We start from the raw sequence: 55,562 nt of genomic DNA on the forward strand, positions 1-55,562 counted from the left end.
ATCCCTGAAAGATGATCAGGTTGATAGGTCTGAGGTGGAAGTGTGGCGACACATGGAGCTGACAGATACTAATCGATCGAGGACTTAACCACATTTTGAATGATGTCATACCTGTTATCTAGTTTTGAGAGAACACTCTCAATTTGTTTGGTGGCGATAGCGAAGAGGTCACACCCGTTCCCATACCGAACACGGAAGTTAAGCTCTTCAGCGCCGATGGTAGTCGGGGGTTTCCCCCTGTGAGAGTAGGACGCCGCCAAGCAAGTTTAAACCCAACTCATTGAGTTGGGTTTTTTGTGTTCTGTTTTATTGGTATCATAAAATTCCACTTAACTGTATAATATAATAACTTTATACCGAATTTTAAATCAGCATTCAGGTTTTATGGGCCGGGAAAATGGAAATAATAAAGGATAGAGCGAGAAAGTTGAAAATTCCTGAGAAACGGCTTATAGTAAGATTAAAGTCAAATATAGTCAAAGTCAGTAAAGGAGGGGGTTGAGTGGGACATAATATTTCTGACATCATTGAACAATATTTAAAACGAGTGTTAGATCAAAATGGCAAGGAAATTTTAGAGATTAAGCGAAGTGAAATTGCAGATAAATTTCAATGCGTTCCTTCCCAAATAAATTATGTCATCAACACCAGGTTTACAAGCGAAAGAGGATATATTGTTGAGAGCAAACGCGGGGGCGGCGGTTACATCAGAATCATTAAAATTAAAATGAACAATGAAGTTGTCCTGATCAATAATATTATTTCTCAAATTAGTACCCATTTGTCTCAAGCAGCCTCTGATGACATTATTTTAAGGCTATTAGAAGACAAGGTGATTTCAGAAAGAGAAGCAAAAATGATGGTCAGCGTAATGGACCGCTCAGTTTTACACATTGACTTGCCTGAACGTGATGAATTAAGAGCAAGAATGATGAAGGCTATGCTGACTGCTTTAAAATTAAAATAAGCGGGTGAAAAGATTGATTTGTCAAGAGTGCCACGAGAGACCAGCCACTTTTCACTTTACAAAGGTTGTTAACGGAGAAAAAATAGAAGTTCATATTTGTGAACAATGTGCCAAAGAAAATAGTGATTCATATGGTATAAGTGCAAATCAAGGTTTCTCTATTCATAATTTACTTTCGGGTTTGCTGAACATGGATTCTTCATTTCAAAATGCAGGGACTCAAATGTTCAGTCACTCGGAGCAAATATCTGCTTGTCCGAAATGCGGAATGACGTTTCAGCAATTCAGAAAAATTGGCCGCTTTGGATGTTCTGAATGTTACAAAACATTCCATAACAACATAACACCTATCCTACGTAAAGTGCACAGCGGAAACACTGTGCATGCAGGGAAGATACCGAAACGAATTGGCGGCAATCTTCATGTCAGACGGCAGATTGATATGCTGAAAAAAGAATTAGAATCCTTAATCCATCAAGAAGAATTTGAAAACGCAGCTCATGTGAGAGATCAAATTCGTTCTTTGGAACAATCACTCAAAAGTACAGATAGTGAGGAGGAACAGGGGTAATGTCGCTAAAGCATTTTATTCAGGACGCACTAAGCAGTTGGATGAAGCAGAAAGGACCTGAAAGTGACATTGTACTCAGCAGCCGTATACGTTTAGCAAGGAACTTTGAACATATTCGGTTCCCTACGCGGTATTCCAATGAAGAAGCCTCATCCATCATACAGCAATTTGAAGATCAGTTTTCAGAGCAAGAAATTCCTGGAATCGGCAAATTCGTTTTGATTAGAATGAATGATGCACAGCCTTTAGAAAAGCGTGTACTTGTTGAAAAGCATCTAATCAGTCCGAATTTGACAGAGTCTCCTTTTGGCGGCTGTTTGCTTTCTGAAAATGAGGAAGTAAGCGTCATGCTAAATGAAGAGGATCATATTAGAATACAATGTCTTTTCCCTGGATTTCAGCTTCTAGAAGCAATGAAAGCCGCGAACCAGATCGATGACTGGATTGAAGAAAAAGTTGATTATGCATTCAATGAGCAGAGAGGGTACTTAACCAGCTGTCCTACAAACGTAGGTACAGGTTTAAGGGCTTCAGTCATGATGCATCTGCCGGCGCTGGTTTTAACTAGGCAAATAAATCGAATTATACCGGCAATTAATCAATTAGGCTTAGTTGTTAGAGGAATTTATGGGGAAGGCAGCGAAGCAGTAGGGAATATCTTTCAAATTTCAAATCAGATCACGCTTGGTAAGTCCGAGCAGGATATTGTAGATGATCTTAACAGTGTTGCTGCCCAGCTGATTGAACAAGAGCGATCTGCCCGAGAAGCGATTTATCAAACTTCTAAAATTGAACTTGAGGATCGGGTATATCGGTCTTATGGGGTCTTGTCTAATTGCCGGATGATAGAATCTAAAGAAACTGCAAAGTGCCTTTCAGATGTTCGGTTAGGCATAGACCTAGGCATTATAAAAGGACTTTCAAGCAACATACTTAACGAACTAATGATTTTGACGCAGCCAGGTTTTTTACAGCAGTACTCGGGAGGCGCTTTGCGTCCGAACGAAAGGGACATTCGAAGAGCGGCTCTCATAAGAGAACGGCTTCACTTAGAAATGAATGGGAAAAGACAGGAGGATGAATCGATATGATGTTTGGAAGATTTACAGAACGGGCTCAAAAAGTACTGGCGCTAGCACAGGAAGAAGCACTTCGTTTAGGTCATAATAATATTGGCACTGAGCATATTTTATTAGGACTGGTAAGAGAAGGAGAGGGCATTGCTGCCAAAGCTCTTCAAGCGCTTGGACTCGGTTCAGATAAAATTCAGAAAGAAGTAGAAAGTTTGATCGGGCGCGGGCAGGAAATGTCTCAAACGATTCATTATACTCCTAGAGCTAAAAAAGTCATTGAACTTTCGATGGATGAAGCAAGAAAACTCGGTCATTCTTATGTCGGAACAGAACATATTCTTCTTGGCCTGATTCGTGAAGGAGAAGGTGTTGCCGCGAGAGTTTTGAATAATCTCGGTGTCAGCTTAAATAAAGCAAGACAGCAGGTGCTCCAGCTTCTTGGAAGCAATGAAACAGGATCATCAGCGGCAGGAACAAACAGCAATGCGAATACGCCTACGCTTGATAGCTTGGCAAGAGACTTGACTGCTATTGCGAAGGAAGACAGTCTTGATCCTGTAATCGGCAGAAGCAAGGAAATCCAGCGTGTCATTGAAGTGTTAAGCCGCAGAACGAAAAACAACCCTGTTCTCATTGGTGAACCAGGTGTTGGTAAAACGGCTATCGCAGAAGGTTTGGCACAGCAAATTATCAATAATGAAGTACCCGAAATCTTACGTGATAAACGTGTGATGACATTAGACATGGGAACGGTTGTTGCCGGCACAAAATATCGCGGAGAATTTGAGGATCGCCTGAAAAAGGTCATGGATGAAATTCGCCAGGCAGGAAATATCATTCTATTCATCGATGAGCTCCATACATTAATCGGGGCAGGCGGAGCAGAAGGTGCAATCGATGCATCTAATATCTTAAAACCTTCACTTGCTCGCGGTGAGCTCCAATGTATTGGAGCAACGACTCTTGATGAGTACCGTAAATATATTGAAAAAGACGCAGCACTGGAACGCCGTTTTCAGCCGATCCAAGTTGATCAGCCATCTGTCGATGAAAGTATTCAAATTTTACAAGGTCTTCGTGACAGATACGAAGCCCACCACCGTGTTTCTATCACTGATGATGCCATTGAAGCTGCGGTTAAGCTTTCTGACAGATATATTTCTGACCGCTTCCTTCCGGATAAAGCCATTGACTTAATCGATGAAGCTGGTTCAAAGGTGAGACTGCGCTCCTTTACAACGCCTCCTAACTTAAAAGAGCTTGAGCAGAAGCTTGATGAGGTTCGTAAAGAGAAGGATGCAGCAGTGCAAAGCCAAGAGTTTGAAAAAGCTGCTTCCTTGCGTGATACTGAGCAGCGCCTGCGCGAGCAAGTAGAGGATACGAAGAAATCATGGAAAGAGAAGCAAGGGCAGGAAAACTCAGAGGTTACTGTGGATGATATTGCGATGGTTGTATCCAGCTGGACCGGTGTGCCTGTATCTAAAATCGCCCAAACTGAAACTGATAAGCTTCTCAATATGGAAAACATTCTTCACTCTCGTGTCATCGGCCAGGATGAAGCGGTTGTAGCTGTTGCAAAAGCCGTCAGACGTGCGAGAGCAGGGTTAAAAGATCCTAAACGCCCAATTGGCTCATTCATTTTCTTAGGCCCTACAGGTGTAGGTAAAACAGAGCTTGCGCGAGCACTTGCTGAATCCATTTTTGGCGATGAAGAATCCATGATCAGAATAGACATGTCTGAATACATGGAAAAACACTCAACTTCAAGACTTGTCGGTTCACCTCCGGGATACGTGGGATACGATGAAGGCGGTCAATTGACTGAGAAAGTCAGAAGAAAACCTTACTCTGTCGTGCTTCTTGATGAGATTGAGAAAGCGCACCCTGATGTCTTCAATATCCTTCTGCAAGTTCTTGAAGACGGTCGATTGACTGATTCTAAAGGACGTACAGTCGATTTCCGCAATACCATTTTGATCATGACATCAAACGTCGGAGCAAGTGAGCTGAAACGCAATAAATATGTCGGCTTTAACGTTCAGGATGAGACTCAAAATCATAAAGACATGAAAGATAAAGTGATGGGTGAATTGAAACGGGCGTTTAGACCTGAGTTCATCAACCGCATCGATGAAATCATCGTCTTCCATTCACTTGAGAAAAAACATCTTACTGAAATCGTGTCATTAATGTCTGATCAATTGACGAAACGCCTGAAAGAACAGGATCTTTCTATCGAATTGACTAATGCTGCAAAAGCGAAAGTCGCGGAAGAGGGCGTTGATCTGGAGTACGGAGCCCGTCCGTTAAGAAGAGCGATCCAAAAACACGTAGAGGATCGTTTATCTGAAGAACTCCTCAGAGGAAATATTCATAAAGGACAGCATATTGTTCTTGATGTAGAAGATGGCAAATTTGTCGTAAAAACGACTGCTAAAACGAATTAATATAGAAGACAGAAGTGAGGCATACAGCATGTAAGTGTATGCCTCACTTTCATATCAAGAAATAGAACAAGGGAGAGGTCTTACACTATATATGGCTAAAACAAAATCGAAATTCATCTGCCAATCCTGCGGCTACGAGTCTCCAAAATGGATGGGGAAATGTCCGGGCTGCGGTGCTTGGAATACAATGGTTGAAGAAATGATTAAAAAAGCACCGGCCAATCGGAGAGCGGCTTTTTCTCATTCTGTTCAAACTGTACAGAAACCTTCACCTATTACATCAATCGAAACATCAGAAGAACCCCGCGTTAAAACCCAGCTTGGCGAGTTTAACAGAGTACTCGGCGGAGGTGTCGTTAAAGGCTCCCTCGTTTTAATCGGCGGTGATCCTGGTATCGGAAAGTCAACGTTATTACTGCAGGTTTCCGCTCAATTATCAGGCTCATCAAACAGTGTTCTGTATATTTCGGGAGAAGAATCTGTAAAGCAAACGAAGCTTCGAGCTGACCGCCTCGGCATCAATAATCCGTCACTGCATGTTTTATCTGAAACCGATATGGAGTATATTTCGTCTGCTATACAAGAGATGAATCCAGCGTTTGTCGTTGTTGACTCTATTCAAACGGTATACCAAAGCGATATCACATCGGCACCGGGCAGCGTTTCACAGGTCAGAGAATGTACCGCTGAGCTAATGAAAATTGCAAAAACAAAAGGTATCCCGATTTTTATCGTGGGACACGTGACGAAAGAAGGGTCTATTGCAGGGCCGAGACTGTTGGAGCATATGGTTGACACTGTTTTATATTTTGAAGGAGAACGCCACCATACTTTCCGCATTTTGCGGGCTGTAAAAAACCGTTTCGGATCTACAAACGAAATGGGCATATTTGAAATGCGGGAAGAGGGGCTCACTGAGGTTTTGAATCCTTCAGAAATTTTCTTAGAGGAACGCTCTGCGGGTTCCGCGGGCTCGAGTATCACTGCTTCTATGGAGGGCACTAGACCGATTCTCGTTGAAATTCAGGCGCTCATCTCGCCAACAAGCTTTGGAAACCCAAGGCGTATGGCAACGGGAATAGACCACAACAGGGTTTCTCTGTTAATGGCTGTATTAGAAAAAAGAGTGGGGCTGCTGCTGCAAAATCAGGATGCTTATTTGAAAGTGGCTGGCGGCGTTAAGCTTGATGAACCGGCAATTGATCTTGCCATTGCGATCAGTATCGCATCAAGCTTTAGAGACACACCTCCAAATCCTGCAGATTGTTTTATTGGAGAAGTGGGATTAACCGGAGAAGTGCGACGGGTTTCAAGAATTGAACAGCGTGTGAAAGAAGCGGCAAAGCTTGGTTTTAAACGCATGATCATACCCGCGGCTAATCTGGATGGATGGACAAAACCAAAAGGGATTGAGGTTATCGGAGTAGCAAATGTTGCAGAGGCGCTTCGTACTTCATTAGGAGGATAATAGATGGAAAAAGAGAAAAAAGGGGCGAAACACGAGTTAGACTTGTCATCTATATTGCAGTTTGTTGCTCCGGGTACACCGCTCAGAGCGGGGATGGAGAACGTCTTGAGAGCAAATACAGGCGGTCTGATCGTTGTTGGATATAATGATAAAGTAAAAGGAGTGGTGGATGGAGGGTTTCACATCAACACGGCTTTTTCTCCGGCGCATTTGTATGAGCTGGCTAAAATGGATGGCGCAATCATTTTAAGTGATTCGGGTCAAAAGATCCTATATGCGAATACACAGCTGATGCCGGATGCCACAATTGCTTCATCAGAAACAGGAATGCGGCACAGAACTGCCGAAAGAGTAGCTAAGCAAACCGGCTGTCTTGTGATCGCTATTTCTGAAAGAAGAAATGTCATAACGTTATATCAGGAAAACATGAAGTATACACTAAAGGACATAGGATTTATTTTAACCAAGGCGAACCAAGCCATTCAAACACTTGAAAAATATAAGACAATCCTCGATAAAACGATTAATGCACTGAATGCGTTAGAGTTTGAGGAGCTTGTTACCTTCAGTGATGTCTTGTCTGTCATGCATCGTTATGAAATGGTGTTGAGAATCAAAAACGAAATTAATATGTATATCAAAGAGCTGGGGACAGAAGGACATCTGATCAAACTGCAAGTCATTGAATTGATTACGGATATGGAAGAAGAGGCCGCTTTATTTATTAAGGATTATGTAAAAGAAAAGATTAAAGATCCGTTTGTTCTTTTGAAGGAGCTGCAGGATATGTCCAGTTATGATCTGCTGGATGATTCCATTGTGTATAAGCTTCTCGGTTATCCTGCTTCTACTAATCTTGATGATTATGTATTGGCTAGAGGATACAGGCTGTTAAATAAGATACCGCGTCTGCCGATGCCAATTGTTGAAAATGTTGTAGAAGCATTTGGAGTCCTTCCAAGGATTATTGAGGCGAGTGCAGAAGAATTAGATGAAGTAGAGGGAATCGGTGAAGTACGAGCCCAAAAAATCAAAAAAGGATTAAAACGCCTGCAAGAGAAGCATTATTTAGACCGGCAGCTGTGATTTCGGTTAAAACCTGGTGAATACGGGTATATTAATGTTGGTTTTTGTTTATTCTGATATTCGTAGGGTGCATAAGACTTTGTGAAATTAAAATGTTTAAAAAGGAGGTGGGGGTATGTTAAAACGAATAGTTCAGGCGTTCTTCATTATTTTTGGCGGCGTTGTTGGTATATTTCTAATACCTGAATTGTTTGTACTGTTAAATATACAGGACATACCTTTAATAACAAACGCATATACGTCTGCGGCAATTGGGGCAATTATCTTTTTTCTCATTAGTATATGGGGTACAGAATACGTTGTGAACTGGGTGAAGTGGATAGAGGATTCATTGTTAAAAGCGCCGGTTCCAGATTTGTTATTTGGAAGTCTAGGCCTGGTTTTTGGACTTATAATTGCTTATCTTATCGTAAATGTTATTCCTTTAGACAATATACCTTACCGCATATTCAGCACAATTATCCCTGTATTTTTGGCTTTCTTCCTCGGTTATCTCGGCTTCCAGGTGGGCTTTAAGAAAAAGGATGAATTGATCAGCCTGTTTTCCATTTCCGCCAGAATGCAAAAGAAAAAAGGATCAGCTGAAGAAGAACATGAGGTTCAAGACAAGAAGCTGAAAATTTTGGACACTAGTGTTATTATTGATGGGAGAATAGCAGATATTTGCCAGACTGGATTTTTAGAGGGAGTTATCGTGATTCCGCAGTTTGTCCTTGAGGAGTTGCAGCATATTGCCGACTCTTCCGATGTGTTAAAACGAAACAGAGGACGCCGCGGTCTTGATATCCTGAACCGCATTCAGAAAGAATTAGACATTGAAGTTGAAATTTACGAAGGCGACTTTGAGGATATTCAGGAGGTTGACAGTAAGCTCGTCAAACTTGCGAAGCTGACAGCCGGGGTCGTTGTGACGAATGATTTTAATTTAAATAAAGTATGCGAGCTTCAGAAGGTAGCAGTATTAAACATTAATGACCTTGCCAATGCGGTCAAGCCTGTTGTGCTTCCTGGCGAGGAAATGAATGTTCAGGTCATTAAGGATGGGAAAGAGCATAATCAGGGAGTTGCCTACTTGGATGATGGTACGATGATTGTCGTTGAAGAAGGACGCAATTATATCGGCAAGCATATTGATGTACTCGTCACAAGTGTGCTGCAGACAGCAGCGGGACGAATGATTTTTGCGAAGCCTAAGCTGTTGGAGAAGGCGCTGTAAAGGGAGAAAAAACAATGAGTTATGATGTGGTGATTCCTGCAGCCGGACAGGGAAAGCGGATGAAGGCAGGGAGAAATAAACTGTTCATTGAGCTGAAAGGAGACCCGGTGATCATACACACGTTAAGAGTGTTTGACAGCCACCGGCAGTGCGAAAAAATCATCTTGGTGATTAACGAGCAGGAGCGGGAGCACTTTCAGCAAATGCTGACCGATTATCCGTTTCAAACATCGATTGAGCTTGTTGCAGGCGGAGATGAGCGTCAGCACAGTGTTTATAAGGGGCTGAAAGCCGTAAAGCAAGAAAAGATCGTCCTTGTACATGACGGTGCCCGCCCATTTATAAAACATGAACAAATTGACGAACTGATCGCAGAGGCGGAACAGACAGGAGCGGCCATCCTCGCTGTCCCGGTAAAAGATACAATTAAACGCGTTCAAGATTTACAAGTCAGCGAGACGATTGAACGTTCAAGCTTGTGGGCTGTCCAAACCCCACAAGCTTTTCGTCTTTCTTTATTGTTGGAGGCTCACGCTGAGGCCGAGCGCAAGGGATTTTTAGGGACGGATGACGCCAGCCTCGTTGAACAGATGGAAGGCGGTTCGGTCCGTGTTGTAGAAGGCAGTTATACAAATATTAAGCTGACGACGCCAGACGATTTGACGTCAGCTGAAGCTATCATGGAATCAGAAAGTGGGAATAAACATGTTTAGAATTGGACAAGGATTTGATGTGCATCAATTAGTGGAGGGCCGTCCTCTAATTATTGGCGGAATTGAAATCCCGTACGAAAAAGGGCTGCTTGGCCATTCTGATGCAGACGTATTGCTGCATACTGTCGCTGACGCCTGCCTGGGAGCTGTGGGTGAAGGTGACATTGGCAAGCATTTTCCTGACACAGATCCTGAGTTCAAGGACGCAGACTCTTTCAAATTACTTCAGCATGTTTGGGGAATCGTGAAACAAAAAGGGTATGTCCTTGGGAACATTGATTGCACCATCATAGCGCAAAAGCCGAAGATGCTGCCGTACATAGAAGATATGAGAAAAAGAATCGCTGAAGGCCTTGAGGCAGAGGTTTCACAGGTAAATGTAAAAGCAACAACGACAGAAAAACTTGGATTTACAGGACGGGCGGAAGGAATAGCGGCTCAGGCGACTGTACTGATACAAAAAGGCTAACTTGTTTTGATGCCGGGTCTATTTGGTGGTAGAATAGATTCATACATTTTTGCCTGAGGCCATACATGACATGAAAGGAAGTATTTGAAAATGGGAAACGAAGTACGCGTCCGTTATGCACCGAGTCCAACCGGACATTTGCATATTGGAAATGCCAGAACGGCGCTTTTTAATTATTTATTTGCTCGCAATCAAGGCGGTAAGTTTATCATTCGTGTTGAGGACACTGATAAAAAGCGCAATATTGAGGGCGGAGAACAAAGCCAGCTGAATTATCTGAAGTGGCTAGGTATTGACTGGGATGAGAGTGTGGATGTCGGCGGAGAGTACGGCCCATACCGTCAGTCAGAGCGTAACGATATCTATAAAGTGTACTATGAAGAGCTCCTTGAAAAAGGGCTTGCTTATAAATGCTACTGTACGGAAGAAGAGCTTGAAAAAGAGCGTGAAGAGCAGATTGCCCGCGGAGAAATGCCACGGTATTCTGGGAAACACAGAGATCTGACTCAGGAAGAACAGGAGAAATTTATTGCTGAAGGCAGAAAGCCGAGTATTCGTTTCCGTGTTCCAGAAGGAAAAGTCATCGCCTTCAACGACATCGTAAAAGGCGAAATTTCTTTTGAATCAGATGGCATTGGCGACTTCGTTATTGTGAAAAAGGACGGAACGCCTACTTATAACTTCGCGGTAGCTATTGATGACTACTTAATGAAAATGACACACGTGCTGCGCGGTGAGGATCATATTTCTAACACACCGAAACAGATTATGATCTATCAAGCATTCGGGTGGGATATTCCACAGTTCGGACATATGACGCTGATTGTAAACGAAAGCCGTAAAAAGCTCAGCAAACGTGATGAATCCATTATTCAATTCATCGAGCAGTACAAAGAGCTTGGCTACTTGCCAGAAGCGCTGTTCAACTTTATCGGGCTGCTAGGCTGGTCACCGGTTGGAGAAGAAGAGCTTTTCACAAAAGAGCAGTTTATTGAAATTTTTGATGTAAATCGTTTATCTAAATCACCAGCTTTGTTTGATATGCATAAGCTAAAATGGGTTAACAACCAATATGTGAAGAAGCTGGATCTTGATCAGGTTGTTGAACTGACGCTTCCGCATTTGCAAAAAGCCGGCAAAGTTGGCACTGAGCTTTCTGCTGAAGAACAAGAGTGGGTTCGCAAATTGATTTCCCTGTATCATGAGCAATTAAGCTACGGTGCCGAAATTGTTGAGCTGACTGATTTGTTCTTTGCGGATGAGATCGAGTATAATCAAGAAGCGAAAGCTGTTCTGGAAGAGGAGCAGGTTCCTGAAGTGCTCAGCACATTCGCTGCGAAGCTTGAAGAGCTTGAGGAGTTCACTCCAGATAATATCAAAGCATCGATCAAAGCAGTGCAGAAAGAAACTGGCCACAAAGGGAAAAAACTGTTTATGCCGATTCGTGTTGCTGTTACAGGGCAAACTCACGGTCCGGAACTGCCGCAATCAATCGAATTGATCGGTAAGGAGACTGCGATTCAGCGTTTGAAAAATATCTAAATAAATGATTGTTGACAGGGAAGAGTATAAAGCTTTAGGCCATTACAGAAAGGATCTTCATTGGCTGAGAGAGATCCATGAGCCGGGTTTTAGAAGTGCGCCCTTAAGACCTTTGAAGAACGTTTTTTAAAATCAGTATTCAAAGGCGGCCGCCGCCGTTACAGGCTGAAGTTGGGAGAGCAGGAGTCTGCTTTTCAAACAGAGTGGAACCGCGCGGTTAAAGCGTCTCTGTCATGTTTACATGCAGAGACGCTTTTTTTATTGGGCAGAGGAAATCAGATAGAGAAACGGGGGGAAGCATGTGTTTTTTAGAATGCTCAAAGAAGACATTGATACTGTTTTCGATCAAGATCCTGCAGCAAGAAGCTATTTTGAAGTGATTTTAACTTATTCCGGTTTACATGCTATATGGGCGCATCGGATTGCACATGCTTTATATAAACGAAAATTTTATTTCCTTGCACGCCTTATATCTCAAGTAAGCCGATTTTTTACCGGGATCGAAATCCACCCCGGCGCTACAATTGGGAGAAGATTTTTCATAGACCACGGCATGGGGGTTGTCATTGGGGAGACATGTGAAATCGGCAATAACGTAACCGTTTTTCAGGGGGTTACCCTTGGGGGAACGGGGAAAGAAAAGGGAAAAAGGCACCCAACGATTAAAGATGACGCATTGATAGCCACAGGTGCTAAAGTGCTCGGTTCAATTACGGTCGGTGAAGGCTCAAAGATTGGCGCTGGTTCAGTAGTGCTGCATGATGTTCCCGATTTTTCAACAGTTGTCGGTATCCCCGGACGGGTCGTTGTACAAAATGGCAAGAAGGTAAGACGCGATTTAAACCATCAGGATTTGCCCGATCCGGTTGCTGACCGCTTTAAGTCTTTGGAACAGCAGATTTTAGAGCTGAAGGCAGAACTTGAAGACAGAAAAGAAAGGATCAATCAAAAATGACAATCACACTTTATAATACATTGACTAGACAGAAGGAAACATTCGTTCCTCTTGAAGAGGGGAAAGTGAAAATGTACGTATGCGGACCGACAGTTTACAATTACATTCACATCGGAAACGCGCGTCCGGCTATCGTTTACGATACGGTTCGAAACTATTTGGAGTACAAAGGCTATGATGTGCAGTATGTCTCTAACTTCACAGACGTAGACGATAAATTAATTAAAGCGGCAAATGAGCTTGGTGAGGATGTGCCTACCATCTCAGAGCGTTTTATTAAAGCATATTTTGAAGATGTAGGTGCGCTCGGATGCCGAAAAGCCGACCTTCATCCGCGGGTGATGGAAAACATGGATGCCATTATTGAATTCGTAGATCAGCTCGTGAAAAAGGGCTACGCTTATGAATCAGAAGGTGACGTTTATTTCAAAACAAGAGCGTTTGAAGGATACGGAAAGCTTTCTCAGCAATCAATCGATGAGCTAAGATCAGGTGCACGCATCCGGGTCGGCGAGAAAAAAGAAGATGCTCTTGATTTCGCACTGTGGAAAGCGGCAAAAGAAGGAGAAATCTCCTGGGATAGCCCTTGGGGAAAAGGACGTCCGGGCTGGCACATTGAATGCTCAGCAATGGTGAAAAAATATCTGGGTGACCAGATTGATATCCATGCGGGCGGACAGGATTTAACATTCCCTCACCATGAAAACGAAATTGCGCAATCTGAGGCATTGACAGGAAAAACGTTTGCGAAGTACTGGCTCCATAATGGCTATATCAATATTGATAATGAAAAAATGTCAAAATCACTGGGCAACTTTGTGCTTGTGCATGACATCATTAAACAGCATGATCCGCAGCTTTTGAGATTCTTTATGCTATCTGTTCATTATCGCCATCCGATTAACTATTCAGAAGAGCTTCTAGAAAATACGAAAAGCGCATTTAACCGTTTAAAAACAGCGTACAGCAATCTTCAGCACCGTCTGAACAGCAGTACGAATTTAACGGAGGATGACGATCAATGGCTTGAGAAAGTTGAAGAACACCGCAAAGCATTTGAAGAAGCGATGGACGATGACTTTAATACGGCGAATGCGATTTCTGTCTTGTTCGACTTAGCGAAGCATGCCAATTATTATCTTCAGAAAGATCATACGGCTGATCATGTAATTACGGCGTTTATCCAGATGTTTGACCGTATTGTTTCTGTTCTCGGTTTTTCATTGGGTGAGCAGGAACTTCTCGATCAAGAGATTGAAGACTTAATTGAAAAACGAAATGAAGCGCGCCGGAATCGCGATTTTGCGTTGTCAGACCAGATTCGCGACCAGCTGAAAAGCATGAATATCATTCTTGAAGATACGGCTCAAGGCACTCGCTGGAAACGGGGAGAATAACGGATGCTTGAATTTGATACGATAAAAGATTCAAAGCAGCTTAACGGTCTTGCGCTTGCTTATATAGGTGATGCCATTTTTGAAGTGTATGTAAGGCATCACCTGCTTAAGCAGGGCTTTACCAAACCAAATGATCTTCATAAGAAATCAAGCCGGATTGTTTCGGCAAAGTCGCAGGCTGAGATCCTATTTTTTCTGCAGAATCAATCATTTTTTACGGAAGAAGAGGAAGCGGTGCTGAAAAGAGGCAGAAATGCCAAGTCAGGAACAACACCTAAAAATACAGATGTTCAGACGTACCGCTATAGTACAGCATTTGAAGCGCTTCTGGGCTACCTTTTTCTAGAGAAAAGAGAGGAACGGCTTAGTCAGCTCATAGCCGAAGCTATACAATTCGGGACGTCAGGGAGGAAAACAAATGAGTCAGCAACATGATTACGTCATAGGGAAGAATGCAGTGATCGAGACGTTAAAATCTGATCGGAAGCTGTATAAGCTGTGGATGGCGGAAAACACCGTAAAGGGACAAGCGCAGCAAGTGATTGAGCTTGCGAAAAAGCAGGGAATCACGATTCAATACGTCCCGAGAAAAAAACTCGATCAAATGGTGACAGGACAGCATCAAGGCGTTGTGGCACAGGTTGCAGCGTATGAATATGCAGAACTGGACGATTTATATAAAGCAGCCGAAGAAAGAAATGAACAGCCTTTCTTCCTCGTTCTGGACGAGCTTGAAGACCCTCATAATCTTGGTTCCATTATGAGAACAGCTGATGCGGTCGGCGCTCATGGCATCGTCATTCCAAAACGGAGAGCTGTCGGGCTGACAACAACAGTGGCAAAAGCTTCAACAGGGGCAATTGAACACATTCCTGTAGCAAGAGTCACCAATTTGGCACGGACGTTAGAAGAGATGAAAGAACGGGGAATCTGGGTTGTCGGAACGGATGCGTCCGCGCGTGAGGATTACCGCAATATGGACGGCAATATGCCTTTGGCTTTAGTCATCGGAAGTGAAGGAAAAGGGATGGGCCGACTCGTGAAAGAAAAGTGTGATTTTCTCATTAAACTCCCGATGGCCGGAAAGGTAACTTCACTAAATGCATCTGTCGCGGCGGGTCTTTTGATGTATGAAGTCTACCGGAAACGAAACCCTCTGGGAGAATAAAGACCCATGGATATCCTGTTAGTAGACGGGTACAACATGATTGGAGCCTGGCCGCAGCTGAAGGATTTAAAAGCGAACAGTTTCGAAGAGGCGAGAGACGTACTGATTCAGAAAATGGCGGAATATCAATCGTATACAGGAAACAGGGTTATTGTTGTTTTTGACGCGCATCTCGTTAAAGGGCTTGAGAAAAAACAGACCAACCATCGAGTTGAAGTGATTTTTACAAAAGAAAATGAGACGGCTGATGAGCGGATAGAAAAGCTCGCTCAGGCTTTGAATAATATTGCGACTCAAATTCACGTTGCGACCTCTGACTATACTGAGCAATGGGCGATTTTCGGACAGGGGGCATTGCGGAAATCGGCCCGGGAGCTTTTGAGAGAGGTAGAAGCGATTGAAAGGCGAATAGAGAGACGGGTAAGAAAAATCACTTCCGAAAAGCCGGCGGGTAAAATTGCTTTATCGGAAGAGGTTTTGAAAACGTTTGAAAAGTGGAGGCGGGGAGACTTAGATTAAGTTGACGCTTTTTTGCCCAATACTGTATAATATTTCTATCTACGTGCGCCGGGGGGATCGGAGTGAATCTACAGAACAACAAGGGAAAATTCAACAAAGAGCAGTTTTGCCAGTTGGAGGACGAGCAGGTCATTGAAAAGGTTCATGTTGGGGACAGTGATGCGTTAGATTACTTGATTACGAAGTACCGAAACTTTGTTCGGGCGAAAGCAAGATCCTATTTCTTAATAGGGGCGGACAGAGAAGATATTGTTCAGGAAGGTATGATAGGCCTCTATAAGTCTATTCGTGACTTCAAAGAGGACAAGCTTACCTCTTTCAAAGCTTTCGCAGAATTATGTATTACCCGCCAAATTATTACCGCAATAAAGACAGCTACTCGCCAGAAACACATTCCTTTGAATTCCTACGTCTCATTAGATAAACCGATTTTTGATGAAGAATCAGACCGAACGCTGCTTGATGTCATCTCAGGGGCGAAAACCTTAAATCCTGAGGAAATGATCATTAATCAGGAAGAATTTGATGACATTGAAATGAAAATGGGAGAACTACTAAGTGATTTAGAGAGAAAAGTACTCGTCTTATATCTCGACGGGAGAAGTTACCAAGAGATTTCCGATGAACTGAACCGACATGTGAAATCGATCGACAATGCCCTTCAGCGTGTGAAACGCAAGCTGGAGAAGTATTTGGAAATTCGCGAAATCAGTTTGTAATAGGAATTTCTGCTATATTGACAGTATTTTTCTGACTATGATATGTTACTAAAGATAAGAACTAATGTCTATTTAGAAAAAGGTGTAATGACATGAGAAAAAAGATTACGTTAGCATGCAAGACATGCGGAAACCGTAATTATACGACAATGAAGAGCTCTGCATCAGCGGCTGAGCGATTAGAAGTAAAGAAATACTGCAGTACTTGCAATTCACATACAGCTCATCTTGAAACAAAATAGTTTTTGCGCTTTTTAAATTGTGGAGGTCTTTTACATGCGTATTATGAAATTCTTTAAAGATGTTGGGAAAGAAATGAAAAAGGTAAGCTGGCCTAAAGGAAAAGAGTTAACGCGTTATACCATTACGGTAATTTCAACAGTTATCTTTTTTGTTATCTTTTTTGCCCTCCTTGACACAGGAATTTCTCAATTAATTCGTTTAATAGTTGAATAATGATCAGCAATACGTGCTATAATAGATCATAATATTACTTGCCAAAACCCGTTCAGCGGGTTTTTTATTGTGGCTTAAAATGAAAGTTATCATAGGCTTGCCGCCTATTTTTTGAAGCGTTATGGTAATTCACTAAAACCAAATGCGGGGAGGGAAGGACTGGACAGTCCTGAAGAGAATGGAAAAGAATTGGTATGTTGTTCACACGTACTCTGGTTACGAGAATAAAGTAAAAGCCAACTTGGAAAAACGTGTTGAATCAATGGGGATGCAGGATAAAATTTTCCGTGTAGTCGTACCCGAAGAAGAAGAAACGGATATCAAAAACGGCAAGAAAAAAGTCGTGAAAAAGAAAGTATTCCCTGGTTATGTGCTTGTTGAAATTGTAATGACAGACGACTCTTGGTATGTTGTCCGCAACACGCCGGGTGTTACTGGATTCGTAGGATCTGCCGGATCAGGTTCAAAACCGACGCCGCTTCTTCCAGGCGAAGCAGAAACCATTCTGAAGAGAATGGGCATGGACGAACGCAAAACTGATATTGACTTTGAACTGAAAGAGACAGTGAAAGTAATAGACGGACCTTTTGCTAACTTTACTGGATCGATTGAAGAGATTGATTATGACAAAAGCAAGGTCAAAGTTTTCGTTAATATGTTCGGCCGCGAAACGCCGGTTGAGCTGGAATTTACCCAAATCGATAAATTGTAATGTGAAAAAACTTGAAATTGCTATATATAAATGATAATATAGCAAAGGTACGTCTTGGACTTATCCAAGGCAACTAGCATGATATTTCGTCATTCATATAAAGAATGAAACCTTGAGTGGGAGGGTTTACCCTATTACCACATCACGGACTTAAGGAGGTGTGTCTCGTGGCTAAAAAAGTAGTTAAAGTTGTAAAATTGCAAATTCCTGCTGGAAAAGCTAACCCAGCACCACCAGTTGGACCTGCACTTGGTCAAGCCGGTGTTAACATCATGGGATTCTGTAAGGAGTTTAACGCTCGTACAGCTGACCAAGCTGGTTTAATCATTCCTGTTGAAATTTCGGTTTACGAAGACCGTTCATTTACATTTATTACAAAAACTCCACCTGCTGCAGTATTGCTTAAAAAAGCAGCTGGAATTGAGTCTGGTTCTGGTGAACCAAACCGTAATAAAGTGGCAACCGTTAAGCGCGATAAAGTACGCGAAATCGCTGAAACGAAAATGCCTGACTTAAACGCAGCAGACGTTGAAGCGGCAATGCGCATGGTTGAAGGTACTGCCCGCAGTATGGGTATTGTAATCGAGGATTAATTTGTTTCTTGTCGGGTTGCGAGTTTTAACAAGTTCGCAACCCTTATTCGTGGGAGGTTATTCCGCTATAACCACATAAGGAGGAAATTTTAAAATGGCTAAAAAAGGTAAAAAGTACGTTGAAGCTGCTAAGCTTGTAGACCGTTCTAAAGCTTACGACGTTTCTGAAGCAGTAGCTCTCGTTAAAAAAACAAACACAGCTAAATTCGACGCTACAGTTGAAGTGGCTTTCCGTTTAGGGGTTGACCCTCGTAAAAACGACCAGCAAATCCGCGGAGCAGTTGTGCTTCCAAACGGAACTGGTAAAACTCAGCGCGTTCTCGTTTTCGCAAAAGGCGAAAAAGCGAAAGAAGCTGAAGCTGCTGGTGCAGATTACGTAGGCGATACTGACTACATCAACAAAATTCAACAAGGCTGGTTCGATTTCGATGTAATCGTAGCTACACCTGATATGATGGGTGAAGTTGGTAAAATTGGTCGTGTACTTGGACCAAAAGGTTTAATGCCAAACCCTAAAACTGGTACAGTTACTTTCGAAGTTGAAAAAGCGATCGGCGAAATCAAAGCTGGTAAAGTTGAATACCGCGTAGATAAAGCTGGAAACATTCATGTTCCTATCGGTAAAGTTTCTTTCGAGGATGAAAAACTTGTTGAGAACTTCACAACAATGTACGATACAATCCTGAAAGCTAAACCTGCCGCAGCTAAAGGCGTTTACGTGAAAAACGTTGCTGTAACTTCTACTATGGGACCTGGTGTCAAAGTAGACTCTTCAACTTTTAACGTAAAATAATATTGACATGACATCAACATTCTGATATTATTCAAAATGTTGTAAAATAGAATATCATTTATACCGTAGACAGTAGGGGCCTAACCGCTTAATCATCCTACCGAGGTGTATATTATCACAGCTATTACGTTACGTATGCTTGTATATACAGCCTCCATGTCTCATGGAGGCTTTTTATATGGAATCCGTCGTCTCAGTCGTGATCACCTAACGGTATAAGTGTTACACAAGAATCTACAGGAGGTGTAACCATGAGCAGCGCAATTGAAACTAAAAAAGTTGTTGTTGAAGAAATTGCTTCTAAACTGAAAGAAAGTAAATCAACGATCATCGTTGACTATCGCGGACTTAACGTTTCTGAAGTAACTGAACTTCGTAAACAGCTTCGCGAAGCTAACGTTGAGTTCAAAGTTTACAAAAATACGATGACTCGCCGTGCGGTTGAACAAGCTGAGCTTAATGGTTTGAATGATTTCTTAACTGGACCGAACGCGATCGCATTCAGCACTGAAGATGTTGTCGCTCCGGCTAAAGTTCTGAATGACTTCGCTAAAAATCACGAAGCTCTTGAAATCAAAGCTGGCGTAATCGAAGGTAAAGTTTCTACTGTTGAAGAAGTGAAAGCTCTTGCTGAACTTCCATCACGCGAAGGCTTGCTTTCTATGTTGCTTAGCGTACTTCAAGCTCCAGTTCGCAACTTTGCTCTTGCTGCAAAAGCTGTGGCAGAACAAAAGGAAGAACAAGGCGCTTAATCTAATCAGTTTTTCATAAATTAAAACAAAATGGAGGAATTACAAATGGCTTTAAATATCGAAGAAATCATTGCTTCCGTTAAAGAAGCAACTGTACTTGAATTGAACGACCTAGTAAAAGCAATCGAAGAAGAATTTGGCGTAACTGCTGCTGCTCCTGTAGCTGTAGCTGGCGGAGCTGCTGCAGGCGGAGCTGCTGAAGAGCAAAGCGAATTCGATCTTATCCTTGCTGGTGCTGGATCTCAAAAAATCAAAGTTATCAAAGTTGTACGTGAAATCACTGGTCTTGGCTTGAAAGAAGCTAAAGAACTTGTTGACAACACTCCAAAACCACTTAAAGAAGGTATTGCTAAAGAAGAAGCTGAAGAGCTTAAAGCTAAACTTGAAGAAGTTGGCGCTTCTGTAGAAGTTAAGTAATCTTCACTTACCTGGAGGGGAAGCTCGCTTTTATGAGGCGAGCTTTTTCTTTGCCATTCTTTAAGCCATGAAAAAAGGAGGTTCTAATAATGAGTGAGCACTATTATTCAGAAAAACCTTCAGTGAAAAGCAACAAGCAAACCTGGTCTTTTAGGCTTCGGAATAAAGATTTCACGTTTACCAGCGACAGCGGGGTTTTTTCTAAAAAAGAAGTTGATTTCGGCTCCCGACTGCTGATTGATTCTTTTGTAGAGCCTGAGGTTGAGGGCAGCATTTTGGATGTAGGCTGCGGGTACGGGCCGATTGGTTTATCGCTGGCCAGCGACTTTAAAGACCGGACTATCCACATGATTGATGTTAATGAGAGAGCCGTAGAACTATCAAATGGAAATGTTGAACAGAATGGAATAACAAACGTTAAAATTTATCAAAGCGATTTGTTTTCAAACGTTGATTCTGCTCAAACATTTGCTTCTATTCTTACAAATCCCCCAATCCGAGCCGGAAAAAAAGTTGTCCATGCTATCTTTGAGAAAAGCGCTGAACACTTAAAAGCTTCAGGTGAGTTGTGGATCGTCATACAGAAAAAGCAAGGCGCGCCTTCTGCCATTGAAAAGCTCGAGGAACTGTTCGATGAAGTTTCTGTCGTTCAAAAAAAGAAAGGCTATTATATCATAAAAGCAAAAAAAGTTTGACTCGGTATTTTAACTATGTTAATATTGTAAAATGCCAATGTATATATTTTGCTTGATATGATGAATTGTCAATATCTATGTATAAATTATACAAGTATGGAAATGCTAATAAAATCGGTATTTGTTTTTGGATGTGGTTTTCTTAATTAGAAACCCTTTTTTCTTTTGTCTTGTAAAAGTATTTTCTTTCTTTGGAAGAAATGCTTATTACACATATAATACGCATGATTTGAGGGGTGAATCAGTTGACAGGTCAACTAGTTCAGTATGGACGACACCGCCAGCGCAGAAGCTATGCTCGCATTAGCGAAGTGTTAGAATTACCAAATCTCATTGAAATTCAAACCTCTTCTTATCAGTGGTTTCTTGATGAGGGTCTTAGAGAGATGTTTCAAGACATATCACCAATTGAGGATTTCACTGGTAACCTCTCTCTTGAGTTCATTGATTATAGTTTAGGTGAGCCTAAATATCCTGTAGAGGAATCAAAAGAACGTGATGTGACTTACTCAGCTCCGCTAAGAGTGAAGGTTCGTTTAATTAACAAAGAAACTGGAGAGGTAAAAGACCAAGATGTCTTCATGGGTGATTTCCCTATTATGACAGATACAGGTACTTTTATCATTAACGGTGCGGAACGCGTTATCGTTTCCCAGCTTGTTCGGTCTCCAAGTGTATATTTCAGTGGTAAAGTAGACAAGAACGGTAAAAAAGGTTTTACCGCAACTGTCATTCCAAACCGTGGCGCATGGTTAGAATACGAAACTGATGCGAAAGATGTTGTTTATGTCCGCATTGATCGCACACGTAAGTTGCCGGTTACGGTTCTTTTGCGTGCTCTCGGCTTCGGCTCCGATCAAGAGATTCTTGATCTCATAGGAGAAAACGAATACCTGAGAAATACGCTTGATAAAGATAACACAGAAAACAGCGACAAAGCGTTGCTTGAAATTTACGAGCGTCTCCGTCCTGGAGAGCCGCCTACAGTAGAAAATGCGAAAAGCTTGCTTGATTCTCGTTTCTTTGATCCGAAACGATACGATCTTGCCAATGTAGGACGCTATAAAATTAATAAAAAACTTCATATTAAGAATCGCCTCTTCAATCAGAGACTTGCTGAAACGCTCGTTGATCCTGAAACAGGAGAAATCCTTGCTGAAAAAGGTCAGATTCTTGATAGAAGAACACTTGATAAAGTACTGCCATACTTAGAAAACGGAATCGGTTTCAGAAAGCTGTATCCGAATGGCGGTGTTGTTGAAGATGAAGTGACTCTTCAATCCATTAAAATCTTTGCTCCGACTGATCAAGAAGGAGAACAGGTTATTAATGTAATCGGGAATGCTTACATCGAAGAAGAGATTAAAAACATCACGCCTGCTGATATTATTTCTTCAATCAGCTACTTCTTCAACCTGCTGCACGGAGTAGGCGACACAGATGATATCGATCATCTTGGAAACCGCCGTTTACGTTCTGTAGGCGAGCTTCTCCAGAACCAATTCCGTATCGGTTTAAGCCGTATGGAGCGTGTGGTTCGTGAGAGAATGTCAATTCAAGATACGAATACAATTACGCCTCAGCAGCTGATCAACATTCGTCCTGTTATTGCGTCCATTAAAGAGTTCTTTGGAAGCTCACAGCTTTCTCAATTCATGGATCAGACGAACCCGCTTGCTGAATTAACGCATAAGCGCCGTCTGTCAGCATTAGGACCGGGCGGATTGACACGTGAGCGTGCCGGAATGGAAGTGCGTGACGTTCACTACTCCCACTATGGCCGTATGTGTCCGATTGAAACGCCTGAGGGCCCGAACATCGGTTTGATCAACTCACTATCATCTTATGCAAAAGTAAACCGTTTTGGCTTTATTGAAACGCCATATCGTCGCGTTGACCCTGAAACAGGGAAGGTAACGGGCAGAATCGATTACTTAACTGCTGATGAAGAGGATAACTATGTTGTCGCTCAAGCAAACGCTCGTCTTGATGACGAAGGCGCCTTTATTGATGACAGCATCGTAGCTCGTTTCCGCGGGGAGAACACTGTTGTTTCCAGAAACCGTGTAGACTACATGGATGTATCGCCTAAGCAGGTTGTATCTGCTGCGACAGCATGTATCCCGTTCTTAGAAAACGATGACTCCAACCGTGCCCTCATGGGAGCGAACATGCAGCGTCAGGCTGTGCCTTTGATGCAGCCGGAAGCGCCATTTGTTGGAACTGGTATGGAATACGTATCAGGAAAAGACTCTGGTGCCGCTGTAATTTGTAAACACCCTGGTATCGTTGAACGCGTAGAAGCGAAAAACGTTTGGGTTCGCCGTTATGAAGAAGTAGACGGTCAAAAAGTAAAAGGAAACCTGGATAAATACAGCCTGCTGAAATTTGTCCGCTCTAACCAAGGTACGTGCTACAACCAGCGTCCGATCGTAAGTGTCGGCGATGAAGTTGTAAAAGGAGAAATCCTTGCTGACGGTCCTTCTATGGAGCTTGGTGAACTTGCACTTGGCCGTAACGTAATGGTTGGCTTCATGACATGGGATGGCTACAACTATGAGGATGCCATCATCATGAGTGAACGCCTTGTAAAGGATGATGTTTATACATCTATCCACATTGAAGAATACGAATCAGAAGCACGTGATACGAAACTTGGACCTGAAGAAATCACTCGCGATATTCCAAACGTCGGTGAAGATGCGCTTCGCAATCTTGATGACCGCGGAATCATCCGTATTGGGGCAGAAGTAAAAGACGGAGATCTTCTTGTTGGTAAAGTAACGCCTAAAGGCGTAACTGAACTGACTGCAGAAGAACGCCTGCTTCACGCCATCTTTGGCGAGAAAGCCCGCGAGGTTCGTGATACTTCTCTTCGTGTGCCTCACGGCGGCGGAGGAATTATCCATGACGTTAAAGTCTTCAACCGTGAAGACGGAGACGAACTTCCTCCAGGTGTGAACCAGTTAGTACGCGTATATATCGTTCAGAAACGTAAGATTTCTGAAGGGGATAAAATGGCCGGTCGTCACGGTAACAAAGGTGTTATCTCTAAGATTCTTCCTGAAGAGGATATGCCTTACCTTCCTGACGGCACACCAATTGATATCATGCTTAACCCGCTGGGCGTACCATCACGTATGAACATCGGGCAGGTATTAGAACTTCATATGGGTATGGCCGCTCGTTACCTCGGCATTCACATTGCATCTCCTGTATTTGACGGAGCGCGAGAAGAGGATGTCTGGGAAACACTTGAAGAAGCCGGCATGTCTCGTGACGCCAAAACAGTGCTTTACGACGGACGTACTGGAGAGCCGTTTGATAACCGTGTATCTGTCGGTATCATGTATATGATCAAACTGGCTCACATGGTTGACGATAAACTTCATGCACGTTCTACAGGCCCTTACTCACTTGTTACGCAGCAGCCTCTTGGCGGTAAAGCGCAATTTGGCGGACAGCGTTTCGGTGAGATGGAGGTTTGGGCACTTGAAGCTTATGGTGCGGCTTACACTCTTCAAGAAATTCTGACTGTTAAGTCCGATGACGTGGTTGGACGTGTGAAAACATACGAAGCCATCGTTAAAGGCGACAATGTTCCTGAACCAGGTGTTCCGGAATCATTCAAAGTGTTAATCAAAGAACTTCAAAGCTTAGGTATGGATGTCAAAATCCTTTCTGGTGATGAAGAAGAAATAGAAATGAGAGATTTAGAAGACGAAGAAGATGCGAAACAAGCTGACGGCCTGGCATTATCAGGTGATGAAGAGCCGGAAGAAACAGCATCTGCAGACGTTGAACGTGATGTAGTAACAAAAGAATAATCTCTAGTTATAAAGGCAAGTGACATCGGTTAATCCGAAGATAAAAAGGGAGGTAGGCCCCTTGCTAGATGTGAACAATTTTGAGTATATGAACATCGGTCTTGCTTCACCAGATAAAATCCGTTCATGGTCTTTTGGTGAAGTGAAAAAGCCTGAAACGATAAACTATCGTACGTTAAAACCTGAAAAGGACGGTCTATTCTGCGAACGCATTTTCGGACCGACTAAGGACTGGGAATGTCATTGCGGGAAGTACAAGCGAGTTCGTTATAAAGGCGTAGTTTGTGACCGCTGCGGAGTCGAAGTAACACGGGCTAAAGTCCGTCGTGAGAGAATGGGGCACATTGAACTGGCTGCCCCAGTTTCCCACATTTGGTATTTCAAAGGTATTCCAAGCCGTATGGGTCTTGTGCTGGATATGTCACCTCGTGCTTTAGAAGAAGTGATTTACTTTGCTTCTTACGTTGTAACTGACCCGGCAAATACACCGCTTGAAAAGAAACAGCTTCTGTCTGAGAAAGAATACCGTGCTTATCTTGATAAATACGGTAATAAATTCCAAGCATCTATGGGTGCTGAAGCAATTCATAAACTTCTTCAAGATATCGATCTTGTAAAAGAAGTTGATATGTTAAAAGAAGAGCTGAAAACTTCACAAGGACAACGACGTACTCGTGCGATCAAACGTCTTGAAGTTTTAGAGGCCTTCCGTAACTCAGGAAACAAGCCTTCTTGGATGATCCTTGATGTGCTTCCTGTTATTCCTCCAGAGCTTAGACCGATGGTTCAGCTAGATGGCGGACGTTTTGCGACTTCTGATTTGAACGATCTTTATCGTCGTGTCATCAACCGTAACAATCGTTTGAAACGCCTTCTGGACCTTGGTGCGCCTAGCATCATCGTTCAAAACGAAAAGCGTATGCTTCAAGAGGCTGTCGATGCCTTAATTGACAATGGCCGCCGCGGACGCCCTGTAACAGGTCCTGGTAACAGACCGTTAAAATCTCTTTCTCACATGTTGAAAGGGAAGCAAGGCCGTTTCCGTCAAAACCTTCTTGGTAAACGTGTTGATTACTCCGGACGTTCTGTAATCGTTGTTGGTCCTCATTTGAAAATGTACCAATGCGGATTACCGAAGGAAATGGCGCTTGAACTCTTCAAGCCTTTCGTTATGAAAGAACTTGTTGAAAAGGGTCTTGCACATAACATTAAGAGTGCGAAACGCAAAATTGAGCGCGTACAGCCTGAAGTTTGGGATGTATTAGAATCAGTTATTAAGGAGCACCCAGTACTGCTGAACCGTGCCCCTACACTTCACAGATTAGGTATTCAGGCGTTTGAACCAACGCTTGTTGAAGGACGCGCAATCCGCCTTCACCCACTCGTATGTACAGCTTACAACGCTGACTTTGACGGTGACCAAATGGCGGTTCACGTACCATTATCTGCTGAAGCACAAGCTGAAGCACGCATCTTGATGCTTGCTGCTCAAAACATCTTGAATCCTAAAGATGGTAAACCTGTTGTAACACCGTCTCAGGATATGGTACTTGGTAACTATTACCTGACACTTGAGCGTGCCGGTGCTGTCGGTGAAGGCATGGTCTTCAAGAATACAGACGAAGCGCTTCTTGCTTATCAAAACGGATATGTTCACCTTCATACGAGAGTAGCTGTTGCAGCTAACTCCCTTAAGAATGTGACATTTACCGAAGAACAGCGCTCAAAATTGTTAATTACAACTGTCGGTAAGCTTGTCTTCAATGAAATTCTTCCGGAATCATTCCCTTACATGAATGAACCAACGAAGAGCAACATTGAAGAGAAAACACCTGACCGTTTCTTCTTGGAAAAAGGTGCTGACGTTAAAGCTGTCATCGCACAGCAGCCAATCAATGCACCGTTCAAAAAAGGTATTCTGGGTAAAATCATCGCGGAAATCTTTAAACGATTCCATATCACGGAAACGTCTAAAATGCTTGACCGCATGAAAAACCTAGGCTTCAAATATTCAACAAAAGCTGGTATTACAGTTGGGGTTTCTGACATCGTCGTACTCGATGATAAACAAGAAATTCTTGAAGAAGCGCAAAGCAAAGTTGACAACGTTATGAAGCAGTTCCGCCGCGGTCTTATCACTGAAGAAGAACGCTATGAGAGAGTCATCTCTATCTGGAGTGCTGCAAAAGACGTGATCCAAGGCAAACTGATGAAATCACTTGATGAACTCAACCCGATCTACATGATGAGTGACTCTGGTGCCCGTGGTAACGCATCTAACTTTACGCAGCTTGCCGGAATGCGCGGTCTGATGGCCAACCCGGCTGGACGTATCATTGAGTTGCCGATCAAATCAAGTTTCCGTGAAGGTCTGACAGTATTGGAGTACTTTATCTCCACACACGGAGCGCGTAAAGGTCTTGCCGATACCGCTCTTAAAACTGCTGACTCAGGTTACCTTACACGCCGTCTCGTTGACGTTGCGCAGGATGTTATCATCCGTGAAACTGATTGCGGAACTGACCGAGGCATTCTTGCTAAGCCTCTTAAAGAAGGAACTGAAACAATTGAGCGCTTAGAAGAACGCTTAATCGGCCGTTTTGCACGAAAACAAGTGAAGCACCCTGAAACAGGTGAAGTGCTTGTGAATGAAAACGAACTAATCGATGAAGATAAGGCGCTGGAGATTGTCGAAGCTGGCATTGAAGAAGTGTGGATCCGTTCTGCCTTCACATGTAATACGCCTCATGGTGTATGTAAACGATGCTATGGCCGAAATCTTGCAACTGGCTCCGATGTTGAAGTCGGTGAAGCTGTCGGAATCATTGCTGCCCAATCAATCGGTGAGCCTGGTACACAGTTAACAATGCGTACATTCCATACAGGCGGGGTTGCCGGAGACGATATCACACAGGGTCTTCCGCGTATCCAAGAGCTTTTCGAAGCGCGTAATCCGAAAGGTCAGGCAACAATTACAGAAATCGACGGTACAGTCGTTGAGATTAATGAAGTTCGTGATAAGCAGCAGGAAATTGTCGTTCAAGGCGCAGTGGAAACACGTTCTTATACGGCACCTTACAACTCCCGCCTGAAAGTAGCGGAAGGAGATAAAATTACTCGAGGCCAAGTACTGACAGAAGGTTCAATCGATCCGAAAGAACTTCTTAAAGTGACTGACCTGACGACTGTTCAAGAGTATCTTCTCCATGAGGTTCAAAAGGTTTACCGTATGCAGGGTGTTGAAATCGGTGATAAACACGTAGAAGTAATGGTTCGCCAGATGCTTCGTAAAGTACGCGTAATTGATGCCGGCGACACTGATGTGCTTCCAGGTACATTGCTTGACATCCACCAATTTACTGAAGCGAACAAAAAGGTGTTGCTCGAAGGCAATCGACCTGCTACAGGCCGTCCTGTCTTACTCGGTATTACAAAAGCATCTCTTGAAACTGATTCATTCTTATCTGCTGCTTCCTTCCAGGAAACAACGCGTGTCCTTACAGATGCAGCGATCAAAGGTAAGCGTGACGAGCTTCTCGGCTTGAAAGAGAATGTTATCATCGGTAAACTTGTTCCAGCTGGTACAGGAATGATGAAATACCGTAAAGTAAAACCAGTATCAAATGTTCAGCCGACTGACGATATGGTTCCGGTTGAATAACTGATTTCATTCTGCTGAAAGACTGTTTTTGCAGTCTTTCAGCAGATATATTTATTAAAAAGTCACTCTATGAGAAGATAGAAACTAAAAAATGTCATACCTTGTTGACATTCGTCTCCTAGAATGATAATATAACCAAGGTGCTCGAAATAAACCTGTTACTTTGGAGGATATGTTTATGTCTTATGATAAAGTATCACAGGCCAAATCAATTATTATTGGTACGAAGCAAACAGTGAAAGCTCTAAAGCGAGGTTCAGTAAAGGAAGTAGTCGTTGCAAAGGACGCAGATCCGATACTCACGTCAAGTGTTGTTTCACTTGCGGAAGATCAAGGTATCTCTGTCTTAATGGTTGAATCCATGAAAAAGCTCGGCAAAGCCTGCGGAATTGAGGTAGGAGCAGCCGCTGTTGCCATTATTTTATAACGTACTTTTGTTTTTGCGTAAGATTCAATCTTGTGTAAAGACATTGTTTTTTGCCTTTTGATGAACCACCTGGGTATGTGGGTTATAAAACGTAATGAAGGGAGGAAAAAATCATGCCTACAATTAATCAGCTAATTCGCAAAGGACGCGTGAGTAAAGTAGAAAACTCAAAGTCTCCTGCACTTAACAAAGGATACAACAGCTTTAAAAAAGAGCACACTAACGTATCTTCTCCACAAAAACGCGGGGTATGTACTCGTGTTGGTACAATGACACCGAAAAAACCGAACTCAGCACTTCGTAAATATGCTCGTGTTCGTTTGACTAACGGAATCGAGGTTACTGCTTACATTCCTGGTATCGGTCACAACCTGCAAGAGCACAGTGTTGTACTTATCCGCGGTGGACGTGTAAAAGACTTACCAGGGGTACGTTACCACATCGTTCGTGGTGCGCTTGATACTGCTGGAGTTGAAAACCGTGCACAAGGCCGTTCTAAATACGGTACGAAAAAACCTAAAGCAAAATAATAAACGAAAATACGCATAATTGATGAAGGGAGGATATTCAGATGCCACGTAAAGGTCCTGTAGCAAAAAGAGATGTTTTACCTGATCCGATTTACAACTCTAAGCTTGTATCTCGTCTAATCAACAAAATGATGATCGATGGTAAAAAAGGTAAGTCTCAAACAATCCTATACAAGTCATTCGATATCATTAAAGAACGTACTGGCAATGATGCAATGGAGGTTTTCGAACAAGCATTGAAAAACATCATGCCTGTACTTGAAGTAAAAGCACGCCGTGTAGGTGGTGCGAACTACCAAGTTCCTGTAGAAGTTCGTCCTGAACGTCGTACGACTCTTGGACTTCGCTGGTTAGTAAACTACGCTCGTCTTCGTGGAGAAAAAACGATGGAAGAGCGTTTAGCTAACGAAATCCTTGACGCAGCTAACAACACTGGTGCTGCTGTTAAGAAACGTGAAGATACTCATAAGATGGCTGAAGCAAACAAAGCATTTGCTCACTATCGTTGGTAGGATTTATATACTAAAAAACACAATTTCCCAATAAGGAAGGAGAAATTACCCAATGGCAAGAGAGTTCTCCTTAGACAAAACTCGTAATATCGGGATCATGGCTCACATTGATGCCGGTAAAACGACTACTACAGAACGTATCTTGTTCTATACTGGTCGTATCCATAAAATTGGTGAAACTCATGAAGGAGCTTCACAAATGGACTGGATGGAGCAGGAACAAGAACGTGGTATCACAATCACTTCCGCTGCGACAACTGCACAGTGGAAAGGATACCGCGTAAACATCATCGATACTCCAGGACACGTAGACTTCACAGTTGAAGTTGAACGTTCTCTTCGTGTACTTGATGGTGCTGTTGCTGTACTTGACGCGCAATCAGGCGTTGAGCCTCAAACAGAAACTGTTTGGCGTCAGGCAACAACTTACGGAGTACCGCGTATCGTTTTTGTTAACAAAATGGACAAAATCGGTGCAGACTTCCTTTACTCTGTAGGAACTTTAAGAGATCGTCTTCAAGCAAACGCTCATGCAATTCAATTGCCGATCGGTGCTGAAGATAACTTCGAAGGTATCATCGACCTTGTAGAAAACGTTGCGTATTTCTATGAAGATGACCTCGGAACTCGTTCTGATGCAAAAGAAATCCCTGAAGAGTATAAAGAGCAAGCTGAAGAGCTTCGCAACAGCCTTATTGAAGCTGTATGTGAGCTTGATGAAGAGCTTATGGATAAATACCTTGAGGGTGAAGAAATCACAATTGACGAGTTAAAAGCAGGTATCCGTAAAGGTACATTAAATGTTGAATTCTACCCTGTTCTTGTTGGTTCTGCCTTCAAAAACAAAGGTGTTCAACTCGTACTTGATGCTGTTCTTGACTACCTTCCTGCACCAACTGACGTTGCTGCAATCAAAGGTACACGTCCTGATACAAATGAAGAGATTGAGCGTCATTCTTCTGACGAAGAGCCATTCTCTGCATTAGCATTTAAAGTTATGACTGACCCTTACGTTGGTAAGTTGACGTTCTTCCGTGTGTACTCTGGAACACTTGATTCCGGTTCATACGTGAAAAACTCTACTAAAGGCAAACGTGAGCGTGTTGGACGTATTCTTCAAATGCACGCTAACAGCCGTGAAGAAATCTCTACTGTATACGCAGGGGATATCGCAGCTGCTGTAGGTCTAAAAGATACAACTACTGGAGATACTCTATGTGATGAGAAGGATCTTGTTATCCTTGAGTCAATGGAATTCCCAGAACCAGTTATCGACGTTGCTATTGAGCCTAAATCAAAAGCTGACCAAGATAAAATGGGTATCGCTTTAGCGAAACTTGCTGAAGAAGATCCTACATTCCGTACTCAAACAAACCCAGAAACTGGCCAAACGATCATCTCTGGTATGGGTGAACTTCACCTTGATATCATTGTTGACCGTATGAAGCGCGAATTTAAAGTAGAAGCCAATGTTGGTGCTCCTCAAGTTGCGTACCGTGAAACATTCCGTACCGGTGCAAAAGTTGAAGGTAAATTCGTACGTCAGTCTGGTGGACGCGGTCAGTTCGGACACGTTTGGATCGAATTCGAACCAAACGAAGAAGGCGCGGGCTTTGAATTTGAAAATGCGATTGTTGGTGGGGTCGTTCCTCGTGAATACATCCCAGCTGTTCAAGCAGGTCTGGAAGATGCACTTGAAAATGGTGTACTAGCAGGCTTCCCGCTTATCGACATTAAAGCTAAACTTTTCGACGGTTCTTACCATGATGTTGACTCAAACGAAATGGCATTTAAAGTTGCTGCTTCTATGGCATTGAAAAATGCAGTCAGCAAATGTAACCCAGTTCTTCTTGAACCAATCATGAAAGTAGAAGTGGTTATTCCAGAAGAATACATGGGAGATATCATGGGTGATATCACTTCACGTCGCGGACGCGTAGAAGGTATGGAAGCACGCGGTAACGCTCAAGTTGTTCGTGCTATGGTTCCTCTTGCTGAAATGTTCGGTTACGCTACTGCACTTCGTTCTAATACGCAAGGTCGCGGTACGTTCACTATGTTCATGGATCACTACGAAGAAGTGCCGAAGAGCGTTTCTGAAGAAATTATCAAAAAAAATAAAGGCGAATAATTGATTTTGCCGCTTAACTCAAGTATAACTACTATTGTAAGATGAGGAAGTGAAAGCTTTCTTTCACTTCCTATCACTCTATACATTACTAATTAAAAGCTCTTAAGGAGGATTTTAGAATGGCTAAAGAAAAATTCGACCGTTCCAAATCACATGCCAATATTGGTACAATTGGACACGTTGACCATGGTAAAACAACTTTAACTGCTGCTATCACAACAGTACTTCATAAGAAATCTGGTAAAGGTACAGCTATGGCGTACGATCAAATTGATGGTGCTCCAGAAGAACGTGAGCGCGGTATCACAATCTCTACTGCACACGTTGAGTACGAAACTGAAACTCGTCACTATGCACACGTTGACTGCCCAGGACACGCTGACTATGTTAAAAACATGATCACTGGTGCTGCGCAAATGGACGGAGCTATCCTTGTAGTATCTGCTGCTGATGGCCCAATGCCACAAACTCGTGAGCACATCCTTCTTTCTAAAAACGTTGGTGTACCATACATCGTTGTATTCTTAAACAAATGCGACATGGTAGACGACGAAGAGCTTCTTGAACTAGTTGAAATGGAAGTTCGCGATCTTCTTAGCGAATACGACTTCCCTGGTGATGATGTACCAGTAATCAAAGGTTCTGCTCTTAAAGCTCTTGAAGGTGACGCTGAGTACGAAGCTAAAATCTTCGAACTTATGGATGCGGTTGATGAGTACATCCCAACTCCAGAACGTGACACTGAAAAACCATTCATGATGCCAGTTGAGGACGTATTCTCAATCACTGGTCGTGGTACAGTAGCGACTGGCCGTGTAGAACGCGGACAAGTTAAAGTCGGTGACGAAGTTGAAATCATCGGTCTACAAGAAGAGAACAAGAAAACAACTGTTACAGGTGTTGAAATGTTCCGTAAGCTTCTTGATTATGCTGAAGCTGGTGACAACATTGGTGCCCTTCTTCGTGGTGTATCTCGTGAAGAAATCCAACGTGGTCAAGTACTTGCTAAACCAGGTACAATCACTCCACACAGCAAATTCAAAGCTGAAGTTTACGTTCTTTCTAAAGAAGAGGGTGGACGTCACACTCCATTCTTCTCTAACTACCGTCCTCAGTTCTACTTCCGTACAACTGACGTAACTGGTATCATCCATCTTCCAGAAGGCGTAGAAATGGTTATGCCTGGAGATAACACTGAAATGAACGTTGAACTTATCTCTACAATCGCTATCGAAGAAGGAACTCGTTTCTCTATTCGTGAAGGCGGACGTACTGTTGGTTCAGGCGTTGTTTCTACAATCACTGAGTAATAGTATGATTTTAAACGAGACCCCCTGCGGGTCTCGTTTTTTGTTTGCTTATCTTTTTCTTGTATAATAGGATCTATCATATTCGAGGGGCTACTATCTATGATTCCTGAAAAGAGATCAATCGCAATCATGAAAGAACTGAGCATTGGAAATACAAAGCAAATGCTGATGATTAATGGAGCTGATGTTGAAAATCCATTGCTGCTTTTTTTACATGGCGGGCCGGGAACGCCGCAAATCGGATACATTAGACATTATCAAAAAGAGCTGGAACGGTATTTCACTGTAGTTCATTGGGATCAGAGAGGATCAGGGCTTTCATATTCTAAACGAATTTCCCAACACTCCATGACAATAAATCACTTCATTAAAGATACAATCCATGTCACTCAATGGCTCTTAGCTCACTTTTCAAAAACAAAACTATATCTGGCCGGTCATTCTTGGGGGTCAATGCTGGCGCTTTATGTAGTGCAGCAGCGCCCGGACTTGTTTTACGCTTATTATGGAATCAGTCAGGTTGTCAGTCCTCACGATGAAGAATCAACTGCTTATCGACATATTCGTAAAACTTCTGAAGAAAAAAAAGCCAGCATATTATCTTTGCTAACACGTTTCATTGGTGCTCCGCCTTGGAAGCAGGATATCCAGCATCTTATTTATCGATTTTGCGTTGAGGTAAGCAGAGGAGGATTCACTCGCCTGCATCGACATTCTCTTGCTGTTTTATTTCAAATGCTTACTGGTAATGAGTATGGTGTGCGAAACATTCATAGCGTCCTCAATGGACTGCGCTTCAGCAAAAAACATTTAACAGATGAGTTGTACAGGTTTAATGCTTTTAGATCTGTTCCTTCTATTAAAGTACCGTGTGTTTTCATTTCAGGGAAACATGACTTGATTGTTCCAGCTGAAATATCGAAACAGTATTATCAAGAACTTGTGGCGCCCGAAAAGCGCTGGATTCAATTTGAGAATTCAGCTCATACCCCGCATATTGAAGAGCCGTCATTATTCGCTAGCACACTAAGTCGTCATGCACGGTACCATTTATGATAGGTCCTTGATAAATAAGAAAAACCCCTGTATAATATAAAAAGTGTGCAAACCATGCATATTTTAAATAAGTCTTGCAACATACGCCTATTTTCTGTATAATGGTGTATGTTGGTCTTTGACTGCGATGAAGTGAGAGGTTGCTGACACACCCGGCCGCTTTGCCATGGCAAGGTGTTCAGGTTTTTCTCACGGAGAACTGTCTAACGTGATGTAGGCGAAAAGGAGGGAAAATAATGGCAAAACAAAAAATTCGTATTCGTTTGAAAGCATATGATCATAGAATCCTTGATCAATCTGCAGAGAAGATTGTTGAAACGGCAAAACGTTCTGGTGCCAGCGTATCTGGTCCGATTCCGTTGCCAACTGAAAAATCAGTTTACACAATCCTTCGTGCGGTGCACAAATACAAAGATTCTCGTGAGCAATTTGAAATGCGTACACATAAACGTTTAATCGACATTGTGAACCCAACACCACAAACTGTTGATGCTCTTATGCGATTAGACTTACCATCTGGTGTCGATATCGAAATTAAACTTTAATTCTAAAATATAGAATGATCTTAATAGGAGGTGTGACGAATGACCAAAGGAATCTTAGGAAGAAAAATTGGTATGACGCAAGTATTCGCTGAGAACGGTGATCTTATTCCGGTAACTGTTATCGAGGCTGCTCCAAACGTTGTTCTTCAAAAGAAAACAGCTGAAAACGACGGTTACGAAGCAATCCAGCTTGGTTTTGACGACAAGCGTGAAAAGCTTTCTAACAAACCTGAAAAAGGGCACGTTGCAAAAGCGGAAACTGCTCCTAAGCGCTTCGTTAAAGAATTACGCGGAGTGGAAATGGATGCGTATGAAGTTGGTCAGGAAGTCAAGGTTGAAATTTTCTCTGCTGGAGAAATCGTAGATGTAACAGGAGTATCTAAAGGTAAAGGTTTCCAAGGTGCGATCAAGCGCCATGGACAATCTCGCGGACCTATGTCTCACGGTTCACGCTACCACCGTCGTCCTGGTTCAATGGGACCTGTAGATCCTAACCGTGTATTCAAAGGTAAATTATTACCTGGACGTATGGGCGGAGAGCAAATCACTGTTCAAAACCTTGAAATCGTAAAAGTTGATGCAGAACGCAATCTTCTTTTGATCAAAGGTAACGTACCTGGTGCGAAGAAAACTTTAATCACTGTTAAAAGTGCTGTTAAATCTAAATAACTCTCTTAGGAAAGGAGGAAATTGATCATGCCAAAAGTAGCATTATACAACCAAAACGGTTCTACTGCTGGTGACATCGAATTAAATGCTTCTGTATTTGGTATCGAACCAAATGAGAGTGTTGTATTCGACGCTATTCTTATGCAAAGAGCTTCCTTACGTCAAGGAACTCACAAAGTAAAAAATCGTTCTGAAGTACGCGGCGGAGGTCGTAAACCATGGCGTCAAAAAGGTACTGGACGTGCCCGTCAAGGTTCAATCCGTTCACCGCAATGGCGCGGAGGTGGTGTCGTATTCGGCCCAACACCACGCAGCTATTCTTATAAATTACCTAAAAAAGTTCGCCGCTTGGCAATCAAATCAGTATTGTCTTCTAAAGTGAACGACAACAACATCATCGTTCTTGAAGATCTTACTCTTGATACGGCTAAAACAAAAGAAATGGCAGCTATCCTTAAAGGATTATCTGTTGAGAAAAAAGCTTTAATCGTAACTGCGGATGCAAACGAAGCAGTAGCTTTATCTGCTCGTAACATTCCTGGAGTTACTGTTGTTGAAGCTAACGGAATCAACGTTTTAGACGTTGTCAACCACGAGAAGCTTCTGATTACAAAAGCAGCGGTTGAAAAAGTAGAGGAGGTGCTTGCATAATGAAAGATCCTCGTGATGTTCTAAAGCGCCCCGTCATTACTGAACGTTCTGCTGATTTAATGACTGAAAAGAAATATACTTTTGAAGTTGATGTAAGAGCTAACAAAACAGAAGTGAAAGACGCGGTTGAAAGCATCTTTGGAGTGAAAGTTGACAAAGTCAACATCATGAACTACAAAGGTAAATCAAAACGTGTTGGACGCTACACTGGTATGACTAGCCGTCGCAGAAAAGCGATCGTAAAACTTACTGCAGACAGCAAAGAAATCGAAATTTTTGAAGCTTAATTATCTGTAAAAAGAAGGAGGGAAATTCAAAATGGCGATTAAAAAGTATAAACCGACCTCTAATGGACGTCGTGGCATGACAACTTCAGATTTTGCTGAAATCACGACTGACAAGCCGGAAAAATCCTTGCTTGCTCCCCTTCACAAAAAAGGCGGACGTAACAACCAAGGTAAATTGACTGTACGTCACCAAGGTGGCGGACATAAACGCCAATACCGTGTTATCGACTTCAAACGCGATAAAGATGGTATACCTGGACGCGTTGCTACAGTTGAATACGATCCAAACCGTTCAGCTAACATCGCTCTAATCAACTATGCAGACGGAGAAAAACGTTACATTCTTGCTCCTAAAGGAATTCAAGTGGGTACTGAAATCATGTCAGGTCCTGAAGCTGACATTAAAGTAGGTAATGCACTTCCACTTATCAACATCCCTGTTGGTACAGTTGTGCATAACATTGAATTAAAACCTGGTAAAGGCGGACAGCTTGTACGTTCAGCTGGTACATCTGCTCAGGTTCTTGGTAAAGAAGGTAAATACGTTCTTGTACGTCTTAACTCTGGTGAAGTTCGCATGATCCTTTCTGCTTGCCGTGCTTCTATCGGTCAAGTAGGTAACGAACAGCACGAACTTATCAACATTGGTAAAGCTGGACGTTCTCGCTGGAAAGGCATCCGTCCTACAGTTCGTGGTTCTGTAATGAACCCTAACGATCACCCACACGGTGGTGGTGAAGGACGTGCGCCAATCGGACGTAAATCACCAATGTCTCCATGGGGTAAACCAACTCTTGGATTCAAGACTCGTAAGAAAAAGAACAAATCCGATAAATTTATCGTACGTCGTCGTAAAAATAAATAACGGGGTTGTCTACGGTTCTTTTCGGACCGTAGTGCAATCACGAAGGGAGGTTCCAAAATGGCTCGCAGCTTAAAAAAAGGACCATTTGTCGATGGACACTTGATGACTAAAATCGAGAAATTAAATGAAACAGACAAGAAACAAGTCGTAAAAACTTGGTCTCGTCGTTCTACTATTTTCCCACAGTTTATTGGTCACACAATCGCAGTCTATGACGGACGTAAACACGTGCCTGTATTCATCTCTGAAGATATGGTAGGGCACAAGTTGGGTGAATTCGCTCCAACTCGTACGTACAAAGGTCATGCTAGTGATGACAAAAAAACAAGACGCTAAGAGAGGAGGCTTTTAAATGCAAGCTAAAGCTGTTGCAAGAACAGTCCGTATTGCTCCTCGTAAAGCACGTCTAGTAATGGACCTGATTCGAGGCAAGCAAGTAGGTGAGGCAGTATCAATCTTGAACCTTACACCAAGAGCTGCTTCTCCAATTATCGAGAAAGTATTAAAATCCGCTATTGCAAATGCTGAGCATAACTATGAAATGGACGTTAACAACCTGGTTATTTCTCAAGCATTCGTTGACGAAGGCCCTACGTTAAAAAGATTCCGCCCACGTGCTATGGGACGTGCGAGCCAAATCAACAAACGTACGAGCCACATTACAATCGTTGTATCAGAAAAGAAGGAGGGATAAGTAGTGGGTCAAAAGGTAAATCCAGTCGGTCTTCGTATCGGAGTCATTCGTGATTGGGAATCTAAGTGGTACGCTGGTAAAGATTACGCTGACTTCCTGCACGAAGATTTAAAAATTCGTGAATACATTAGCAAACGCCTTTCTGACGCTTCTGTTTCTAAAGTAGAAATCGAGCGTGCAGCAAACCGCGTTAACATTACGATCCACACAGCTAAGCCTGGTATGGTTATCGGTAAAGGCGGTTCTGAAGTCGAAGCACTTCGCAAAGCCCTTAACAGCCTTACTGGCAAGCGTGTACACATTAACATTCTTGAAATCAAAAGAGCAGATCTTGATGCACAGCTAGTTGCTGACAACATCGCTCGTCAATTAGAAAACCGTGTTTCTTTCCGCCGTGCGCAGAAACAACAAATCCAACGTACTATGCGTGCTGGAGCACAAGGTGTGAAAACAATGGTTTCTGGTCGTCTTGGCGGTGCAGATATCGCTCGTTCTGAATACTACAGTGAAGGAACTGTTCCATTGCACACATTACGTGCGGACATTGACTATGCAACATCTGAAGCTGATACTACTTACGGTAAGCTTGGTGTGAAAGTCTGGATCTATCGTGGAGAGGTTCTTCCTACTAAGAAGAAAACTGAGGAAGGAGGAAAATAATATGTTATTACCAAAACGCGTTAAATATCGCAGAGAGCATCGCGGAAAAATGCGTGGCCGTGCGAAAGGCGGTACTGAAGTACATTTCGGTGAATTCGGTATCCAAGCTCTTGAAGCTTCTTGGATCACTAACCGTCAAATCGAAGCTGCACGTATTGCGATGACTCGTTACATGAAACGTGGCGGTAAAGTTTGGATCAAAATTTTCCCTTCTAAACCTTACACTGCTAAACCACTTGAGGTACGTATGGGATCCGGTAAAGGGGCTCCAGAAGGTTGGGTAGCTGTTGTAAAACCGGGCAAAGTTTTATTTGAGATTTCTGGTGTGTCTGAAGAGGTTGCTCGTGAAGCGCTTCGTCTTGCATCTCACAAATTGCCAATTAAAACGAAGTTCGTAAAACGTGAAGAAATTGGTGGTGAATCAAATGAAAGCTAATGAAATTCGTGACCTTACCACTGCTGAAATTGAACAAAAAGTAAAGTCTCTTAAAGAAGAACTTTTCAATCTTCGCTTTCAATTAGCGACAGGACAACTTGAAAATACTGCTCGCATTCGTGAAGTGCGCAAAGCTATCGCGCGCATGAAAACTGTGATTCGTGAAAGAGAAATTGCTGCTAATAAATAATCACTGAGGGGAGGTCGTGAGCATGAGCGAACGTAACCAACGCAAGGTTTACCAAGGCCGTGTTGTTTCTGACAAAATGGATAAAACCATCACTGTTGTTGTTGAGACATACAAAAAACATACACTTTACGGTAAACGCGTAAAATACTCAAAAAAATTCAAAGCACATGATGAAAATAATCAAGCTAAAATCGGTGACATCGTTAAGATTATGGAAACTCGTCCATTGTCTGCAACTAAGCGTTTCCGTCTAGTTGAAGTTGTCGAAGAAGCTGTTATTATCTAATAAAGTTCGGAATTCTTTTTCCGAAGGGAGGTAACAAATAATGATTCAACAAGAGACTCGTTTAAAAGTAGCTGACAACTCTGGCGCACGTGAAGTACTTACTATTAAAGTTCTTGGTGGTTCTGGACGTAAAACAGCTAACATTGGTGATGTAATTGTTTGCACGGTTAAACAAGCAACACCAGGAGGCGTTGTCAAAAAAGGTGAAGTCGTAAAAGCTGTTATCGTTCGCACTAAAAGCGGAGCGCGCAGAAGTGATGGTTCATACATCAGCTTCGATGAGAATGCATGTGTTATCATCCGTGACGACAAGAGCCCACGCGGAACTCGTATCTTCGGACCAGTTGCTCGTGAATTGCGTGAAAACAACTTTATGAAAATTGTTTCTCTAGCTCCAGAAGTTATCTAATGAAATAAATGCCTTACTCAAGGAGGTGCGATCAGGATGCATGTAAAAAAAGGCGATAAAGTTATGGTTATCTCTGGTAAAGATAAAGGCAAACAAGGAACAATCCTTGCTGCTTTCCCTAAAAAGGACCGCGTTTTAGTTGAAGGTGTTAACATGGTAAAGAAACACTCTAAACCAACTCAAGCTAACCCTCAAGGCGGTATTTCTAATCAAGAGGCGCCAATTCATGTATCAAACGTTATGCCGCTCGATCCTAAAACAGGTGAAGTGACTCGCGTAGGATACAAAGTGGAAGATGGCAAAAAAGTTCGTGTAGCAAAAAAATCTGGGCAAGTTCTAGATAAATAGTATTAAAAGGAAGGGAGGTCTATCTCATGAACCGCCTTAAAGAAAAGTACAATAAAGAAATTGCACCTGCTTTAATGACTAAATTCAACTATGATTCAGTCATGCAAGTGCCTAAAATCGAAAAAATCGTAATCAACATGGGTGTTGGTGACGCTGTTCAAAACGCAAAAGCAATCGACAGTGCTGTTGAAGAATTAACGTTTATCGCAGGTCAAAAACCTGTCGTTACTCGTGCGAAGAAATCAATTGCTGGATTCCGTCTTCGTGAGGGAATGCCTATCGGTGCGAAAGTAACTCTTCGCGGAGAGCGCATGTATGATTTCCTTGATAAACTTATTTCTGTATCTTTACCGCGTGTACGTGACTTCCGCGGGGTTTCTAAAAAATCTTTCGACGGTCGCGGTAACTACACACTTGGTATCAAAGAACAGTTAATCTTCCCTGAAATTGACTACGATAAAGTAACAAAGGTTCGAGGAATGGACATCGTTATCGTAACAACTGCTAATACTGACGAAGAAGCTCGTGAGCTATTAACTCAAGTAGGTATGCCGTTCCAGAAATAATCAATGAAAGGGAGGCGAAATCGTGGCTAAAAAGTCTATGATTGCGAAACAACAACGTACACCAAAGTTTAAAGTACAAGAGTACACACGCTGTGAACGCTGCGGACGTCCGCATTCAGTCATTCGTAAATTTAAACTTTGCCGTATTTGTTTCCGTGAGCTTGCATATAAAGGACAAATTCCTGGCGTGAAAAAAGCCAGCTGGTAATCCCCAAGAAAGGGAAGGAGGTAATTATATAATGGTTATGACAGATCCAATTGCAGATATGCTAACTCGTATTCGCAATGCAAACATGGTACGTCATGAGAAGCTTGAAATTCCTGCTTCTAAATTGAAAAGAGAAATTGCTGAAATTTTAAAGCGTGAAGGTTTCATTCGTGACGTTGAGTTCGTAGAAGACAGCAAACAAGGTATCATCCGCGTTTTCTTGAAATACGGACAAAACAACGAGCGCGTTATCACTGGTCTTAAAAGAATCAGCAAGCCTGGTTTGCGTGTTTATGCTAAATCTAATGAAGTACCTCGCGTACTTAACGGTCTTGGAATCGCGATTATTTCTACATCACAAGGTGTTTTAACGGACAAAGAAGCCCGTGCAAAACAAGCTGGTGGAGAAGTTCTAGCATACGTTTGGTAAGAAGTTTATCATGAATGGAGGTGTTTGGTATGTCTCGTGTAGGTAAGAAGCTACTTGAGATTCCTTCTGATGTTACAGTAACGTTAAATGATAACAACACTGTAGCTGTGAAAGGACCAAAAGGAGAATTAACTCGTACGTTTCACCCTGATATGGAGATTAAAGTAGAGGACAATGTGCTTACAGTCGTTCGTCCTTCTGATCAAAAAGAGCACCGTGCCCTGCATGGTACGACTCGCAGTTTGCTTGGCAACATGGTTGAGGGTGTATCTAAAGGATTTGAAAGAGGTTTGGAATTAGTCGGTGTCGGTTACCGTGCTTCTAAATCCGGAAATAAACTTGTTTTAAACGTTGGATACTCTCATCCTGTTGAGATCGTTCCTGAAGAAGGCATCGAAATCGAAGTTCCTTCTCAAACTAAAGTAGTTGTAAAAGGTACAGACAAAGAACGTGTAGGAGCTATTGCTGCTAACATCCGCGCTGTACGTTCTCCAGAGCCTTACAAAGGTAAAGGAATCCGCTACGAAGGTGAAGTTGTTCGCCGTAAAGAAGGTAAATCTGCTAAGTAAGATCGCTTAAAGTGAAGAAAGGAGTGACCTAGATGATTACGAAAACTAGCAAAAATGCTGCTCGTCTTAAAAGACACGCTCGTGTTCGCGCTAAACTTTCCGGTACTGCTGAAAGACCGCGTCTGAACGTTTTCCGTTCTAACAAGCACATTTACGCTCAAATCATCGATGATGTAAATGGTGTAACACTTGCTAGTGCATCTACTCTCGATAAAGACTTGAACGTTGAAAGCACTGGAGATACTTCTGCTGCTACTAAAGTTGGAGAATTAGTTGCAAAACGCGCTGCTGAAAAAGGCATTTCTGACGTAGTATTTGACCGTGGCGGATACTTATACCATGGACGTGTAAAAGCTTTAGCTGATGCCGCTCGTGAAGCTGGACTTAAATTTTAATAAAAGAAGGAGGGACACATGATTATGCGTCGTATTGACCCAAGCAAATTAGAGTTAGAAGAACGCTTAGTTACGGTTAACCGCGTAGCGAAAGTTGTTAAAGGTGGTCGTCGTTTCCGCTTCGCAGCTCTAGTCGTTGTCGGTGACAAAAACGGACACGTAGGATTCGGTACTGGTAAAGCACAAGAAGTACCAGAAGCGATCCGCAAAGCTGTTGAAGATGCGAAAAAGAATTTGATTGAAGTACCAATGGTTGGAACTACAATTCCACACGAAATCATCGGACGTTTCGGTGCAGGTAACATCTTGTTAAAACCTGCTTCTGAAGGTACTGGAGTTATCGCTGGAGGCCCTGTACGTGCGGTACTTGAGCTAGCTGGTGTAGCTGATATCCTTTCTAAGTCTTTAGGTTCTAACACACCGATCAACATGATTCGTGCAACACTTCAAGGTTTAAGTGAACTTAAACGTGCTGAAGACGTTGCGAAGCTTCGTGGAAAATCTGTAGAAGAACTGTTAGGATAAGGAGGGAACATTAATGGCTAAATTAGAAATTACCCTCAAACGAAGTGTAATCGGTCGCCCGGAAGACCAACGCGTTACTGTAAGAACACTTGGTTTAAAGAAAACAAACCAAACTGTTGTTCATGAAGACAACGCTGCGATCCGTGGCATGATTAATAAAGTATCTCATTTAGTTTCTGTTAAAGAACAATAAAAATATTTGATCGGATAAGGAGGTGTCCTAATGAAACTTCATGAATTAAAACCTTCAGAAGGTTCACGCAAAACGCGTAATCGCGTAGGTCGTGGTATTGGTTCTGGTAACGGTAAAACAGCTGGTAAAGGTCACAAAGGTCAAAACGCTCGTTCTGGCGGCGGTGTACGCCCTGGATTCGAGGGGGGACAAATGCCTTTATTCCAACGTCTTCCTAAACGCGGTTTCACTAACATCAACCGCAAGGAATACACTGTAGTCAACCTAGACAAATTGAACGGTTTTGCAGAAGGAACGGAAGTCACTCCTGAACTTCTTCTTGAGACTGGTGTTATTAGCAAACTTAATGCAGGAGTAAAGATTCTTGGCAACGGTAAATTAGAGAAAAAATTAACTGTAAAAGCCAATAAATTCTCTGCTTCTGCGAAAGAAGCTGTTGAAGCTGCTGGCGGTACAGCTGAGGTGATCTAACTTGTTTAAAACAATCTCCAACTTTATGCGTGTGAGTGATATCAGGAATAAAATCATATTCACTTTACTCATGCTTATCGTCTTTCGCATAGGTGCGTTTATTCCTGTGCCTTATGTTAACGCTGAAGTGTTACAGGCACAGTCTCAAATGGGTGTTTTTGATCTCCTTAATACATTTGGCGGCGGTGCGCTTTACCAATTTTCCATTTTTGCAATGGGAATTACTCCTTATATCACGGCTTCGATCATCATTCAGCTGCTTCAGATGGATGTTGTACCGAAGTTTACCGAGTGGTCTAAGCAAGGTGAAGTTGGCCGCCGTAAATTAGCTCAGTTCACAAGGTACTTTACGATTGTGCTTGGGTTCATCCAGGCGTTAGGTATGTCTTATGGATTCAACAATCTGGCAAACGGTATGCTGATCGAAAAATCCGGTGTATCGACATATCTTATTATTGCTTTAGTGCTCACTGGCGGAACTGCCTTTTTAATGTGGCTTGGGGAACAAATTACGTCTCATGGAGTAGGCAACGGAATATCGATCATTATCTTCGCGGGGATTGTGTCTAGTATTCCAAAAACAATTGGGCAAATATATGAGACTCAATTTGTCGGCAGCAACGATCAGTTGTTTATTCATATTGTGACAATCGCACTTCTTGTGATTGCGATTTTAGCAGTTATTGTTGGAGTTATTTTCATTCAGCAAGCCGTACGGAAAATTGCGATTCAATATGCTAAAGGCACAGGTCGTTCACCTGCTGGCGGAGGTCAGTCTACACACCTTCCATTGAAAGTGAATCCTGCAGGGGTTATTCCGGTAATCTTTGCGGTTGCGTTTTTGATAACGCCGCGGACGATCGCGTCATTCTTTGGAACAAACGATGTGACAAAGTGGATTCAAAACAACTTTGATAATACGCATCCGGTGGGTATGGCGATATATGTTGCGTTGATTATTGCCTTTACGTACTTTTATGCTTTTGTGCAGGTAAACCCTGAACAAATGGCTGATAACCTTAAAAAACAGGGTGGCTATATCCCGGGGGTTCGTCCAGGGAAAATGACTCAAGATAGAATTACGAGCATTTTGTATCGACTTACGTTTGTGGGTTCTATATTCTTAGCCGTGATTTCCATTCTTCCTATCTTTTTCATTCAATTCGCTGGATTGCCTCAAAGTGCACAAATTGGCGGAACATCTTTGTTAATTGTTGTCGGGGTAGCCTTGGAGACAATGAAACAACTAGAAAGCCAGTTGGTGAAACGAAACTACCGTGGATTTATGAAAAACTAGAGGAAATGGATTTATCCATTCCCTCTTAATAAAGAGAGGACGGGGGAAATCCGAATGAACTTAGTCTTAATGGGGCTTCCTGGTGCCGGCAAAGGCACACAGGGCGAACGAATTGTTGAGGATTATGGGATTCCTCATATCTCAACAGGAGATATGTTCCGTGCTGCTATGAAAGAAGAAACACCACTCGGACTCGAAGCAAAATCTTATATTGATAAGGGAGAGCTCGTACCTGACGAAGTCACAATCGGAATTGTAAAAGAAAGACTTGGCAAAGATGATTGTGAAAGAGGTTTTCTTCTGGACGGATTTCCGCGAACAGTCGCTCAAGCCGAAGCTCTTGAAGAAATTCTTGAGGAATACGGCAAGCCGATTGATTATGTCATTAACATTGAGGTCGACAAAGACGCTCTTATGGAACGTCTGACTGGACGCAGAATTTGCAGTGTTTGCGGCACAACCTATCATTTAGTCTTTAATCCGCCGAAAACGCCGGGTGTTTGTGATAAAGACGGAGGCGAACTCTATCAACGGGCAGATGATAATGAGGAAACCGTCTCTAAACGGCTTGAGGTAAACATGAAGCAAACTCAGCCTTTACTCGATTTCTATTCAGAGAAAGGTTATCTTGCAAACGTGAATGGCCAACAGGACATTCAAGACGTTTATGCAGATGTGAAGGATCTTCTTGGAGGATTAAAAAAATGATTATCTGTAAAACCCCACGTGAACTTGGTATCATGCGGGAAGCAGGGCGAATCGTGGCTTTAACTCATGAAGAGTTAAAAAAGCACATTAAACCAGGAATCTCGACAAAAGAATTGGATCAAATTGCCGAACGTTTTATTAAGAAGCAGGGTGCAATCCCATCTTTTAAGGGGTATAATGGGTTTCGCGGGAGCATTTGCGTATCAGTTAATGAAGAACTCGTTCATGGCATTCCTGGCAGCAGGGTGCTGAAGGACGGTGACATCATCAGTATTGATATCGGTGCTAAATTAAATGGTTATCATGGTGACTCTGCATGGACATATCCGGTAGGAAACATCAGCGATGATGACAAAAAACTTCTGGAAGTGACAGAGGAGTCTTTATATAAAGGCTTGCAGGAAGCAAAACCAGGTGAACGTTTGTCGAATATTTCCCACGCAATACAAACGTATGTCGAAAATGAGCAGTTTTCAGTTGTTAGGGAGTATGTCGGACATGGTGTTGGTCAAGACTTGCATGAGGACCCGCAAATTCCTCATTACGGTCCACCCAACAAAGGACCACGGCTCAAACCTGGCATGGTTCTCGCTATTGAGCCTATGGTGAACGCTGGCAGCCGCTACGTGAAAACATTGGCTGATAACTGGACGGTTGTAACGGTAGATGGGAAAAAGTGTGCTCATTTTGAACATACGATTGCGATTACGGAAACGGGTTTTGATATACTGACGAGAGTCTAGATGATGAAAATAATTCCGAAGACAGATGTTTTTTCGGCTTGATAGGGCAGAAAGCTTGGATGAACATTGGCAGGACTGAATTCATCTTGCCGCTTGTCATTGGTATTTTGACCATCATCAATGTACTAACAGCAGACGGAGAAAAGCGTACATTTCATTCTCCTAAGAAAAAGAATATCAATCATGTAACCCTTTATGATTGCGTATCTCCGGAAGTTCAGAACAGTATAAACGAAACAGGGCGTGTGACAAACTTCTTTTGAAATTTGTCAGAAAGCAAGTTACTGATTTGATGAAGGGAGAACACTTGAATGGCGAAAGACGATGTAATTGAAGTGGAAGGTACTATAGTCGAAACACTGCCAAACGCGATGTTCAAAGTTGAACTTGAAAATGGCCACACTGTTTTGGCTCATGTATCTGGTAAAATCCGCATGCACTTCATTCGCATTTTACCTGGAGACAAAGTTACGGTAGAATTATCTCCATATGACTTAACTCGTGGCAGGATTACGTACCGTTACAAATAAAGCACTCCGGAAACTGAAGGAGGTTGGAAACACATGAAAGTGAGACCATCAGTTAAACCAATCTGCGAAAAATGTAAAGTTATTCGCAGAAAAGGAAAAGTAATGGTGATCTGTGAAAATCCAAAGCATAAACAAAAACAAGGATAATTTATAAGGAGGTGCCCAGAGAATGGCTCGTATTGCTGGTGTAGATATCCCACGTGACAAACGTGTTGTTATTTCTTTAACATACATCTTCGGAATTGGCCGCACAACGGCTCAGCAAGTTTTAAAAGAAGCTGGAGTTTCAGAAGATACTCGTGTGCGCGATCTTACTGAAGAAGAACTTGGTAAAATCCGTGATATTATTGATAAACTGAAAGTAGAAGGTGACCTTCGCCGTGAAGTTTCTCTTAATATCAAACGTCTGATTGAAATCGGAAGCTACCGTGGAATCCGTCATCGCAGAGGATTACCTGTTCGCGGACAAAACTCTAAAAACAATGCGCGTACTCGTAAAGGTCCGCGTCGTACTGTAGCTAACAAGAAAAAATAAGTAAGGGAGGTTCTTAAACAATGGCTGCTGCTCGTAAATCTAACACGCGTAAACGTCGCGTGAAAAAGAATATTGAGTCTGGTATTGCTCATATTCGTTCAACTTTCAATAACACGATCGTTACGATCACTGACACTCATGGTAATGCTATTTCTTGGTCTAGTGCCGGAGCTTTAGGATTCAGAGGTTCTCGTAAATCTACTCCTTTCGCTGCGCAAATGGCTGCAGAAACAGCTGCTAAAGGTTCAATCGAACATGGTCTTAAAACTCTAGAGGTTACTGTTAAAGGACCTGGTTCAGGCCGTGAAGCTGCAATCCGTGCACTTCAAGCTGCTGGACTAGAAGTCACTGCTATCAGAGACGTAACTCCTGTTCCTCATAACGGATGCCGTCCACCAAAACGTCGCCGCGTGTAATTTGTTTGTATAGATTTTGTGTCCCTGTCAATAATGGGTTATGATACAGTTATTTATGAAACGAATGCACCGACTCGTTGCCTGAGCACATACGGGACTAAACAATGGGGAATTTCGGATGGAATCTCATATGATTCTATTCGAGGTTTCGACGTTTTGAAGGAGGGTTTTAAGTAATGATCGAGATTGAAAAACCAAAAATCGAAACGGTTGAAATCAGCGACGATGCCAAATTTGGTAAGTTTGTCGTAGAGCCACTTGAGCGTGGATATGGTACAACTCTGGGTAACTCCTTACGTCGTATCCTCTTATCCTCACTCCCTGGTGCCGCTGTAACATCAATCCAGATAGATGGTGTACTGCACGAATTCTCGACAATTGAAGGCGTTGTGGAAGATGTTACAACGATTATCTTACACATTAAAAAGCTTGCATTGAAAATCTACTCTGATGAAGAGAAGACGCTAGAAATTGATGTACAGGGTGAAGGAACTGTAACGGCAGCTGATATTACACACGATAGTGATGTAGAGATCTTAAATCCTGATCTTCATATCGCGACTCTTGGTGAGAATGCGAGTTTCCGAGTTCGCCTTACTGCTCAAAGAGGACGTGGGTATACGCCTGCTGACGCAAACAAGAGAGACGATCAGCCAATCGGCGTGATTCCGATCGATTCTATCTATACGCCAGTTTCTCGTGTATCTTATCAGGTAGAGAACACTCGTGTAGGCCAAGTTGCAAACTATGATAAACTTACACTTGATGTTTGGACTGATGGAAGCACTGGACCGAAAGAAGCAATTGCACTTGGTTCAAAGATTTTAACTGAACACCTTAATATATTCGTTGGTTTAACTGACGAAGCTCAACATGCTGAAATCATGGTTGAAAAAGAAGAAGATCAAAAAGAGAAAGTTCTTGAAATGACAATTGAAGAATTGGATCTTTCTGTTCGTTCTTACAACTGCTTAAAGCGTGCGGGTATTAACACGGTTCAAGAGCTTGCGAACAAGACGGAAGAAGATATGATGAAAGTTCGGAATCTAGGACGCAAATCACTTGAAGAAGTGAAAGCGAAACTAGAAGAACTTGGACTCGGACTTCGCAAAGACGATTGACTAGTTTCCCTTGTGAACTAGGATTTTCGTGTGTTTATTATTCAGAAACAGCATTCCAATAAAGGAGGGGACATCACATGTCATACAGAAAACTAGGACGTACGAGTGCACAGCGTAAAGCTATGCTTCGTGATCTTACAACTGATTTGATCATCAACGAAAGAATCGAAACAACTGAAACACGTGCGAAAGAACTTCGCTCTGTAGTTGAAAAAATGATCACGCTTGGCAAACGCGGTGATCTTCACGCTCGCCGTCAAGCTGCTGCATACATCCGCAACGAGGTTGCAAACGAAGAAAATAACCAAGATGCACTTCAAAAATTATTCTCTGACATTGCAACTCGTTACGAGGAGCGCCAAGGCGGATACACACGTATTATGAAGCTTGGTCCTCGCCGTGGTGACGGAGCACCAATGGCAATTATCGAATTGGTTTAATCACATATTTTTGTGTGTCTAAAGAAGGGCGGGACAGTTTCTAACTGGATCTATGCCCTTTTTTTAGATACTGCAACTTTTTATATAGAGACAAGCAGAGCATTAGCTGAGAGGAGGCCGGTTTTCCATGAATCAGAATCAGTTGATATCGGTAGAGGATATCGTATTTGGATATCGGAAGGACGCAGAAAGACGAGCACTAGACGGCGTCTCCCTGCAGGTGTATGAGGGTGAATGGCTTGCAATTGTAGGTCATAACGGTTCAGGGAAATCAACACTGGCACGGGCATTGAATGGTTTAATTCTTCCTGAATCAGGCGACATTGAGGTTGCCGGGATTCAATTGACAGAGGAATCAGTTTGGGAAGTGCGTAAGAAGATAGGTATGGTCTTTCAAAATCCGGATAACCAATTTGTCGGAACGACTGTTCGCGATGATGTGGCTTTTGGTTTAGAAAACAATGGTGTACCGCGGGAAGAAATGATTGAGAGAGTAGACTGGGCAGTAAAACAGGTAAATATGCAAGATTTTCTCGATCAAGAGCCGCACCATCTCTCCGGAGGCCAAAAGCAGAGAGTTGCGATTGCGGGAGTTATTGCCGCACGTCCTGATATTATTATCTTAGATGAAGCAACATCCATGCTTGATCCGATCGGGCGAGAAGAAGTGCTTGAAACGGTAAGACATTTAAAAGAACAGGGCATGGCGACTGTCATATCCATTACACATGATCTGAATGAGGCAGCAAAAGCAGACAGGATCATTGTCATGAATGGCGGTAAAAAATATGCTGAAGGGCCGCCTGAAGAGATTTTTAAATTGAATAAAGAACTTGTTCAAATCGGGCTTGATTTACCCTTCTCCTTCCAGCTTAGCCAGCTTTTAAGAGAAAATGGACTGGCTTTGGAAGAAAACCATTTGACTCAGGAAGGGCTGGTGAAAGAGCTATGGACATTACAATCAAAGATGTAGAGCATCGCTATCAGATGAAGACGCCGTTCGAGCGCTTGGCACTGTATGATATCAATGCATCGATTAAAGAAGGAAGCTACGTAGCTGTTATCGGGCATACAGGCTCTGGCAAGTCCACTCTTCTTCAGCACTTAAATGGTCTCCTGAAGCCGACGAAGGGACAGCTATCACTAGGCAGCACTGTTATTCAGGCAGGGAAAAAGAATAAAGACTTGAAAAAACTTCGCAAAAAAGTCGGAATCGTTTTCCAATTTCCTGAGCATCAATTATTCGAAGAAACAGTTCTTAAAGATATATCGTTCGGACCGATGAACTTTGGGGTAAAAAAAGAGGATGCTGAACAAAAAGCGAGGGAGATGCTGAAGCTTGTAGGTTTATCAGAAAAGCTTCTGGACAGATCCCCTTTTGAATTAAGCGGCGGACAAATGCGCAGAGTTGCAATTGCAGGCGTACTTGCAATGGATCCTGAGGTGCTTGTTCTGGATGAACCGACTGCAGGATTGGACCCAAGAGGGCGAAAAGAGATTATGGACATGTTTTATGAGCTTCATCAACGTGGGAACCTGACGACGATCCTTGTGACACACAGCATGGAGGATGCAGCTGCATACGCTGATGAAATGATTGTTATGCATAAAGGAACGATACAAGCATCAGGCAGTCCGCGTGAACTGTTTTTAAAGGGTGAAGAGATGGCTGGCTGGGGGCTGGATCTTCCTGAAACGATAAAATTTCAAAGACATCTTGAAGCTGCATTGGGTGTGAAATTTAATGAGCCTATGCTCACAATAGAAGATGCCGCAGCTGAAATCCGTGCTCTTTTTCAGGGGGAGAAGACCTTATGATGGACAGCATGATTATCGGCAAGTATGTACCTGGCTCCTCACTTGTGCACCGGCTTGACCCCAGAACAAAGCTTATTACGATCTTTTTATTTGTCTGTATCGTATTCTTAGCCAATAATGTGCAGACATATGCGCTGCTTGGTTTATTTACAGTTGGCGTCGTTTCTTTAACAAGAGTTCCTTTCTCTTTTTTAATGAAAGGGCTGAAGCCTATCATCTGGATTGTCCTCTTTACGTTCCTTCTTCACATTTTTATGACACATGAAGGACCGGTTATCTTTCAAATAGGTTTTTTCAAAGTTTATGAGGGCGGACTGGTTCAGGGGATATTCATTTCCCTTAGATTCGTCTATCTGATTTTAATCACAACCTTATTAACGCTTACGACAACACCGATTGAGATTACCGATGGAATGGAGCAGCTGCTGAATCCATTGAAAAAATTAAAGCTTCCTGTCCACGAGCTGGCCCTAATGATGTCCATTTCTTTGCGGTTTATTCCGACGCTGATGGAGGAAACAGATAAGATCATGAAGGCTCAGATGGCGCGAGGCGTTGATTTTACAAGCGGGCCTGTTAAAGATAGGGTGAAGGCTATTGTTCCGCTTCTTGTCCCCCTTTTCGTCAGTGCTTTTAAACGTGCTGAAGAGCTTGCGGTGGCAATGGAAGCAAGAGGCTATCAGGGCGGAGAAGGACGTACGAAATATAGAAAGCTTGTATGGACAGGAAAAGACACTTCTGTCATTGCCAGCTTGATGGTATTAGCTGCTTTGTTATTTTTCTTAAGGGCTTAGAGGTGCTGTATGAGACTGAAATGCACGATTTCTTATGACGGACATTTGTTTAACGGTTATCAGGTTCAGCCGGGTAAAAGAACGGTTCAGAATGAACTGGAGAAGGCTTTGGCTGTCCTGCATAAGTCAAAAGAAAGAATTCCTGTCGTTTCGTCTGGAAGAACAGATAGCGGGGTTCACGCAGCCGGACAGGTGATTCATTTTGACACTCCGCTGGCTATTCCGGCGGAAAGGTGGCCTTATGCCTTAAATGCACTGCTTCCGGACGATATCGCAGTCAAACAGGCAGAAATTACGGATGATGGGTTCCATGCACGATTTAGCGCAGTCAAAAAAGAATATCGCTATTTTGTATACACGGAGAAACACCCGGACGTATTTAAACGGCATTACGCTTACCATTTTTCATATCGCCTTAATGTGCAGGACATGAGAGAAGCGGCAAAGCATCTTATAGGGACACATGATTTTACGAGCTTTTGCGCGGCTAAAACAGAAGTGCAGGACAAGGTAAGAACGATTTACGAGCTTGATTGGACTGAGACGGATGACGGCCTGCAAATGCGGATCACAGGCAGCGGTTTCTTATATAATATGGTCAGAATTATTGTCGGTACTTTGCTTGATGCAGGTATTGGAAAAATTTCTCCCGATGGTGTGAAATCCATGCTGGAAGCGAAGGATCGCGAAGCGGCAGGACGCACAGCACCGGGGCACGGGCTATATTTATGGAACGTTTACTATGACAACTAAACCAGGTGTATAATATTTTCTTGACAGAGTCTGCATAAAGTTATAAGATATCATATGGTATGTATTTCAACCCCACGATAAGCCCCGGAACTTATTGTGTTGTGAAATAGAACGTAATCGAAGTTTATTGAAAATGACAGATCATTTAGGAGGGAAATTCAATGCGTACAACACCTATGGCTAACGCAAGTACTATTGAACGCAAGTGGTTAGTTGTTGATGCTGCTGGCAAGACTTTAGGTCGTCTTTCTTCAGAAGTTGCAGCTATCCTTCGCGGAAAACACAAACCAACTTACACACCACACGTTGATACTGGAGATCATGTGATCATCATCAACGCTGAAAAAATCGAGTTAACTGGTAAAAAGTTAACTGACAAAATCTACTACCGTCACACTCAACATCCAGGCGGATTAAAATCAAGAACTGCTCTTGAAATGCGTACAAACTACCCTGAGAAAATGCTTGAGCTTGCTATCAAAGGCATGCTTCCAAAAGGTTCTCTAGGTCGTCAAATGTTCAAAAAATTGAACGTATACCGTGGTTCTGAGCATCCACACGAAGCACAAAAACCTGAAGTTTACGAACTTCGCGGTTAATTAAAAAGGAGGTTACCAATTTGGCACAGGTTCAATATTACGGTACTGGCCGTCGTAAAAGCTCTGTAGCGCGTGTGCGTTTAGTTCCAGGAGAAGGCCGTATCGTCGTTAATAATCGTGAAATCAGCGAACACATCCCATCTGCAGCTTTAATCGAAGATATCAAACAACCATTAACTTTGACTGAAACAGCTGGCACTTATGATGTTTTAGTAAACGTACATGGAGGCGGCTTATCTGGTCAAGCTGGAGCAATCCGTCACGGTATCGCTCGTGCATTGCTTGAAGCAGATCCAGAATACCGTACAACTCTTAAACGTGCAGGTCTTCTGACTCGTGACGCTCGTATGAAAGAACGTAAAAAATACGGTCTTAAAGGCGCTCGTCGTGCACCTCAGTTCTCAAAACGTTAATTTTGCGTTTTCAAAAAAGCTCTCGACCTTGTGTTGGGAGCTTTTTTCTTTTATTAGTTCCGCAACAAAAAATGGACGAATGACGGAGATAAACAAATTGTTTGCTTATAAACGGTCTCACTTGTAATAATCATAATATCGTTCATTTCATAATCATTTATTGAATTCGAAATGTGGTCATTGTTTATAATCGTTACGTCTCCAGCTCAGTCCATTCTATCCCTGTCACTCATCCGTTAAAGTTAACTGCTGATTCTCATCTATTTCTTAACCCAGAGGAACAATAGCTCTTTGCTAATGACATTATTTAAAGAAGTAAGTGTAAATGTAATGACGTAAATCACATATCTCCTTTGTGATTTTTTTGCGTTTTTATGAACTTTTTTCTAAATATGCAAAGGGAAAGCGTTATCAATATAGAAATATTTGTTATACTCTATACATTAAAGTAAGGAGAAGATTCATGAATGCGTTAGTAGCTCATAATAGCAAAGCCTGGGATAAAAAAGTAGAAACAGGCAATGAATGGACTGTTGCTGTTGATCAGCAGGTTATCGAACAAGCGAAAAAAGGCAATTGGGATATAAGAGTAACACCAATGAAAGATGTACCGAAGGATTGGTTTCCGCCTGTCAAAGGTCTGAAAATACTCTGTTTAGCATCAGGCGGTGGCCAGCAAGGTCCAATTTTGGCAGCTGCGGGGGCGGATGTCACCGTATTAGATAACTCCGAAAAACAGCTGAATCAGGATAGAATGGTTGCTGAGCGAGATGGTCTCACAATACACACTGTCAAAGGAAGCATGGATGATCTCAGTGTATTTAATAATGAATCATTTGATATCATTGTACATCCTGTTGCCAATGTTTTTGTTGAGAATGTCCTCCCGGTCTGGAAGGAAGCACACCGTGTATTGAAAAGAAACGGCGTACTAATCTCAGGGTTTGTCAATCCTGTCGTATTTCTGTTTGATGTAGAATTAGAACAGCAAGGTATTTTAAAAGTAAAGCACTCCATTCCATATGCAGACCCAGAAGATCTTCCGAAACATAAAGTGAAAAAACTAATCGATAATAATGAGGCTCTGGAATTCGGCCATTCCTTAGAAGACCAAATCAAAGGCCAAATAGATGCCGGTTTTATCGTCACTGGTTTTTATGAAGATAAAGGCGGGTTTGTGTTAGATCAATATATCCATACATATTCTGCAACAAGAAGCGTGAAAGTATGAAAAGCAGCGACCTGTCAGAGGGGCTGCTTTTTTCATAACTAATTACAGAACGTTTGTTCCATCCCCTTCAGAAAGCTGCCTTTTTATCGATTCACACCTTCATTTGGGCGAATTTCCAACCGAATTCGGGCATTGTTTCATCATCCAAACCCCAAAATAATCGGTAAAAGGAGAGTGAATTTATATGGCAGAAGTACTGTCTTTTATGGATGTGAAACGGCAAAAGGATTTTGAATTAGAAAAGAACTTGCTCAAAGAACTCTCTCTGAGACAAATTATCCAGTCTGTTAAGGATTGTTTGGAACCATTATTCCCTTTTTTACATGATGAACGAGATATAATTAGCGAAGGCTGTATTGATTTTGCGATTGAAGCCTATTTGTTAGGCGGACGTTTTGGGATATTCGGCTATTACGGAGAATCCATGCAAAGTATCAGTGCCCGCTCTGCAAGAGAAGAAGAAGAGCTTCGAATGGAGTTTTTTGATTATCTCTATAATTGGATACACGAGCAATACGCAACATTTGATAAAAACACTGTTTATGAAGCGGCACGCAAGTTCATTAAAGATTGGTGGACAGCAGG

At 42.5% G+C, this 55,562-nt stretch carries 71 protein-coding genes, 2 rRNA genes and 2 other annotated features (1 of these 75 running past the window's edge); all 73 genes read left to right on the top strand.

Annotated elements, in window-relative coordinates; all coding sequences use genetic code 11:
* Nucleotides 1-92, top strand: a 23S ribosomal RNA gene (locus NZD81_RS20380); the annotation flags it as partial.
* A gap of 54 nt (nucleotides 93-146) precedes the next feature.
* Nucleotides 147-262: ribosomal RNA gene (gene rrf / locus NZD81_RS20385) — 5S ribosomal RNA — on the top strand.
* Nucleotides 263-502: 240 nt separating this feature from the next.
* Nucleotides 503-967: a transcriptional regulator CtsR gene (gene ctsR / locus NZD81_RS20390; RefSeq protein ID WP_014662512.1), complete on the top strand. Its 465-nt coding sequence runs from the start codon at nucleotides 503-505 to the stop codon at nucleotides 965-967.
* Nucleotides 968-980: 13 nt separating this feature from the next.
* Nucleotides 981-1,538 (top strand): protein-arginine kinase activator protein McsA, encoded by a 558-nt coding sequence (gene mcsA, locus NZD81_RS20395; protein ID WP_041521234.1) that lies wholly within the window; start codon nucleotides 981-983, stop codon nucleotides 1,536-1,538.
* On the top strand, nucleotides 1,538-2,629 hold the full coding sequence (mcsB, locus tag NZD81_RS20400; RefSeq protein WP_289861116.1) for a protein-arginine kinase McsB: 1,092 nt from the start codon (nucleotides 1,538-1,540) through the stop codon (nucleotides 2,627-2,629). Before mcsA ends, mcsB begins: the two co-directional genes overlap by 1 nt.
* Nucleotides 2,626-5,058, top strand: a complete 2,433-nt coding sequence (gene clpC / locus NZD81_RS20405) for an ATP-dependent protease ATP-binding subunit ClpC (protein WP_282373901.1) — start codon at nucleotides 2,626-2,628, stop codon at nucleotides 5,056-5,058. The genes mcsB and clpC overlap by 4 nt, the downstream gene beginning before the upstream one ends.
* Nucleotides 5,059-5,149: 91 nt before the next feature.
* On the top strand, nucleotides 5,150-6,526 hold the full coding sequence (radA, locus tag NZD81_RS20410; RefSeq protein WP_015252992.1) for a DNA repair protein RadA: 1,377 nt from the start codon (nucleotides 5,150-5,152) through the stop codon (nucleotides 6,524-6,526).
* Nucleotides 6,527-6,529: 3 nt separating this feature from the next.
* Nucleotides 6,530-7,612, top strand: a complete 1,083-nt coding sequence (gene disA, locus NZD81_RS20415) for a DNA integrity scanning diadenylate cyclase DisA (protein WP_289861118.1) — start codon at nucleotides 6,530-6,532, stop codon at nucleotides 7,610-7,612.
* Between the two features lie 115 nt (nucleotides 7,613-7,727).
* The gene (locus NZD81_RS20420; RefSeq protein WP_282373902.1) at nucleotides 7,728-8,828 is read left to right on the top strand and encodes a PIN/TRAM domain-containing protein; all 1,101 of its coding nucleotides are present in this window, start codon (nucleotides 7,728-7,730) and stop codon (nucleotides 8,826-8,828) included.
* Between the two features lie 14 nt (nucleotides 8,829-8,842).
* Complete coding sequence (gene ispD / locus NZD81_RS20425; protein WP_134976549.1) at nucleotides 8,843-9,541, top strand: 2-C-methyl-D-erythritol 4-phosphate cytidylyltransferase; 699 nt, start codon at nucleotides 8,843-8,845, stop codon at nucleotides 9,539-9,541.
* Nucleotides 9,534-10,010: a 2-C-methyl-D-erythritol 2,4-cyclodiphosphate synthase gene (gene ispF / locus NZD81_RS20430; protein WP_014475594.1), complete on the top strand. Its 477-nt coding sequence runs from the start codon at nucleotides 9,534-9,536 to the stop codon at nucleotides 10,008-10,010. The genes ispD and ispF overlap by 8 nt, the downstream gene beginning before the upstream one ends.
* Before the next feature lie 90 nt (nucleotides 10,011-10,100).
* Nucleotides 10,101-11,552 carry a glutamate--tRNA ligase gene (gene gltX / locus NZD81_RS20435; RefSeq protein ID WP_014662519.1) on the top strand — a complete coding sequence of 484 codons (1,452 nt, stop codon included), beginning with the start codon at nucleotides 10,101-10,103 and terminating at the stop codon, nucleotides 11,550-11,552.
* Nucleotides 11,553-11,554: 2 nt separating this feature from the next.
* Nucleotides 11,555-11,785: a binding site (T-box leader), on the top strand.
* Nucleotides 11,786-11,853: 68 nt separating this feature from the next.
* Nucleotides 11,854-12,507: a serine O-acetyltransferase gene (gene cysE / locus NZD81_RS20440; protein WP_003225749.1), complete on the top strand. Its 654-nt coding sequence runs from the start codon at nucleotides 11,854-11,856 to the stop codon at nucleotides 12,505-12,507.
* Nucleotides 12,504-13,904, top strand: coding sequence for a cysteine--tRNA ligase (gene cysS, locus NZD81_RS20445; protein ID WP_014662522.1), 1,401 nt, complete (start codon nucleotides 12,504-12,506; stop codon nucleotides 13,902-13,904). Before cysE ends, cysS begins: the two co-directional genes overlap by 4 nt.
* A 3-nt stretch (nucleotides 13,905-13,907) precedes the next feature.
* Nucleotides 13,908-14,339, top strand: a complete 432-nt coding sequence (locus NZD81_RS20450; RefSeq protein ID WP_014662523.1) for a mini-ribonuclease 3 — start codon at nucleotides 13,908-13,910, stop codon at nucleotides 14,337-14,339.
* Nucleotides 14,323-15,072: a 23S rRNA (guanosine(2251)-2'-O)-methyltransferase RlmB gene (rlmB, locus tag NZD81_RS20455; protein ID WP_282373903.1), complete on the top strand. Its 750-nt coding sequence runs from the start codon at nucleotides 14,323-14,325 to the stop codon at nucleotides 15,070-15,072. The genes NZD81_RS20450 and rlmB overlap by 17 nt, the downstream gene beginning before the upstream one ends.
* Nucleotides 15,073-15,078: 6 nt before the next feature.
* A complete protein-coding gene (gene rae1 / locus NZD81_RS20460) occupies nucleotides 15,079-15,591 on the top strand; it encodes a ribosome-dependent mRNA decay endonuclease Rae1/YacP (RefSeq protein WP_003225756.1) in 513 nt (170 codons plus the stop codon).
* A 62-nt stretch (nucleotides 15,592-15,653) separates the two neighbouring features.
* Nucleotides 15,654-16,310, top strand: a complete 657-nt coding sequence (sigH, locus tag NZD81_RS20465) for an RNA polymerase sporulation sigma factor SigH (RefSeq protein ID WP_003225758.1) — start codon at nucleotides 15,654-15,656, stop codon at nucleotides 16,308-16,310.
* Between the two features lie 92 nt (nucleotides 16,311-16,402).
* Complete coding sequence (gene rpmG / locus NZD81_RS20470; RefSeq protein ID WP_003156421.1) at nucleotides 16,403-16,552, top strand: 50S ribosomal protein L33; 150 nt, start codon at nucleotides 16,403-16,405, stop codon at nucleotides 16,550-16,552.
* 34 nt (nucleotides 16,553-16,586) lie between these two features.
* Nucleotides 16,587-16,766 carry a preprotein translocase subunit SecE gene (gene secE / locus NZD81_RS20475; protein WP_004399676.1) on the top strand — a complete coding sequence of 60 codons (180 nt, stop codon included), beginning with the start codon at nucleotides 16,587-16,589 and terminating at the stop codon, nucleotides 16,764-16,766.
* Between the two features lie 178 nt (nucleotides 16,767-16,944).
* Nucleotides 16,945-17,478 (top strand): transcription termination/antitermination protein NusG, encoded by a 534-nt coding sequence (gene nusG / locus NZD81_RS20480; protein WP_003225764.1) that lies wholly within the window; start codon nucleotides 16,945-16,947, stop codon nucleotides 17,476-17,478.
* 167 nt (nucleotides 17,479-17,645) lie between these two features.
* Entirely contained in the window at nucleotides 17,646-18,071 is a 426-nt protein-coding gene (rplK, locus tag NZD81_RS20485) for a 50S ribosomal protein L11 (RefSeq protein ID WP_003156430.1), read from the top strand.
* A 94-nt stretch (nucleotides 18,072-18,165) separates the two neighbouring features.
* Entirely contained in the window at nucleotides 18,166-18,864 is a 699-nt protein-coding gene (gene rplA, locus NZD81_RS20490) for a 50S ribosomal protein L1 (RefSeq protein ID WP_003242022.1), read from the top strand.
* A gap of 45 nt (nucleotides 18,865-18,909) precedes the next feature.
* Nucleotides 18,910-19,050 (top strand) — a sequence feature (ribosomal protein L10 leader region).
* Between the two features lie 65 nt (nucleotides 19,051-19,115).
* Nucleotides 19,116-19,616, top strand: a complete 501-nt coding sequence (rplJ, locus tag NZD81_RS20495) for a 50S ribosomal protein L10 (RefSeq protein ID WP_014662526.1) — start codon at nucleotides 19,116-19,118, stop codon at nucleotides 19,614-19,616.
* A 45-nt stretch (nucleotides 19,617-19,661) separates the two neighbouring features.
* On the top strand, nucleotides 19,662-20,033 hold the full coding sequence (rplL, locus tag NZD81_RS20500; RefSeq protein WP_003156436.1) for a 50S ribosomal protein L7/L12: 372 nt from the start codon (nucleotides 19,662-19,664) through the stop codon (nucleotides 20,031-20,033).
* Nucleotides 20,034-20,122: 89 nt separating this feature from the next.
* Nucleotides 20,123-20,728 (top strand): class I SAM-dependent methyltransferase, encoded by a 606-nt coding sequence (locus tag NZD81_RS20505; protein WP_289861120.1) that lies wholly within the window; start codon nucleotides 20,123-20,125, stop codon nucleotides 20,726-20,728.
* Nucleotides 20,729-20,973: 245 nt separating this feature from the next.
* Nucleotides 20,974-24,555 (top strand): DNA-directed RNA polymerase subunit beta, encoded by a 3,582-nt coding sequence (rpoB, locus tag NZD81_RS20510; RefSeq protein WP_009966326.1) that lies wholly within the window; start codon nucleotides 20,974-20,976, stop codon nucleotides 24,553-24,555.
* Nucleotides 24,556-24,616: 61 nt separating this feature from the next.
* Nucleotides 24,617-28,216 carry a DNA-directed RNA polymerase subunit beta' gene (gene rpoC, locus NZD81_RS20515; protein ID WP_004399688.1) on the top strand — a complete coding sequence of 1,200 codons (3,600 nt, stop codon included), beginning with the start codon at nucleotides 24,617-24,619 and terminating at the stop codon, nucleotides 28,214-28,216.
* Between the two features lie 178 nt (nucleotides 28,217-28,394).
* Nucleotides 28,395-28,643, top strand: coding sequence for a 50S ribosomal protein L7ae-like protein (locus NZD81_RS20520; RefSeq protein ID WP_003242012.1), 249 nt, complete (start codon nucleotides 28,395-28,397; stop codon nucleotides 28,641-28,643).
* Between the two features lie 113 nt (nucleotides 28,644-28,756).
* The gene (gene rpsL, locus NZD81_RS20525) at nucleotides 28,757-29,173 is read left to right on the top strand and encodes a 30S ribosomal protein S12 (protein ID WP_003225781.1); all 417 of its coding nucleotides are present in this window, start codon (nucleotides 28,757-28,759) and stop codon (nucleotides 29,171-29,173) included.
* Between the two features lie 41 nt (nucleotides 29,174-29,214).
* Nucleotides 29,215-29,685, top strand: coding sequence for a 30S ribosomal protein S7 (rpsG, locus tag NZD81_RS20530; protein ID WP_003225784.1), 471 nt, complete (start codon nucleotides 29,215-29,217; stop codon nucleotides 29,683-29,685).
* Between the two features lie 52 nt (nucleotides 29,686-29,737).
* Nucleotides 29,738-31,816 (top strand): elongation factor G, encoded by a 2,079-nt coding sequence (gene fusA / locus NZD81_RS20535; RefSeq protein WP_014662529.1) that lies wholly within the window; start codon nucleotides 29,738-29,740, stop codon nucleotides 31,814-31,816.
* A gap of 119 nt (nucleotides 31,817-31,935) precedes the next feature.
* A complete protein-coding gene (gene tuf, locus NZD81_RS20540) occupies nucleotides 31,936-33,126 on the top strand; it encodes an elongation factor Tu (protein WP_003242008.1) in 1,191 nt (396 codons plus the stop codon).
* Nucleotides 33,127-33,225: 99 nt separating this feature from the next.
* Entirely contained in the window at nucleotides 33,226-34,182 is a 957-nt protein-coding gene (locus NZD81_RS20545; protein ID WP_282373905.1) for an alpha/beta fold hydrolase, read from the top strand.
* Nucleotides 34,183-34,418: 236 nt separating this feature from the next.
* The gene (gene rpsJ, locus NZD81_RS20550; protein WP_003156464.1) at nucleotides 34,419-34,727 is read left to right on the top strand and encodes a 30S ribosomal protein S10; all 309 of its coding nucleotides are present in this window, start codon (nucleotides 34,419-34,421) and stop codon (nucleotides 34,725-34,727) included.
* Between the two features lie 39 nt (nucleotides 34,728-34,766).
* Nucleotides 34,767-35,396: a 50S ribosomal protein L3 gene (gene rplC, locus NZD81_RS20555; RefSeq protein WP_014662531.1), complete on the top strand. Its 630-nt coding sequence runs from the start codon at nucleotides 34,767-34,769 to the stop codon at nucleotides 35,394-35,396.
* Nucleotides 35,397-35,423: 27 nt separating this feature from the next.
* The gene (gene rplD, locus NZD81_RS20560) at nucleotides 35,424-36,047 is read left to right on the top strand and encodes a 50S ribosomal protein L4 (protein WP_003225792.1); all 624 of its coding nucleotides are present in this window, start codon (nucleotides 35,424-35,426) and stop codon (nucleotides 36,045-36,047) included.
* Nucleotides 36,047-36,334 (top strand): 50S ribosomal protein L23, encoded by a 288-nt coding sequence (rplW, locus tag NZD81_RS20565; protein ID WP_003156467.1) that lies wholly within the window; start codon nucleotides 36,047-36,049, stop codon nucleotides 36,332-36,334. The genes rplD and rplW overlap by 1 nt, the downstream gene beginning before the upstream one ends.
* A 31-nt stretch (nucleotides 36,335-36,365) precedes the next feature.
* Nucleotides 36,366-37,199: a 50S ribosomal protein L2 gene (rplB, locus tag NZD81_RS20570; RefSeq protein ID WP_003225795.1), complete on the top strand. Its 834-nt coding sequence runs from the start codon at nucleotides 36,366-36,368 to the stop codon at nucleotides 37,197-37,199.
* A gap of 57 nt (nucleotides 37,200-37,256) precedes the next feature.
* Nucleotides 37,257-37,535, top strand: coding sequence for a 30S ribosomal protein S19 (gene rpsS, locus NZD81_RS20575; protein WP_003156472.1), 279 nt, complete (start codon nucleotides 37,257-37,259; stop codon nucleotides 37,533-37,535).
* Between the two features lie 16 nt (nucleotides 37,536-37,551).
* Nucleotides 37,552-37,893 (top strand): 50S ribosomal protein L22, encoded by a 342-nt coding sequence (gene rplV, locus NZD81_RS20580; protein ID WP_014662532.1) that lies wholly within the window; start codon nucleotides 37,552-37,554, stop codon nucleotides 37,891-37,893.
* Nucleotides 37,894-37,896: 3 nt separating this feature from the next.
* On the top strand, nucleotides 37,897-38,553 hold the full coding sequence (gene rpsC / locus NZD81_RS20585; RefSeq protein ID WP_003242001.1) for a 30S ribosomal protein S3: 657 nt from the start codon (nucleotides 37,897-37,899) through the stop codon (nucleotides 38,551-38,553).
* A 1-nt stretch (nucleotide 38,554) separates the two neighbouring features.
* A complete protein-coding gene (gene rplP / locus NZD81_RS20590; RefSeq protein WP_003225801.1) occupies nucleotides 38,555-38,989 on the top strand; it encodes a 50S ribosomal protein L16 in 435 nt (144 codons plus the stop codon).
* Entirely contained in the window at nucleotides 38,979-39,179 is a 201-nt protein-coding gene (rpmC, locus tag NZD81_RS20595; RefSeq protein WP_003156482.1) for a 50S ribosomal protein L29, read from the top strand. The genes rplP and rpmC overlap by 11 nt, the downstream gene beginning before the upstream one ends.
* Nucleotides 39,180-39,201: 22 nt before the next feature.
* Nucleotides 39,202-39,465, top strand: coding sequence for a 30S ribosomal protein S17 (gene rpsQ, locus NZD81_RS20600; protein WP_003225804.1), 264 nt, complete (start codon nucleotides 39,202-39,204; stop codon nucleotides 39,463-39,465).
* 40 nt (nucleotides 39,466-39,505) lie between these two features.
* A complete protein-coding gene (gene rplN / locus NZD81_RS20605; protein ID WP_003225805.1) occupies nucleotides 39,506-39,874 on the top strand; it encodes a 50S ribosomal protein L14 in 369 nt (122 codons plus the stop codon).
* 36 nt (nucleotides 39,875-39,910) lie between these two features.
* Complete coding sequence (gene rplX / locus NZD81_RS20610) at nucleotides 39,911-40,222, top strand: 50S ribosomal protein L24 (protein ID WP_003156486.1); 312 nt, start codon at nucleotides 39,911-39,913, stop codon at nucleotides 40,220-40,222.
* A gap of 26 nt (nucleotides 40,223-40,248) precedes the next feature.
* Nucleotides 40,249-40,788, top strand: coding sequence for a 50S ribosomal protein L5 (gene rplE / locus NZD81_RS20615; RefSeq protein ID WP_003225809.1), 540 nt, complete (start codon nucleotides 40,249-40,251; stop codon nucleotides 40,786-40,788).
* Between the two features lie 22 nt (nucleotides 40,789-40,810).
* Nucleotides 40,811-40,996, top strand: coding sequence for a 30S ribosomal protein S14 (gene rpsN, locus NZD81_RS20620; RefSeq protein ID WP_003156488.1), 186 nt, complete (start codon nucleotides 40,811-40,813; stop codon nucleotides 40,994-40,996).
* A 31-nt stretch (nucleotides 40,997-41,027) separates the two neighbouring features.
* Nucleotides 41,028-41,426, top strand: a complete 399-nt coding sequence (gene rpsH, locus NZD81_RS20625) for a 30S ribosomal protein S8 (protein WP_003241998.1) — start codon at nucleotides 41,028-41,030, stop codon at nucleotides 41,424-41,426.
* Nucleotides 41,427-41,455: 29 nt separating this feature from the next.
* Nucleotides 41,456-41,995, top strand: coding sequence for a 50S ribosomal protein L6 (gene rplF / locus NZD81_RS20630; RefSeq protein ID WP_014662533.1), 540 nt, complete (start codon nucleotides 41,456-41,458; stop codon nucleotides 41,993-41,995).
* Nucleotides 41,996-42,027: 32 nt separating this feature from the next.
* Complete coding sequence (gene rplR / locus NZD81_RS20635) at nucleotides 42,028-42,390, top strand: 50S ribosomal protein L18 (RefSeq protein ID WP_003225816.1); 363 nt, start codon at nucleotides 42,028-42,030, stop codon at nucleotides 42,388-42,390.
* Nucleotides 42,391-42,414: 24 nt separating this feature from the next.
* Nucleotides 42,415-42,915, top strand: a complete 501-nt coding sequence (rpsE, locus tag NZD81_RS20640) for a 30S ribosomal protein S5 (RefSeq protein ID WP_003328273.1) — start codon at nucleotides 42,415-42,417, stop codon at nucleotides 42,913-42,915.
* 13 nt (nucleotides 42,916-42,928) lie between these two features.
* Complete coding sequence (rpmD, locus tag NZD81_RS20645) at nucleotides 42,929-43,108, top strand: 50S ribosomal protein L30 (protein ID WP_003156497.1); 180 nt, start codon at nucleotides 42,929-42,931, stop codon at nucleotides 43,106-43,108.
* A 30-nt stretch (nucleotides 43,109-43,138) separates the two neighbouring features.
* Nucleotides 43,139-43,579, top strand: coding sequence for a 50S ribosomal protein L15 (gene rplO / locus NZD81_RS20650; RefSeq protein ID WP_014662534.1), 441 nt, complete (start codon nucleotides 43,139-43,141; stop codon nucleotides 43,577-43,579).
* Nucleotide 43,580: 1 nt separating this feature from the next.
* Nucleotides 43,581-44,876, top strand: a complete 1,296-nt coding sequence (gene secY, locus NZD81_RS20655; protein WP_014662535.1) for a preprotein translocase subunit SecY — start codon at nucleotides 43,581-43,583, stop codon at nucleotides 44,874-44,876.
* 54 nt (nucleotides 44,877-44,930) lie between these two features.
* On the top strand, nucleotides 44,931-45,584 hold the full coding sequence (locus NZD81_RS20660) for an adenylate kinase (protein WP_040081028.1): 654 nt from the start codon (nucleotides 44,931-44,933) through the stop codon (nucleotides 45,582-45,584).
* Entirely contained in the window at nucleotides 45,581-46,327 is a 747-nt protein-coding gene (gene map / locus NZD81_RS20665) for a type I methionyl aminopeptidase (RefSeq protein ID WP_003225828.1), read from the top strand. The genes NZD81_RS20660 and map overlap by 4 nt, the downstream gene beginning before the upstream one ends.
* Before the next feature lie 59 nt (nucleotides 46,328-46,386).
* Nucleotides 46,387-46,590, top strand: a complete 204-nt coding sequence (locus NZD81_RS20670) for a KOW domain-containing RNA-binding protein (RefSeq protein ID WP_014662537.1) — start codon at nucleotides 46,387-46,389, stop codon at nucleotides 46,588-46,590.
* 48 nt (nucleotides 46,591-46,638) lie between these two features.
* On the top strand, nucleotides 46,639-46,857 hold the full coding sequence (gene infA, locus NZD81_RS20675) for a translation initiation factor IF-1 (protein WP_003156508.1): 219 nt from the start codon (nucleotides 46,639-46,641) through the stop codon (nucleotides 46,855-46,857).
* Between the two features lie 33 nt (nucleotides 46,858-46,890).
* Nucleotides 46,891-47,004: a 50S ribosomal protein L36 gene (gene rpmJ / locus NZD81_RS20680; protein ID WP_003156543.1), complete on the top strand. Its 114-nt coding sequence runs from the start codon at nucleotides 46,891-46,893 to the stop codon at nucleotides 47,002-47,004.
* A gap of 22 nt (nucleotides 47,005-47,026) precedes the next feature.
* Nucleotides 47,027-47,392 carry a 30S ribosomal protein S13 gene (rpsM, locus tag NZD81_RS20685; RefSeq protein WP_003235095.1) on the top strand — a complete coding sequence of 122 codons (366 nt, stop codon included), beginning with the start codon at nucleotides 47,027-47,029 and terminating at the stop codon, nucleotides 47,390-47,392.
* 20 nt (nucleotides 47,393-47,412) lie between these two features.
* Nucleotides 47,413-47,808 carry a 30S ribosomal protein S11 gene (rpsK, locus tag NZD81_RS20690; protein WP_009966385.1) on the top strand — a complete coding sequence of 132 codons (396 nt, stop codon included), beginning with the start codon at nucleotides 47,413-47,415 and terminating at the stop codon, nucleotides 47,806-47,808.
* A gap of 176 nt (nucleotides 47,809-47,984) precedes the next feature.
* Nucleotides 47,985-48,929, top strand: coding sequence for a DNA-directed RNA polymerase subunit alpha (locus tag NZD81_RS20695; RefSeq protein WP_003225835.1), 945 nt, complete (start codon nucleotides 47,985-47,987; stop codon nucleotides 48,927-48,929).
* 77 nt (nucleotides 48,930-49,006) lie between these two features.
* Nucleotides 49,007-49,369, top strand: coding sequence for a 50S ribosomal protein L17 (gene rplQ, locus NZD81_RS20700; RefSeq protein WP_003225836.1), 363 nt, complete (start codon nucleotides 49,007-49,009; stop codon nucleotides 49,367-49,369).
* Nucleotides 49,370-49,496: 127 nt separating this feature from the next.
* Complete coding sequence (locus NZD81_RS20705) at nucleotides 49,497-50,342, top strand: energy-coupling factor ABC transporter ATP-binding protein (RefSeq protein WP_282373906.1); 846 nt, start codon at nucleotides 49,497-49,499, stop codon at nucleotides 50,340-50,342.
* Entirely contained in the window at nucleotides 50,318-51,187 is an 870-nt protein-coding gene (locus NZD81_RS20710; RefSeq protein ID WP_282373907.1) for an energy-coupling factor ABC transporter ATP-binding protein, read from the top strand. Before NZD81_RS20705 ends, NZD81_RS20710 begins: the two co-directional genes overlap by 25 nt.
* Complete coding sequence (locus tag NZD81_RS20715; RefSeq protein WP_069148833.1) at nucleotides 51,184-51,981, top strand: energy-coupling factor transporter transmembrane component T family protein; 798 nt, start codon at nucleotides 51,184-51,186, stop codon at nucleotides 51,979-51,981. Before NZD81_RS20710 ends, NZD81_RS20715 begins: the two co-directional genes overlap by 4 nt.
* Nucleotides 51,982-51,990: 9 nt before the next feature.
* A complete protein-coding gene (gene truA / locus NZD81_RS20720) occupies nucleotides 51,991-52,734 on the top strand; it encodes a tRNA pseudouridine(38-40) synthase TruA (protein WP_282373908.1) in 744 nt (247 codons plus the stop codon).
* A 161-nt stretch (nucleotides 52,735-52,895) separates the two neighbouring features.
* A complete protein-coding gene (gene rplM / locus NZD81_RS20725) occupies nucleotides 52,896-53,333 on the top strand; it encodes a 50S ribosomal protein L13 (RefSeq protein WP_003241966.1) in 438 nt (145 codons plus the stop codon).
* A gap of 20 nt (nucleotides 53,334-53,353) precedes the next feature.
* Nucleotides 53,354-53,746, top strand: coding sequence for a 30S ribosomal protein S9 (gene rpsI / locus NZD81_RS20730; protein ID WP_004399691.1), 393 nt, complete (start codon nucleotides 53,354-53,356; stop codon nucleotides 53,744-53,746).
* Nucleotides 53,747-54,209: 463 nt separating this feature from the next.
* Complete coding sequence (locus NZD81_RS20735; protein ID WP_134976558.1) at nucleotides 54,210-54,977, top strand: class I SAM-dependent methyltransferase; 768 nt, start codon at nucleotides 54,210-54,212, stop codon at nucleotides 54,975-54,977.
* 184 nt (nucleotides 54,978-55,161) lie between these two features.
* Nucleotides 55,162-55,562 carry the 5' portion of a YbaK family protein gene (locus NZD81_RS20740; RefSeq protein WP_014662543.1) on the top strand. It continues 43 nt past the right edge of the window, so only the first 401 of its 444 coding nucleotides appear in the window; the start codon lies at nucleotides 55,162-55,164; its stop codon lies beyond the right edge, outside the window.

The sequence above is a fragment of the Bacillus sp. B.PNR1 genome, from assembly GCF_030386235.1.
Classification (GTDB): domain Bacteria; phylum Bacillota; class Bacilli; order Bacillales; family Bacillaceae; genus Bacillus; species Bacillus stercoris.

Coding starts and splice junctions, on each gene's coding strand:
- mcsB (WP_289861116.1), top strand. CDS start 1,538: ATGTCGCTAAAGCATTTTATTCAGGACGCACTAAGCAGTTGGATGAAG.
- clpC (WP_282373901.1), top strand. CDS start 2,626: ATGATGTTTGGAAGATTTACAGAACGGGCTCAAAAAGTACTGGCGCTA.
- radA (WP_015252992.1), top strand. CDS start 5,150: ATGGCTAAAACAAAATCGAAATTCATCTGCCAATCCTGCGGCTACGAG.
- disA (WP_289861118.1), top strand. CDS start 6,530: ATGGAAAAAGAGAAAAAAGGGGCGAAACACGAGTTAGACTTGTCATCT.
- NZD81_RS20420 (WP_282373902.1), top strand. CDS start 7,728: ATGTTAAAACGAATAGTTCAGGCGTTCTTCATTATTTTTGGCGGCGTT.
- ispD (WP_134976549.1), top strand. CDS start 8,843: ATGAGTTATGATGTGGTGATTCCTGCAGCCGGACAGGGAAAGCGGATG.
- ispF (WP_014475594.1), top strand. CDS start 9,534: ATGTTTAGAATTGGACAAGGATTTGATGTGCATCAATTAGTGGAGGGC.
- gltX (WP_014662519.1), top strand. CDS start 10,101: ATGGGAAACGAAGTACGCGTCCGTTATGCACCGAGTCCAACCGGACAT.
- cysS (WP_014662522.1), top strand. CDS start 12,504: ATGACAATCACACTTTATAATACATTGACTAGACAGAAGGAAACATTC.
- NZD81_RS20450 (WP_014662523.1), top strand. CDS start 13,908: ATGCTTGAATTTGATACGATAAAAGATTCAAAGCAGCTTAACGGTCTT.
- rlmB (WP_282373903.1), top strand. CDS start 14,323: ATGAGTCAGCAACATGATTACGTCATAGGGAAGAATGCAGTGATCGAG.
- rae1 (WP_003225756.1), top strand. CDS start 15,079: ATGGATATCCTGTTAGTAGACGGGTACAACATGATTGGAGCCTGGCCG.
- rpmG (WP_003156421.1), top strand. CDS start 16,403: ATGAGAAAAAAGATTACGTTAGCATGCAAGACATGCGGAAACCGTAAT.
- secE (WP_004399676.1), top strand. CDS start 16,587: ATGCGTATTATGAAATTCTTTAAAGATGTTGGGAAAGAAATGAAAAAG.
- nusG (WP_003225764.1), top strand. CDS start 16,945: ATGGAAAAGAATTGGTATGTTGTTCACACGTACTCTGGTTACGAGAAT.
- rplA (WP_003242022.1), top strand. CDS start 18,166: ATGGCTAAAAAAGGTAAAAAGTACGTTGAAGCTGCTAAGCTTGTAGAC.
- rplJ (WP_014662526.1), top strand. CDS start 19,116: ATGAGCAGCGCAATTGAAACTAAAAAAGTTGTTGTTGAAGAAATTGCT.
- rplL (WP_003156436.1), top strand. CDS start 19,662: ATGGCTTTAAATATCGAAGAAATCATTGCTTCCGTTAAAGAAGCAACT.
- NZD81_RS20505 (WP_289861120.1), top strand. CDS start 20,123: ATGAGTGAGCACTATTATTCAGAAAAACCTTCAGTGAAAAGCAACAAG.
- NZD81_RS20520 (WP_003242012.1), top strand. CDS start 28,395: ATGTCTTATGATAAAGTATCACAGGCCAAATCAATTATTATTGGTACG.
- rpsL (WP_003225781.1), top strand. CDS start 28,757: ATGCCTACAATTAATCAGCTAATTCGCAAAGGACGCGTGAGTAAAGTA.
- rpsG (WP_003225784.1), top strand. CDS start 29,215: ATGCCACGTAAAGGTCCTGTAGCAAAAAGAGATGTTTTACCTGATCCG.
- fusA (WP_014662529.1), top strand. CDS start 29,738: ATGGCAAGAGAGTTCTCCTTAGACAAAACTCGTAATATCGGGATCATG.
- tuf (WP_003242008.1), top strand. CDS start 31,936: ATGGCTAAAGAAAAATTCGACCGTTCCAAATCACATGCCAATATTGGT.
- NZD81_RS20545 (WP_282373905.1), top strand. CDS start 33,226: ATGATTCCTGAAAAGAGATCAATCGCAATCATGAAAGAACTGAGCATT.
- rpsJ (WP_003156464.1), top strand. CDS start 34,419: ATGGCAAAACAAAAAATTCGTATTCGTTTGAAAGCATATGATCATAGA.
- rplC (WP_014662531.1), top strand. CDS start 34,767: ATGACCAAAGGAATCTTAGGAAGAAAAATTGGTATGACGCAAGTATTC.
- rplD (WP_003225792.1), top strand. CDS start 35,424: ATGCCAAAAGTAGCATTATACAACCAAAACGGTTCTACTGCTGGTGAC.
- rplW (WP_003156467.1), top strand. CDS start 36,047: ATGAAAGATCCTCGTGATGTTCTAAAGCGCCCCGTCATTACTGAACGT.
- rplB (WP_003225795.1), top strand. CDS start 36,366: ATGGCGATTAAAAAGTATAAACCGACCTCTAATGGACGTCGTGGCATG.
- rpsS (WP_003156472.1), top strand. CDS start 37,257: ATGGCTCGCAGCTTAAAAAAAGGACCATTTGTCGATGGACACTTGATG.
- rplV (WP_014662532.1), top strand. CDS start 37,552: ATGCAAGCTAAAGCTGTTGCAAGAACAGTCCGTATTGCTCCTCGTAAA.
- rplP (WP_003225801.1), top strand. CDS start 38,555: ATGTTATTACCAAAACGCGTTAAATATCGCAGAGAGCATCGCGGAAAA.
- rpmC (WP_003156482.1), top strand. CDS start 38,979: ATGAAAGCTAATGAAATTCGTGACCTTACCACTGCTGAAATTGAACAA.
- rpsQ (WP_003225804.1), top strand. CDS start 39,202: ATGAGCGAACGTAACCAACGCAAGGTTTACCAAGGCCGTGTTGTTTCT.
- rplN (WP_003225805.1), top strand. CDS start 39,506: ATGATTCAACAAGAGACTCGTTTAAAAGTAGCTGACAACTCTGGCGCA.
- rplX (WP_003156486.1), top strand. CDS start 39,911: ATGCATGTAAAAAAAGGCGATAAAGTTATGGTTATCTCTGGTAAAGAT.
- rplE (WP_003225809.1), top strand. CDS start 40,249: ATGAACCGCCTTAAAGAAAAGTACAATAAAGAAATTGCACCTGCTTTA.
- rpsH (WP_003241998.1), top strand. CDS start 41,028: ATGGTTATGACAGATCCAATTGCAGATATGCTAACTCGTATTCGCAAT.
- rplF (WP_014662533.1), top strand. CDS start 41,456: ATGTCTCGTGTAGGTAAGAAGCTACTTGAGATTCCTTCTGATGTTACA.
- rplR (WP_003225816.1), top strand. CDS start 42,028: ATGATTACGAAAACTAGCAAAAATGCTGCTCGTCTTAAAAGACACGCT.
- rpsE (WP_003328273.1), top strand. CDS start 42,415: ATGCGTCGTATTGACCCAAGCAAATTAGAGTTAGAAGAACGCTTAGTT.
- rpmD (WP_003156497.1), top strand. CDS start 42,929: ATGGCTAAATTAGAAATTACCCTCAAACGAAGTGTAATCGGTCGCCCG.
- rplO (WP_014662534.1), top strand. CDS start 43,139: ATGAAACTTCATGAATTAAAACCTTCAGAAGGTTCACGCAAAACGCGT.
- NZD81_RS20660 (WP_040081028.1), top strand. CDS start 44,931: ATGAACTTAGTCTTAATGGGGCTTCCTGGTGCCGGCAAAGGCACACAG.
- map (WP_003225828.1), top strand. CDS start 45,581: ATGATTATCTGTAAAACCCCACGTGAACTTGGTATCATGCGGGAAGCA.
- NZD81_RS20670 (WP_014662537.1), top strand. CDS start 46,387: ATGAACATTGGCAGGACTGAATTCATCTTGCCGCTTGTCATTGGTATT.
- infA (WP_003156508.1), top strand. CDS start 46,639: ATGGCGAAAGACGATGTAATTGAAGTGGAAGGTACTATAGTCGAAACA.
- rpmJ (WP_003156543.1), top strand. CDS start 46,891: ATGAAAGTGAGACCATCAGTTAAACCAATCTGCGAAAAATGTAAAGTT.
- rpsM (WP_003235095.1), top strand. CDS start 47,027: ATGGCTCGTATTGCTGGTGTAGATATCCCACGTGACAAACGTGTTGTT.
- rpsK (WP_009966385.1), top strand. CDS start 47,413: ATGGCTGCTGCTCGTAAATCTAACACGCGTAAACGTCGCGTGAAAAAG.
- NZD81_RS20695 (WP_003225835.1), top strand. CDS start 47,985: ATGATCGAGATTGAAAAACCAAAAATCGAAACGGTTGAAATCAGCGAC.
- rplQ (WP_003225836.1), top strand. CDS start 49,007: ATGTCATACAGAAAACTAGGACGTACGAGTGCACAGCGTAAAGCTATG.
- NZD81_RS20705 (WP_282373906.1), top strand. CDS start 49,497: ATGAATCAGAATCAGTTGATATCGGTAGAGGATATCGTATTTGGATAT.
- NZD81_RS20710 (WP_282373907.1), top strand. CDS start 50,318: ATGGACATTACAATCAAAGATGTAGAGCATCGCTATCAGATGAAGACG.
- NZD81_RS20715 (WP_069148833.1), top strand. CDS start 51,184: ATGATGGACAGCATGATTATCGGCAAGTATGTACCTGGCTCCTCACTT.
- truA (WP_282373908.1), top strand. CDS start 51,991: ATGAGACTGAAATGCACGATTTCTTATGACGGACATTTGTTTAACGGT.
- rplM (WP_003241966.1), top strand. CDS start 52,896: ATGCGTACAACACCTATGGCTAACGCAAGTACTATTGAACGCAAGTGG.
- NZD81_RS20735 (WP_134976558.1), top strand. CDS start 54,210: ATGAATGCGTTAGTAGCTCATAATAGCAAAGCCTGGGATAAAAAAGTA.